Below are 57,671 nucleotides of genomic sequence, written 5' to 3' on the forward strand. Positions count from 1 at the left end.
CGAAGAAGCGATCGAGAAAGCCAAGAAACTGTAATCCTGGCGCCCGGCAACGGGCGCTCATTAGGTTGAGGCAATCAGATGGCTATGACAGTCCATTGCGATATCGTCAGCGCGGAAGGGGAAATCTTTTCCGGCCTGGTCGAGATGGTGATTGCGCACGGTGCACTGGGTGATCTTGGTATCGCTCTGGGTCACGCGCCGCTGATCACTAATCTCAAGCCGGGTCCGATCCGCCTGATCAAGCAAGGTGGCGAAGCCGAGGTGTTCTACATCTCTGGTGGTTTCCTCGAGGTTCAGCCGAACATGGTCAAGGTACTTGCCGACACCGTGCAACGTGCTGCCGACCTGGATGAAGCTCAGGCTCAAGCAGCTCTCAAGGCTGCCGAAGCTGCATTGCATGAACGTGGTGCAGAATTCGACTACGGAGCTGCGTCCGCACGTCTGGCCGAGGCCGCAGCTCAGCTGCGCACCGTCCAGCAGATCCGCAAGAAGTTCGGCGGTTAATTCGCCAGCGACTTGTTGTGTGATTGATTAAAAAGGGTAGCCTCGGCTACCCTTTTTTCTTTTCCGAATTTAAAACCCGGTCGCAGTTGCTGACCACCCAGGATTGGTAGCCAGTCATGTCTCTCGAAATCGTTATCCTCGCGGCCGGTCAAGGCACCCGTATGCGCTCGGCGCTGCCGAAAGTGCTGCATCCAGTGGCCGGCAACTCGATGCTTGGCCATGTTATCCACAGTGCCCGGCAACTTGATCCGCTGCGCATCCACGTGGTCATCGGCCACGGTGCCGATGTGGTGCGTGAGCGTCTGGCGGCGGACGATCTGAATTTCGTCATGCAGGACAAGCAACTGGGCACCGGTCACGCCACCGCCCAAGCTGTACCGTTTATCACCGCCGACACCGTACTGATTCTGTACGGTGACGTGCCCCTGATTGAAGTCGAAACCTTGCAGCGTCTGCTCAAGCAGGTCGTTCCAGGCCAGATGGGCTTGCTGACCGTTGAACTGGAAGACCCGACCGGTTACGGACGCATCGTGCGCAGCGCCGACGGCAAGGTTGCCGCTATCGTCGAACACAAAGACGCCAGCGAAGCGCAGCGCCAGATCACCGAAGGCAATACCGGCATTCTCGCGGTGCCTGCCAGTCATCTGGCCGACTGGATGAGCCGGCTGTCGAACAATAACGCCCAGGGCGAGTATTACCTGACCGACGTAATCGAGATGGCAGTGAGTGATGGTCTGGTGGTTGCCACCGAACAGCCTCACGATCCGATGGAAGTGCAAGGCGCGAATGATCGCAAGCAGTTGTCCGAGCTTGAGCGTCATTATCAGTTGCGCGCAGGTCGTCGCTTGATGGCCCAAGGCGTAACCCTGCGTGATCCGGCGCGTTTCGATGTACGTGGCGAAGTGATCGTCGGTCGCGATGTGCTGATCGACATCAACGTCATCCTCGAAGGCAATGTGGTCATCGAAGACGACGTGATCATCGGCCCGAACTGCGTGATCAAGGACAGCACCCTGCGCAAAGGTGTGGTGATCAAGGCTAACAGTCATATCGAAGGCGCGATTATGGGCGAAGGCAGCGATGCCGGCCCGTTCGCCCGTCTGCGACCGGGCACCGTGCTGGAAGCGCGCGCCCATGTGGGTAACTTTGTAGAACTGAAAAACGCACACATGGGCGAGGGCGCCAAGGCCGGGCACCTGACCTATCTGGGCGATGCCGAAATCGGTGCGCGCACCAACGTCGGCGCCGGCACCATCACCTGCAACTACGATGGCGCCAACAAGTGGAAAACTGTGCTGGGCGCAGATGTGTTCATCGGTTCCAACAATTCGTTGGTAGCGCCTGTGGATATCTCTGACGGTGCGACTACAGCAGCCGGTTCGACCATTACCCAGAATGTGGATAACGCGCAGTTGGCAGTAGGCCGGGCGCGACAGAAGAACATCGATGGCTGGAAGCGGCCGGAGAAAATTAAGAAGGGCTGAGTTATCCACAGTCGTTTTTGAAATCAAAAGATCGCAGCCTTCGGCAGCTCCTACAGGACTTTCGGGGCTGCGATTTTTTTATGACGACGTCTTGACGATTTGCGGCCGATAGGTTTTGATTGCTTCCGTTATCTTTCGAATCGAAACTTACGCCGCCATGTCGAAACGCAACACGCCCCAGCGCCGTCACAACATCCTCGCCTTGCTCAACGAGCAGGGAGAAGTCAGTGTGGATGAACTGGCCAAGCGCTTCGAAACCTCCGAAGTTACGATTCGCAAGGATCTCGCCGCACTGGAAAGCCACGGTTTGTTGTTGCGTCGTTATGGCGGCGCAATCAGCATGCCGCAGGAACTGGTGGCCGAGACCAGCCTGAGCGTATCCAAATACAAACAGGCGATTGCCCGTGCTGCGGTGAAACGCATCCGCGAGCACGCGCGCATCATCATCGACAGCGGCAGCACCACCGCCGCGATGATTCCGGAACTCGGCCAGCAGCCGGGTCTGGTGGTGATGACCAATTCCCTGCACGTCGCCAACGCCTTGAGCGAACTCGAACACGAGCCCGTGCTGTTGATGACCGGCGGCACCTGGGACCCGCATTCGGAGTCCTTTCAGGGGCAGGTCGCCGAGCAGGTACTACGCTCTTACGACTTCGACCAATTGTTTATCGGCGCCGATGGCATCGATCTGGTGCGCGGCACCACCACCTTCAATGAATTGCTCGGTCTGAGCCGGGTGATGGCCGACGTGGCGCGGGAAGTCATCGTGATGGTCGAGGCCGACAAGATCGGTCGCAAGATTCCCAATCTGGAGCTGCCGTGGAGCAGCGTCCATACCCTAATTACCGATGATCGCCTGCCCCAAGAGGCACGGGATCAGATTCAGGCCCGCGGTATCAGCGTGATTTGCGCGGCTGTCAGTCAGGAGAAATAAGCATGTGTGGAATTGTCGGCGCAGTTGCAGAACGTAATATCACCGCCATCCTGCTCGAAGGCCTCAAGCGCCTGGAATATCGTGGCTATGACAGTGCGGGTGTCGCGGTCTTCACCAACGACGAAAAGCTTGAGCGCATGCGTCGTCCGGGCAAAGTCAGCGAGCTCGAAGCAGCGCTGGCCGAACAGCCACTGATTGGCCGTCTCGGTATTGCCCACACCCGTTGGGCGACCCACGGTGCACCGTGCGAGCGCAACGCCCACCCGCATTTCTCCGGCGACATCGCGGTGGTGCACAACGGCATCATCGAAAACCACGAAGCCCTGCGTGAGCAACTCAAGGCGCTGGGTTATGTGTTCACTTCGGATACTGACACCGAAGTCATCGCCCACCTGCTGGCGCACAAACTCAAGGACCAGCCTGACCTGACCACTGCCCTGAAAGCTACGGTCAAGGAACTGCATGGCGCCTATGGTCTGGCGGTGATCAACGCGCAGCAGCCGGATCGTCTGGTCGCTGCCCGCAGCGGTAGCCCGCTGGTGATCGGTCTGGGCCTTGGGGAAAACTTCCTCGCCTCCGATCAGTTGGCGTTGCGTCAGGTCACTGACCGCTTCATGTACCTGGAAGAAGGCGATATCGCCGAAATTCGCCGCGATAGCGTGCAAATCTGGGACGTGAACGGCAACCCGGTCGAGCGCGCCACCGTGCAGTACAGCGACGGTGCCGAAGCCGCAGACAAGGGCGAATTCCGCCACTACATGCTCAAGGAAATCCACGAGCAGCCATCCGTAGTGCAGCGCACTCTGGAAGGTCGTCTGAGCGCGGATCAGGTCTTGGTGCAGGCATTCGGTCCACAAGCGGCCGAACTGTTCGCCAAAGTGCGCAATGTGCAGATCGTCGCTTGCGGCACCAGCTATCACGCCGGCATGGTCGCGCGTTACTGGCTCGAAGAACTGGCCGGGATTCCGTGCCAGGTCGAAGTCGCCAGCGAATTTCGCTACCGCAAAGTAGTGGTGCAGCCGGACACCCTGTTCGTGACCATTTCACAGTCCGGCGAAACCGCCGACACCCTGGCCGCATTGCGCAACGCCAAAGAGCTAGGCTTCCTCGCCAGCCTGGCGATTTGCAACGTCGGCATCAGCTCGCTGGTACGTGAATCCGATCTGACTCTGTTGACTCAGGCCGGTCGTGAAATCGGCGTCGCTTCAACCAAAGCGTTCACCACGCAATTGGTTGGCCTGTTGCTGCTGACCCTGTCGCTGGGTCAAGTGCGTGGCACTCTGGCGAAGGGCGTTGAAGCCCGTCTGGTCGAAGAACTGCGCCGCCTGCCAACCCGTCTCGGCGAAGCGCTGGCGATGGACAGCACCGTGGAAAAAATCGCCGAGTTGTTCGCCGACAAAAACCACACCCTGTTCCTCGGTCGCGGCGCGCAATACCCGGTGGCGATGGAAGGTGCTCTGAAGCTCAAAGAGATTTCCTACATCCACGCCGAAGCCTATCCGGCCGGCGAACTGAAACACGGCCCGCTGGCGCTTGTGGATAACGACATGCCGGTAGTCACCGTGGCGCCGAACAACGAACTGCTGGAGAAGCTGAAATCCAACCTGCAGGAAGTCCGCGCCCGTGGCGGCCAGTTGATCGTCTTCGCTGACGAAAAGGCCGGGATGACCAATGGCGAAGGCACTTACGTAGTGCAGATGCCGCACATCCACGACATCCTCTCGCCGATCCTCTACACCATTCCGCTGCAACTGCTGTCGTACTACGTCGCCGTGCTCAAGGGCACTGACGTTGACCAGCCGCGTAATTTGGCGAAGTCGGTGACTGTGGAATAAGTTATCCACAGCAGCTCAATCAAACTGGTTTTAGAGAATTAAAACTGTCGCAAGAGCCGGTGAGGTCTGTCCTCTCGTCTCCTGCGATGCTCCCGGCCCTTCGCTTGTTACCCCCCTTCCTATACCCCCAACGGGCCGCTCCATGCTGTTGCGAATCCAACCCGATGAATCGCTCCGTTCGTATGTGGAGCGAAATCTATTCTTACAACCGCACAGTCCTGCTTTAGAGATTTTTAGGGCACCGGAATTCCGCTACTGTCGCTGGCGTAGTAAACAAGTAACCTCCATCGCGAAAACATGTGCGGCGCCTGCCATGCCTTCGATTCTTCAGTGGGCGGGGACGATGAGTAAGGAAGGTTATTGACGTGAATTGATTCTTTTAGGCCGTGCCCAATCTCCATGACCGGGTACCGCCTTTTGTGTCAGGTTGGATAAATCTCGACTGGTTTCGGGTCGTGTATCAACAGATACGGTCTTCCGTCGTGGATTAGAGGTATCGCTGAATGCCTTCGCGAATTGGTCCATTTCCAGTGGCATCCCCTAATGGGGATTTTCTCGGGAGCGGAGTTTGCACAAAGCGGTGGCCAGTACCCGTTAGAAACAGGCCAATGGCTGCGGTCATTGCTTGTTAGGTGTACAGCAGCCGAACCAGATGTTTCAGCGTTTGTGTTTTTTAGCTTTTTTCTTACGCTGCTCTAGCTTTTTATCAAATACAATTTTATTCCACTGCTCTGCCATTTCGCCAGCCTGCCTATAAACGCCTTTGCTCATTTTAATACTTTCAAATAATGCAAGTATCGCAGGAGAGATCTCCATTCTCTGCTTTGTAAGAATGAAAACCATCTGGTGTGAAAACACACAAAGACACAGGGCAGTCAATAAGAGCGTTATCTGAATCCACAGGGATTCAGCGGGCGCGAATGCACCGGAGTTAATTTGTATCAGGTAATAGTTAAATACGCCTATGATGAAAAGCTGAAGTCCAATCATGGAACGCGTCATGCCCTTAGGAAGTCGGACACCGACGATCTTTCGTTTTTGCAACGCAAAGCTGTCGTACACGCTTAACAATAAAAATGGGAAGCCAGCAAAAGCTATGTCAATGCTTGACAGGCTGTAGTCCGCCGAAGAGATGTTTATAATGAATGTAAGTGATAAGCCGCTAAGTAGTGCTATACAGAAATCTTTATTCAGCTCACCATAAAACTCCCTGTAATACGGGGAGCTTCGTCCAGTCAAAGCTTGAATGCAGTCATAGGTGTATACCGTGCCGAGAATCCATGAGACGGATATCGCTGACAGCAGAAAAAAATTCCACCAGGAATGGTATTGAAAACTCAGCTGCCACAAAGTCGATGCGGCAGCGACGAAAAACAGGATGTATTTCATTAGGTTCAGCAATCTCTCATTGGCACGAGTGTTACATTTGGAGGCATCTCTGATGCCTGCTTTGATCAGCAGTTCATGCATCGTACGGGGTGGCGCTTTTTTCCAGGCTGGCTTAGGTGAGTTACGCGCAAGCCAAGAGCGCCTTTACGTCGTCATCGTTGAGCATGAACACACCTACCGCCACACTTGCTCCTGGTGTACCCATCACAACCAGGTCGGCGTACATACCTTGAGTTAGTGCAAATCCTTGCTGCTTCCCAGGAGCCGCGAATGCGCCTTTTTGCTCAAGCCCAGCATTCTCGTAAAAATCTATCAGGTCATAGCCGCACAACAGGGCGGTATCGCGCGGATCGTCGATCAGCGCATTGAGAATCTGTGAGCCAATACCGTGGCCGCGAAAATCTGGGAAAACAAAGATTTTGTGACAATAGCGTGGAACGTTTGGGTCTGGATTAACGAACAGCAACGCATAGCCGTAGAGGCAGCCATTTTCATGGCTTATGGCAACCTTCAGTTGCCCTGCTCGGTAGCACTCGTCAAAAATTCCCACTACATGCTTGATGGCCTTTCGGGTTGCCTCTTCTGAAAAGAAAAGAAACTGCATGGCTAGAGTGAGCAGATCCTGAAGCACGCCTTTGGCTTCGTTTTCCAAGATCTGGGGAAGGAAGGTGTCGATCAGTTGTTGATCAGAAATAGTGGTGTCTAGCATGGATAAGCGCTCCTGCTTTGACTGAATAGCCTGCTTGTTTTCGCATGGGCGATACTAGTTGTCCTAGGGTAGAGCGCTGAGCGTACCTGCCACTGTGAGAGTTTGTCATCCGACAAATCATCCAACATGTTGCGGCTTGGATAGCTCGCGGCGCCCCTGCTTGTGTACTCGAGTTGAAAGCAGGAATGCTAGGTTATTAAGAGCTTAGATGGCCTGGGAGCGCTGATATCCAGCCGGCAGTGAGGCAAGTTTTTTTGTCTAGATCTGTCAACTTGATGATCAACACCACTAAATACGAAGTCAGGACAATCACTAGTTAATTTCGGCTATGACCCTTCCCCTGGCAGGAGAATCGGCCCATGCAAACCATGATCCTTTTCCCTGGTGACACCCCGCTCGACAGTTCAACCCATGTCTGGTTGATGACCATCGGTCTCGTTGCCTACTTCATCCTTCGTCGATGAATCTAGGGCCCGGCGGCAGATTAGCCGCCGGTGGTCTGGGATAAGTCAAAGCCGGGTCGTTCTGGCTGCGACAGTTTTACGTTTCCTCCATAACTGGATGCGTACGCATAAATATGGGCATGCCCGCGAACTTACGCAGTCGCCCCTCAAGACGCAATCAACGCCGCGCTGGAAGCCCTATCGCGCGGGCTGGAGTTGGAGTTGTCACCGGGGCGGATCAATACCGTGTCCCCGGGGCTGATCGCCATACCGCTGTGGGCGAAGTTGTCGGAAGAAGCCCGTCAATCTATGTACGAAGGCGCTGCTGCGCGCGGCGTGCTGGCAACCGGAAGACGTTGCCAACGCTATCGCCTATCTCGCTAGTACGCCTTCCTCGACTGTGCTGGTGGACGGCGGCGCCAGCATCGTTTGATCCGTGTCAGCCTGCTACAAACCGCATCACCTGGGACTCTTGCGGGAAGCTGATACATGCCCGCTGGGCGAGGACCACATTTCGTCGTAGGCCACACAGATGTGCCGACTGCTCAATCTGGTTGAACAACGCAAGCCTGGATAGCAGCGACTACCAGTCTTACAGACTCTTCCTGTAAAGACAGGTTGAGCTCGGGTGAAGTGAAAGGCACGCTTGCAGGTTAAAGGAATGAGGAACCCAAGTAGGGAAAGGGCTGAAAAGTGAAAGGCATGTGAATGGCCCCTGGTTTGCTGGGCATGCCTCGGGTTTAGCTTTTTCACCAACGTATCTAGTTTTTGATAGCAGATGGCCCGTCCTGCTAGCTACGATGACTCTCAGTTATCTGGATTGGGGGGCCGTATGGAGCACGCCGAAATTGAGCCGCTTTTGGCGACGGTATACGCGGTTCTCCGCGCAGAGGGTGCTGATGAGGCGGCGGAGGTAGTCCGCGGTCATCCTGCGAATGCGGAACTGACAGGCAACGACAACTGGAATGGCGGAACCAACTATTGGGAAATCCACTTCATCATTCCTGCTTTGGAGTACGCCAAGCTCGGGGTCAAACGAGTCCAGCTCCAGGAAAGGATCACAACCGCGCTGAGGACGGTAACTGAGCACGAGCAAAGCGACGCGTACTCGGCGCTGATCGTGCCTGCACGTGAGTATCATGTGGATTGGCGCTCCGGGAAGTCTTCCAACCTACCGAAATCGGTGCGGCAAAACATCACCGATGGCCTACGTCTAGAGAGCGTGAAGTGGTATGGGGAGCTCAATGATGTTGAGTTTCTGAGTCGGCTGTATGAGCTTGAAACCCTTCCTTCCACGGACAGTCGCTACAAAGACGCCGTCGGCGACATTTGGCAACATCGCTACAACAACGATGACTGGGAGGATGACTGGGTCTTCAGCGACTCCCGATTCAACCTCTTCGATGGGAGTGCTGAAGCATTTCTCCGGTTTCTCTGCGAAACGGTGCACCCCGTAGTTCGCCCCCAACGAGAAGAAGCAATTAAGCTCGTTGAGTATTTCAACGATCAACTCCAGAACGCCGGCTGGGAGTTGTACCAGGAGCAGCAAATCGCCGGCCGCCCACGCTTTTCCTACCGGTTGATAAGCAGCGTTCCGACAGAAGCGAACGCAACTAGGTCGGTCATGCGAGCGAGAGTTGTTGTCGAGGCGTTGAGCGCCGGATGGATGGCGAAGCAAATTGAACGTCTGGAGTATGCCGTCGATTCAGACCCCGAATTGGCGATCGGGACAGCCAAAGAACTGGTGGAAAGCTGCTGCAAGTCCATTCTCACAAAACGAGAAATTCCGTTCACCAAGGCCGATGACCTAGGCAATCTGACAAAGAAGGTTACCAAAGCATTGCAGTTGGTTCCCGACGGAGTCAGTGAAGCAGCTAAGGGCGCTGAAAACATCAAGAATGTCCTCCGCAACCTCACTCAGTTGACCAGCAATCTCACGCAGTTGAGAGGTTTGTATGGTACCGGACATGGTAAGGACGGCCAACATCGCGGGCTGCAGCCCAGGCATGCTCGGCTTGCGGTTGCCGCAGCAGTGGCATTTATCGATTTCGTGTCGGAAACGCATCGATACCGAGAAGCTTCCGAGCCGGAGAGGTGAAGAGCTTGGCAGATCAGTTGTTTGATGGACCCGATGGGCATAGCCTCGACCGGCTCGCTTCCAGTCAGACGCTGCTATATACCCCTGCGGGCTGGCGCCCGCTGTGGCCGAGAAAAAACTTAACGCGATGTCCTAAATTAGTTGACCACTACCCTTTAAAAACTGCTCAAAGCAGCGTCAGTGTTGGCTTCGACAGCTTTGCGTGCTCTCAAGAGGTCGGCGCGCGCCCAATGAAACTGGGCCTTCTTGCGACAGTTTTAGTTCTCAAAAACCAGCCGCACTGGGTTCAGGGTTGGGCTTCGGTGCACGCTGGTCGAAGCTTAATGCTGGCAGCCGCTAATCATCGGCATTCGACGTTGCCAGAGCTAGCCGCTAAAATTGTGGGAAATCAATACAAATGAGGCACCTATGATTGGCCGATCCATTCACGAATGTGTTGATCTTGTTTTGCTTGGAGATGCAGCCAATACAATTCTTGAGAGTACCAAGGAACGTCTAGCTCGCGCTGGCGGAGATCTCAAAATCGAGGAAGCGGCCAGCAAATGCCTTGAAAGCCTTGATCTTGCGAGCTCAGCCGGAGACTGTTCGCTGGATGATGTCAGGACTGTCAAGCGGGAGCTCAAGATTGCAGTGCGCGATCGGCGCTTCGAGCTGAATCCTTTCGACTAATGTGCATTCATTGTCGTTTGCTTTACTTGTTCCTTGGCTCAAGAAGCACGACAGGCGATCAATCAGCCTTCCCTGGCCTTCATACCCATCCCGCTGACGCCCAGCGCGCCCACATTCGACCACTTTGCCGGCAAACCTCTCTAACTGGCCTGAGGCTCCTCCGACTAAGAGGGGCTCCGCATCCGTACACACCCTGGAGGCTATGCACTTTTTCCACCAAGTCTGTTTTTGTGGTTGACCTTTCTGTGCTTTTTAGCTAAGTTTTCGATACGGCTTTATTCGTGGCCGGCGAAAGCAAGTTACGGATTCTCTTTCTCGCTAATTTTAAATAGTGAGAGGTGGATCTTTGCATTCGCGAAACCGCCTCTTACTCTGGAGGCAGTTATGTCAGAAATATTACCTTCTCTTCTCCCTATTCCCGAATTTCGCAAGAAGAAGGGACGTGCACTTGCACGCCTTGATCGCGAGCAAAAAATGCTGGAGTCTGGTCCGCTTGGCGCCGAGCGCTTACTTCTCAATATTGCAGTGGACTATATGGAGAGTCACCCAAATATGTCCTGGGACCAGGCTCTCTTCGCGGCGCGAGCTTATCTTAATCGAGCACATGATTAAGCAAGGACAGCCGTGATGAAGAAAATGACAGCTATCACACATAATAACGTAACGTATGAAATCAGGATCGGAAGCTGGTTTCAGCACCTTCACGGAAAAGCCTCGGAAGCACTTCGTGAGGTACATACAGATGACATTATACTTCCGACTGAAAAAACAGTAGCGATCTACAAGACAGAAAAGAGGGCTGAGTACAACGCCCAACCACGCAGGCCTCGTTCATCAGCGAAACAGTACCTCAACGACTGCTCGCTAAGTGATTTTAGGCTTAACTGGGATAAGTTAATCGAATTGCTCAAGAAAAGAATAAATGACGCCTGTATACCCATTATGCTTGCGCAGCATCAGCTCTCTGATGCCGAAAGCTATGAGTTAACTAAAGCGGCGTCTAACGGGCATATCAGCGCCATGTATCGGATCGGAGCCTCGCTTGGGGGGGGCCGGAATGATGATTGCCTACTCTGGTTATCGATGGCTCACAACAGAGGTCATCTCGGGGCGTGCTACGAAATGGCATTGCACCTTGCGGCCAAGGGAAATCACATCGACTCTCTACGTTGCTTGATAATATCTGCCGATGGTGGTTTCGATATTGCCTATATGTCTATCTTTCAGATAACCAATCTGAAAAACATGTTCCAAATCCAAGCTGATCCACTTGAAAGCATGTTAAATGAGCTCGCAGAGGCAACACATGCATCAAGCGCCAATTACTTTAAAGGTATACTAAAACTCTTTTCAAATAACCCAACCGCCGGAATAGCCATTTTAAAAAACTTCCTGAAAGAACCTAAAAAAAAGCGTTCTGAACATGATACTGGTGAGGTTTATTACAACCAAATCAGTATTGTCAGTAGCTTCATTGAGGGTGTATTGGCGGACATCGACTCAGGAGTACCTCCACTGATATCCATCTCGACTCGTGGCGAACAGGCTGGTTTCTGCAGCTTCTCAGATTACGATGAGTTTTTCAAAATAGTTCAGAACATACAGCAAGCCGAGTAAAGGGATATCAATTAACGCAGACAGTCGACAGATCAGCGACCAAGCAATAAACAGGCGAGGAGTCCCCGCTAGCACAAGCGGGGCGTGGTCACATTGGCGGCGCTAAACATTTATCGAAGCGTCCGGTTGTCATCTGAATTAGAGTGGTCGCGATTTAAGTTTGTAAAGCCCGGATCGCTATCCATAGTAAATTCTCTAGAAAGTAGGTGCTGAAAATGGAATTTAAGGTGTTGACCGTTGACGCGACGGTGCCGCAGTTAGGTAGAAATACCGTCTATCTAAAAAAGGATAACTGGAATGATTACTCATATGTGACAATGTTTGATATGTCATTGCATGATGCTAATGGGAATTATGTAATCGTTGGTAGCATTAAAATAGCATTCAAAGGACAAACTACAAGTGTTTCTACGTTTTCTACATTGGATAAAAGCTTCACTGAGCTAGATAAACGATATTTTTCACTTGGTAATAGCGTTGATTTCTATAAAGCTATGGCCAAGCTTAATCGCGATACCAGGCGGACTGTGCTAACAGCGCTACGCGATATAGTGGTCCAGCCAGAAATTATTCAGGAAATTACTGGCGAGGATGTCTTTGGGACTTCTTTATTGAGATATCACAGCCTTTCTGTGGTGAAAGGCCAGTTTGCGCGTATTTTATGGGGTAAGGCAGAGCTTACCGAATACGCCTTTCAATATAGACGACCTGAAGACTCGGATGTGGGCAGCATAACAATGTCGTTTGACGTTTCTGTCGACGTCAAGCCAAACACCAATGTGCACGCGATCATCGGTCGTAATGGTGTAGGTAAGACAACTTTACTCAATGGAATGATTGAATCAGTTAATAACAAAAAGAACCAAGGTTTTTTTCTAGATAAATCTGGGTCTCCTATTGCTTCCGACTATTTTAGCAGCTTAGTGTCTGTTTCGTTCAGTGTGTTCGACCCATTCACTCCGCCTGCTGACCAACCGGACCCTGCAAAAGGTACGTGTTATTTTTATGTCGGCCTTAAAAAAGTGGGAATAGATGATAGCCTGAAAACCCTGCAAGAGTTGCGCGGAGACTGTATAAAATCGCTGGTCGCATGTTTTGGTGCTCCCGGGAAAGTAGATAGCTGGCTAAAAGCTATAGAAAAGCTTGGATCAGATGAAAATTTCTCCAGAATGGGCCTTCATCAGTTAGAGTCCGTGTTTCGTGCTATTAAAGAAGAATTAAGCGGAACAAGTCAGGCGGACTCGCAAATTTTCTACGATAATTATTATCGCAAAGCTTTGCCATATCTAGAAAAAATGAGTTCAGGGCATTCTGTTGTTTTGTTGACAATAACCCGGCTAGTTGCTTTAGTCGAAGAAAAAACGCTTGTTCTTTTAGACGAACCAGAAAGCCACCTGCACCCTCCACTATTGTCAGCTTTCGTTCGAGCATTAGCAGATCTTCTTCACGACCGAAATGGTGTCGCTATTATCGCTACACACTCGCCGGTAGTCTTGCAAGAAATACCTAAGTCGTGTGCATGGGTGATAAATAGAGTAGGTAAGGCTTCTGTGACTATCCGACCTAAAATCGAAACATTTGGAGAGAACGTTGGTGTTATCACTAGTGAGGTTTTCAACTTGGAGGTTGATCGCTCAGGATTTCATGATTTGTTGGCTGCGTCTGTTAGAAGTGGGAAGAAATATGAGGAAATAATCAGTGAGTATAGTGGTCAGCTTGGTTTGGAGGGGAGGGCACTGCTTAGGTCTTTAGTGGAAACAAGAGATCAGGAGCGCGCCCATGATGCGTCTTAATTGTGAAAAGTATAATCCTGAATATGTAATCGACCGTTGCATAGAGGGTGTGACTGGAAATGCTGTATTAAAAGCCGGGGTGGAAGGAGCTAAAGCAGAACTTCTAGTCGCTGCTTTACAGTACGAGCAGAGATCAAAAATTGGAAACCTATATACAATTGCGCCAATCGATTTGAAGGCGGGCCCGGATCCAGTTGTAATTGGACTGTTGAAAAAGTCGGATCTGGTTAAAGTTTATGAGCAATATTTGGTTCCGGGCTCTAAACCAGCAAGGGAAATATACGACTATCTATTAGCCGCTGCTCTTGATGGCTGTCCTTTTTGCGGTGGACTTGGCACTCCTAGAAATTTAGATCATTTCTTGCCAAAATTTAATTTTCCGCAGTTTGCGATTTTGCCAAGCAATTTAGTGCCCTCATGCAGGGACTGTAATATGGATGCTAAAGCTACTGCATTTGCCGTGGATGCCGAATCTCAAATAATTCAGCCTTATACCGACAAAGACTGCTTTTTTACTGAACAATGGATACTTGCAAGTTTTAGACCAGGAAACGCTGAAAAACCTGGTGTTTTTGATTTTATAGTAAAGCCCCCTGTCCATTGGGAGGCTGTAGACAAGGCGAGAGCAACCAAACATTTTGTCGACTTCAACATCGCTGGAAGGTACAGGTCTATTGCGGGTAAGAATGCGATAACGATATTGGCGCAAATGGATCGCATGCGTGATAAAGGATTGTCTGAGCAAGATATCAGGGAAACGATCTTAGATGTGGGTGAGGCTACCGCTCCATTTGTGAATCATTGGAAGATAGGAATGTATCAAGCTCTCATCGCGCATTATTGCCCAAGGGGGAGAGTTGATGTGTCGTGTCTTATTGCTTGTCCACATTGTGATGATGGCTACACCAGTTGCCCGAACTGCCACGGTGGTCGCGCGGGGGTTACTTGTCCTGATTGCGGCGGAGATGGTTGTTGGTACGATCCGGATGCTGAGAAGTCGCGCGAGTGCAACCGGTGCGAAGGTGAGGGTGGGGTCAACGCAGACGCCTGTGACTATTGTGATGGTCAGGGAACTGTTCTTTGCGATCCTTGCCAAGGAACAGGCCTTTTGTCCGAAGACGACTGCCTGACTTGCGGTGGGTCGGAAGAGGTCAGGTGTCGACAGTGTCATGGTTCCAGCGGAGCGAACGGTGAGGAGGGCCATAGTCACTGTGACAAGTGTCATGACTCAGGGCGGGAAAGCTGTCCTGCATGCCAGTAGCCCTGCTGATTAAAGGAAGGGGCCGGTGAGCAAACGCCCATCGGTTTCGTATCGGAGTATTCCACCATCTATTGCGCGGAATTGAAGCTAATTTGCCGAACTAGCATCACGCTAAACTACATGACTTGGGCATGGTATGTTCATCAGCCCGATACGATCAGGTTGCTGACGTCGCCGGGCGGTAACAGGTGGTCAAGCAGCGGAAAGGCTTGTCCTACATGGTGGCGACAGTTTTAATTCTCTAGAGCTTGTGTCTGAACTGTTGTTTTGGCCGCTTGCGACAGTTTTGCGCTTTCTCAGAGATTGGCTGCAGCACCCTTTTTTCAGGGGGCTCTGCGACAGTTTTAATTCTCTAAAACCATCAAACCCCCGAACGTCGGGGTTTTTTTTCGAGTTTTTTTCAGCCGCGCAATGCAACCAACTGCTCTATCCCCTGAACCGTCTTCGCCGCCTCTTCATGCAATACCTCACAAAACGCATCGACAATCACCGAGGCCGGCCGATGATTCGGGCGGATCAGCATGATCCGGTACGGCACCGACAACGTCAGTGGACGAATCAGCAGATCGCGGCCGGACTCTTCCAGCGCGGTCAGTGGATTGATGATTGCCACGCCCAAGCCTTGCCTGACCATCGCGCAGACCGACGCGGCATTGCTGGTTTCGATCACCGTGCGCCGATTGACCCCGGCCTGGCGGAAGTGCACGTCGAGTGTCTGCCTATAGATGTCGAGATTGGCGAGGTTGATGAAGTCGACCTCATGGAAGTCTTCCAGCGACAGCACGGTTTTCGCCAACAGTGGATGCCCCGGTGCGAGGACGCAGACCAGATCGGAACTGAACAGCAATTCGCCCTGGGTGCCGCGTGGCACCTGATCGACTTCGGTCAGACCGAGGTCATGTTGCTGGGTGACCAGCGACTCCTCCAGCAACGGCGATTCCTGGGCGACGATGCTGATGCTGATGCCCGCGTGGGCCTGATGAAAACGCCGGCAGACTTTCGGCAGCAAGGTTTGCGAGAACAACGGAAGGCAGGTAAGGGCGAGGCGACCGTGTTCGAAGTTGCGCAGCGATTGGGCGTAACGGTCAATACGCTCAAGCCCGACGTAGCTGCGCTCAACCTCGTCGAGCAGCATCAATGCCTGTGCGGTCGGCAGCAATCGACCGCCCTCACGATCAAACAGGCGCAAGCCGCACACGTGTTCGAGCCGCGCCAGTTCGCGGCTGACGGTTGGCTGCGATGTGAAGAGCAAGCGTGCGGCACCGGTGACGCTGCCGGCCAGCATGATCGAGCGGAAAATCTCTACCTGTCGCAGTGAAATCTTCACCGGCATTCCTCGCGGGTTTTGAAGACGTCATATCAGATATGAATGGCTGATGAATAAATAGCTATTTTTACAAATGAGGATGACTCGGCATGCTTGCTTCAATCTTCCCTGCGAGCCCGCGTCATGACCCAATTCCCGCCGTTCACGCTTCTTGCCGATTCCCTGAAACTTCATGGTTCACCGCTGTGGTGCTACGACGCCGCGACGATTGTTGAGCGGATCGAGCGTCTACGAGGGTTCGATACCGTTCGTTATGCACAGAAAGCCTGTTCCAACATCCACGTTCTGCGCCTGATGCGCGAGCAGGGACTGCACGTCGATGCGGTGTCCTTGGGCGAAGTTGAACGGGCGTTGATGGCGGGTTTCAGTACCGAAGGTTCGCCGGCAGGGATCGTGTTCACCTGTGATCTGTTCGACCGTAAAACCCTGGATCGCGTTGTCGAGCTAGGCGTCGAGGTCAATGCCGGTTCCATCGACATGCTGCGCCAGTTGGGCGAGCGCTCCCCCGGCCATCGCGTGTGGCTGCGGATCAACCCGGGGTTTGGTCACGGCCACAGCCGCAAGACCAATACCGGTGGCGAAAACAGCAAACACGGCATCTGGCATGAAGAGATTCACGACGCTCTGGCCGTGATCCGCGAATTCGACCTGAAGCTGGTCGGCGTGCATATGCACATCGGCTCGGGAGTGGATTACTCGCACCTTGAGCAAGTGGCGCGGGCAATGGTGGATCTGGTGAGTTCACTAAAGCAGGACATCGAGGCGTTCTCCATCGGCGGCGGGCTTTCTACACCGTATCGTCTGGAAGACAAGGCTGTGGATATCCAGCGTTACGCACAGACTTGGGCTGCTGCCCGGCAAGAGATCGAAGCGTTGCTCGGCCATCCAGTGCGCATGGAAATCGAACCCGGCCGGTTCCTGATGGCCGAATCGGGTTTTCTGGTGTGCGAGGTGCGCGCGGTCAAACGCATGGGCAACCGCAACTATGTGCTGGTCGATGCCGGTTTCAACGACCTGATGCGCCCGGCGATGTACGGCGCCTACCACCATACGACGTTGATCGACGCCGATGGCCGTCCGGTCGAGCGACCGCTGACGCCAACCGTGGTCGGTGGCCCGTTGTGCGAATCCGGGGATATTTTCACTCAGGACGAACACGAACTGCGCCCGCAAATGCTGCCCGAGGCGCAGGTTGGTGACTTGCTGGTGTTCCACGATACCGGCGCTTATGGCGCGTCGATGTCGTCCAACTACAACACCCGTACGCTGTTGCCTGAGGTGTTGTTGGCGGATGGTGAAGCGCGGTTGATCCGTCGTCGGCAGGCGCTCAGCTCTCTATATGAGCTGGAACTGGGGCTCTGAGATTGTTCTGCCGTGGTGCCGGAGGATATGCATAATTCACCGGATGCTCACCGTGAGATTTTCAGCCCATGGATCGCTTCCAGGAAATGCAGGTCTTCGCCGCTGTCGCTCAGGAGCAGGGTTTCTCCGCTGCGGCGCGGCGCCTGGGTTTGTCCGCGGCCAGCGTCACCCGTGCGGTAGCGGCGCTGGAGCAGCGGATCGGCACGCAACTGCTGATCCGCACCACGCGCAGCGTGCATGTCAGCGAGGCAGGCCAGCGTTATCTGGAAGACTGTCGGCGGATTCTCGCTGAAGTGCAGGAAGCCGAGGACTCCGCTGCCGGCAGCCATACCCAGCCCCGTGGACAATTGACGGTCACCGCGCCGGTGCTGTTTGGTCAGTTGTTTGTCACGCCGGTAATGGCCGATTACCTCGCGCAGTATCCGGACGTGGCGATCAACGCGCTGTTGCTCGACCGGGTGGCGAGCATGGTCGAGGAGGGCATCGATGTCGCGGTACGCATCGGTGAACTGCCGGACAGCAATCAGCATGCAATCCGGGTGGGCGAAGTACGTCGGGTGATTTGCGGATCGCCCGGTTACTTCGCCGTTCATGGCCGGCCGACGCATCCGCAAGAGCTGGCTGGCGCTCCGGTAGTGGCGACGTCCTCTATCGGCCAACTGCGCAGTTGGCCGTTTCTCGATCAGGGTGAACCGCTGAATGTGCGTCCGGAACCGCGACTGGTGGTCACCGCCAATCAAGCTGCGATCACCGCCGCCTGCATGGGTGTCGGGCTGACCCGGGTGCTTTCCTATCAAGTGGCGGACAAGGTGGCCAGCGGCGAACTGGAAGTGGTGCTCGCGGACTTCGAGCTGCCGCCGCTGCCAATCCACGTGGTGTATCAGGGTGGGCGTAAAGCCCCGGCGCGGGTGCGCAGTTTTGTCGATTTCGCGGTCAGGGCCTTGCGTGAACACCCGGCGCTGAAGAATGCGGCGTTATTGCGCTAGTTGAAATAATCGATTGCGATTTGTGGTGATTCTGTTGTTTTCGCGATAGGTAGAAGATGGCCCTCATCGGCGCCGTCAGTCCTGAGCGGCGCCACTCCAGCGGAGTCGACCATGCAACCGATCAAGTTCTACAATTTCCCGCGTTCCGGCCATGCTCATCGGGTTGAACTGATGCTGTCCCTGCTGCAACTGCCGACCGAAGAGATCTTCGTTGATCTGGCCAAGGGCGAGCACAAGCAACCGGCCTACCTTGCAATCAATAGCTTCGGGCAAGTACCGGCGATCGACGATGACGGTGTGGTGCTGGCCGATTCCAATGCAATCCTTGTGTATCTGGCACAAAAATACGGCAATGGCCGTTGGCTCCCCGCCGATCCGGTCGGTGCCGCTCGGGTCCAGCGCTGGTTGTCGGTAGCGGCGGGGCAGATTGCTTTCGGGCCTGCTGCGGCGCGGCTGGTTACAGTGTTCGGTGCTCAATTGAATGCCGAGGACACGATTTCTCGTGCACATAACCTGCTCAAGGTAATGGAACTGGAACTGGGCAAGTCGGCCTATCTGGCCAGCAGCGAGCCGACCATCGCCGACATCGCGGCCTACAGCTACATCGCCCATGCGCCGGAAGGCAACGTCTCGCTGGATGACTACAGCAATGTCCGCGCCTGGCTGCAACGCATCGAAGCCTTGCCCGGTTTTGTCGGCATGCCGCGCACCGTCGCCGGGTTGCAAAAAACCGCCTGATGTTGCGGCCCGGTTCGAGCCGGGCCGTCCACACTGCGCCAGCGGCGCAGGGGAGAAGCCGTGATGGAGCATTCACCGTGGCATGCCGGCGAGCAGCAATTGCAGGCTCGCGTCGGCGTCGCAGAACGCATGGAGGCCTTCGGGCGTAAGGTCATTCGCAACTGGATGCCGGACCAACACCGTGAGTTCTATCGGCAATTGCCGTTCATGTTGTACGGCGCGGTGGATGGCGACGGTCGTCCTTGGGCCAGTGTGCTTGAAGGCGCGCCGGGTTTTGCCCAATCGCCAGAGCCTGCGCAGTTACAGTTTTCCAGTCTGCCCGACGCTGATGATCCGGCGCAGTTGCAGGACGGCGCAGCCATCGGCCTGCTCGGCATCGAATTGCACACACGTCGGCGCAATCGCCTCAATGGCCATGTCGGCGCGTTGAGCGATGCAGGTTTTCAGGTAACGGTGGATCAAGCCTTCGGCAACTGTCCGCAGTACATTCAGTTGCGGCAGTTTCAGCGGGTGCCGTTGACCGACCCGCAGACACGCAAACCTCAGCACCTCGACGGCCTCGATGAAGCCGCCCGAGCCTTGATCGAAGGCGCCGACACGTTCTTTGTCGCCAGTTATGTGGATATCGACGGCCAGCGTGCGGTGGATGTTTCGCACCGTGGCGGTCAGGCCGGTTTCGTGCGGATCGAAGGCAACCGCCTGACGATTCCTGATTTCGCCGGTAATCTGCACTTCAACACCCTCGGCAATCTGCTGCTCAACCCCCGGGCGGGCCTGCTGTTCATCGACTTTTCCACAGGGGATTTGCTGCAACTGAGCGGGCGTACTGAAATCGTCCTCGAAGGCGCAGAGATCGAAGCCTTTCAAGGTGCCGAGCATCTGTGGACGTTCGATGTGGAGAAACTGGTGCGGCGCCCGGCAGCGCTGGCTCTGCGCTGGCGCTTTGATGGGATGTCGCCCACCAGTTTGTTGACCGGCAACTGGGCCGAGGCCGAAGCGCGGTTGCAGGCGCAGGCTTTGGGCAACGCCTGGCGGCCGCTGCGAGTAGCGAGAATCGAGGCGGAAAGTCGCAGCATTCGCTCAATCTATCTGGAACCGGCCGACGGCGTCGGTTTGCCGGTGTTTCAGGCCGGCCAGCATTTACCGCTGAGGTTCACCCTCGATGGCGAGGTGCATATCCGCACCTACAGCCTGTCAAGTGCGCCGTCTGATGGTTTCTTTCGTATCAGTGTGAAGCGCGAAGGGCTTATTTCGAGCCACTTGCATGGGCAGATTCGTGTTGGCGATGTACTGGAAGCGCGAGCGCCACAAGGGCATTTCACGGTCGCGCCGCTGGAGCGACGGCCATTGGTGTTGCTGGCGGCGGGTGTCGGCATTACGCCGTTGCTGTCGATGCTGCGGGAAGTGGTGTATCAGGGGCTGCGCACCCGGGGGATTCGTCCGACGCTGTTATTGCAGGGTTCACGCACGCTTGCCGATCAGCCGTTTCGCGCTGAACTGGATCGTTTGCTGGAAGACGCTGGGGGTGCCGTTCGCGTGATACGGGTGCTCAGCCAACCGGAGGCGGATGTATTGGAAGGCGAGGACTTCGATCTGACGGGGCGCGTCGATCTGGCATTGCTGCAAAGCGTGCTCGACGTTGAAGACTTCGATCAGGTGGACTTTGTCCTCTGCGGGCCGGGCGCGTTTACTCAGGGGCTTTATGACAGCCTGCGTGATCTTGATGTGCGCGATGCGCAGATTCACGCGGAAAACTTCGGCCCTTCGACTCTCAAGCGCCAAGCCGATCTGGATGCCATCGTGATCGAGCAACTGCCGGCGGCCACCACTTCAGTGCCAGTGGTATTTGAACGTTCGGCCAAAGAGGCGCGCTGGCAACCGGACGGCAGCAGCTTGCTGGAACTCGCGGAAAGCCGAGGTCTGCGCCCGGAGTTCAGTTGTCGCGGCGGTTCCTGCGGCACCTGCAAAACCCGTTTGATCAGCGGCGCAGTGAATTATCCACAGCCCCCGGCGGACATGCCGGAAGCAGGACAAGTGCTGATCTGCTGCGCGGTGCCTGCACAAAGTGATGCACCGCTGGTGCTGGACCTGTAACTCGATCATGTAGGAGCTGCGGCACGCTGCGATCTTTTGATCTTGCTCTCTCAAACAGAATCAAAAGATCGCAGCGTGCCGCAGCTCCTACAGTTTGTTACGCGTAAGACAGGGATTTTTCTTCGAGCAATTCCTGATACAGCTCCGTCCACTTGCGGCCCATTTCATCGGCGGTGAACAGTTGCCGATACCGGGCTTCAGCCTTCACACCCATTTCTGCGGCGCGTTGCGGGTTTTCCCACAGGGTGCGCATCGCTTCGCGGAAGGCCTGTGGATTACTCGGCGGCACGACCAAACCGGTCTCGTTGTGGATGTTGATGTAACTGGTGCCGGTGCCGATCTCGCTGGAGATCATCGGTTTGCCGTACATCGCGCCCTCCAGCAGCGAAATGCCGAACGCTTCCGAGCGCAGGTGCGAAGGGAACACAATGGCGTAGCTCAGTTGCAGCAGGGCGACTTTGTCTTCATCACCGAGGCGGCCGAGGAAGTGAATATTGCGCAGGCCCAGTGCGACGGCCTGGGCGTGCAGTTCCAGTTCCAGCGGCCCGGCGCCGACGATCACCACCGGATAATCCACGTCTTTCAGCGCCTCGAGCAGGATGTGCAAACCCTTGTAATAGCGCATGACTCCAACGAACAGGAAGAACTTATCCCCAAGCTGCTGGCGCCAGCGGTTCATCCGCTCCGTATCGGCCTGTGGATAACCGGCCTTGTTCAAACCGTAGGGGATCACCCGGGTCTTGTCCTGGAATTGCTGCAACACATCGCTGGTGTGCAGGTAATTCGGCGAGGCCGCGACAATCCGGTCGGCGCTGGCGAGGAAGCGGTTCATCAGCGGTCGGTAGAGTTTGAGCAGGTGCTTCTGGCGAATGATGTCCGAGTGGTAGGTCACCACGCTTGGCTTGTTCATGCCGCTGGCGAAGTGCACCAGATCCATGAACGGCCACGGGAAGTGGTAGTTGACTACGTCGGCCTCGGCGGCCATCTCGCGAAACTGTTTGAACACGCTCCAGGAAAACCCGGTGGAGGCGAACTGAATGTCGAGTCTGGCGCGATGCACTTCGTGCTGGCCGAGTTTTACCACGGCGGGTGTGGGATCGGCGCTGAGAGTCAGCACCTGACCGTCGATACCGTGTTTGGCGCCGCTTTCGCACAGCTGGAAGATCACTTGCTCGATACCGCCGACGGAATCAGGCAGGTACGTTTTGAAAAAATGCAGAACTTTCATTCAACCTCCCATGGCCTGGCGATAAGCACCGGCCGTGGCCTGTGCACAACGTTCCCAGGAAAAAAGCCGTGCCTGCTGCAATCCGGCTTCGCGGCATGCCTGCCAATGCGCTTGATCGTCGATCAGACGGCTCATTGCGTCGCGCAAGCCGTCAGCATCGTCAGGTTCAATATAGTTGCCCGCAGCGCCGGCGACTTCGGGCATCGCCGAAGAGCGGGTGAGGATCACCGGCGTTGCGCTGGCCATCGCCTCCAGCACCGGCAGGCCGAAGCCTTCGTACAGCGACGGAAACACCAGCGCGCGGGCCCCGGCCAGCAATTGCGCGAAGTCTTCGTCCGGCAGATAGCCGAGCAGGCACACGTGACCCGAGGCCAGGCCCAGACGCAACTCATCGCTGAAATGCGCCTGCTGCCAGCCGGCCATGCCGACAATCAACAGCGGAAAGCGCTGGCGCACCGCTTCCGGTAGCAAGGCATGGGCGCGCAGGGCCAGATTGAGGTTCTTGCGTGGTTCCAGCGTACCCACGCACAAAAAGTATTCCCGTGCCTCGACGGCATGCGCCTTAAGCACCGCTTCGATGGCGTGCGGCTCGCGAGGATGGAAGCGTTCGGCAACCCCCAGTGGCGCGACGACAAAGCGCTCGGCGGGCAGGCCGAAATAATCCTGTGCTTCATCGGCGATGGCTTGTGAGTCGGTCAGAATCAGCCGCGCCTGCTGCACGCCCGCCGCCAGTCGCCGTTCGATTTCCTTCAGTCGTGCTGGCGGCTGAGTCTCGGGGAAATGTACGTGGGTCAGGTCATGCAGGGTGATGACGGTCGGGCCGTCGAAGGCCAGCGGCCACAAGCTCGGCTCGTGATACAGGTCGATGTTCTGCGCCCGGCCCTGATCGAAGCGCTTCTGCTCCAGCCAGCGCCGCGCCTGATAAGCCCCGGGAATCTGCCGCAGCAGCGGGGTCAGCCGCGAGTAACCGGGCATGGCCGCTTCCGGCAATGCCGAGCTCCAGCCCCAGCCGTGGAACAGCGCGACCTCGACATCATTTTCGCTGCGCAAGGCGTTGACCAGTTCGGCGACGTACTGGCCGATGCCGGTGCGCGGTGCCTGGAGAATGCGCGCGTTAAGAGCAATGCGCATGCTGCCTCGCCTGCGCCGCCGGCGCCTCAAGAACATTGCGCAGGGTGCGTTCGGTCAATTGCGCACTGGCTTCGCCCCAGCCGATCCAGCGCCAGTCAGCCACATCAAGGGCCGCCGGAAACTGGCCGCTGCTGGCGAACGCCGCGACCAGATCGGCCAGGCTTTGCGGGTCGTGCAAGTCGAAGTAAGCCATGAACTCGCCGCCAATCTCGCGGAACACCGCAATGTCGCTGCCCATCGCCGGCAAGCCGCGCTGCATGGCTTCCACCAGCGGCAGGCCGAAGCCCTCGACGAAGGACGGAAACACTAGCGCACTGGCGTGGGCGTAGGCGTGTTCGAGGCTGGTGTCGCCTAGGTCATTGAACATGAACAGCCGACGGTTGAGTTCGGGATGGTTGCGCACCCGGGCGAGCAGGGCATCGCATTTCCAGCCGATGCGTCCGGCGATACACAAACGCGCTGGCGAGCCAGCGGCCCAGGCGCGGTCGAAGGCGTCGAGCAGGTATTGATGGTTCTTGCGTGGCTCGATGGTGCTGACCATCAGGAACACCGGCTCGGGTGTGGCGAACAGGCGTTGCAGGCGCGGTTCGACGACGGCTTCGGCGCTGTGCAGATCCAGTTCGGAACCGAGATGGAAATAGTCGAACCAGAGTTTGTCTGTCTGTGCCGCGCCAAGCTGCCGCTGCAACTCTTCGTGCACTTGATCACGCACCGTTGCCGAGATCGCCATGTAGCCATCAGCCGTGCGGGTGATCCAGTCAAACCATTCGCTGAAAACCTGCACCAGCCGCGTGTCGTAGAACTGCGGATGCGTCAGCGGGATCAGGTCGTAGATCACCGCGACGATGCCCACGCCGTCGCGCTTGAGCTGTTCGGCGTGAGGGAAAAAATCCGAATGCCAGGACGAATCCAGCAGTACCAGTTGATCGCCGGGTTGATGTTGCAGCGGCGTGCAGCGTTTGAGCAGTTGGGTGCGGTTGAGCCGTCCGATCACCCGCAACGGCAAGCCGAAAACGCTGATGGATGTCAGGCGATAAGCGACGTACAGCACTCGGCGTAGTGTTTTGGATGAGCATTTTTTATCGAGCCGCTGGTGCAGCTGCCAAAAGCGATGGGCCAGTCGCTCCAGCCGCCCGCCGAAGGTTTCAAGTGCGTTGAACAGCGGAGTATCCAGTGCCGCCAGCCGCGTGACGCGGTAGAGCTGGCCCTTGATCGACACCACCGGCATGCACTCGACGTTATCGACACTGGCCGGCAACCGATTGATGACGTTGCGCACCACGCGCTGAATCCCGGAGTTGATCTTCGGGTTTTTGAATACGTGAGTGCATTCCACCAGTAGCCGGGTCATGGCGCACGCTCAGTCAGCGTTGCCTCGGATTGGCGGGTGATCGTGGTCGTGGCGCCCAGCCATGAGCAACCGACAAAGTCTTCCTGACGATTGTTGATCACATGGAACACCAGACCGTAGTCGCGCCACTCGAAATTGCGATCCATGTGCGAATCCAGCCGCGACAGACTCAGCGACACCGAATAGTTGCCCTTGCCCAATCCCATGACGAAGGCGAAGCGATAGGTGAAGCGTTCCCCGGCATGCAGGTCGGTCAGTGCCTTGTCCAAACGATGGGTATTGATCCCATACATCATCTGACCCAGCCGATCCTTGAGGATGAAGCCGAGCACCAGACGCTCGATGTCCTGACGCACTTCGACCTGCACTTCCAGCACTACCGGCTGACCGACCTCTGCCACGTCAATGGAGCGGCCTTGTTCGTCCAGCAGGCGCACGCCGAGAATCCCGGCCTCACCGGTGCCGGAGATGGTTTGCACTTCACCGCCAGCGAGCATTTCCTGACGCACGACCTGGCCTTCGCGTTCGGCCATCAGCGCGTTGTAGTAATCCAGCACCACTTCGGGTTTGTCGTACATGGCCATGTGGCCATCCTTGAGCAGGATCGCCGAGTCGCAGATCGACTGGATCGCCGAGCGGTCGTGGGACACGATCAGCAGCGTGGTGCCGGCCTTGCGGAAGCTGCGGATGCGTTCGAAGCTTTTGTGCTGGAAGTAGGCGTCACCCACCGACAAGGCTTCATCGACGATCAGGATGTCCGGGCGCCGAGCCGTCGCGACGCTGAATGCCAGACGCATCTGCATGCCGCTGGAATAGGTGCGAACCGGCTGATCTATGGCCTCGCCGATTTCCGCGAACAGTTCGATATCGGGCATCAACGCTTCGATTTCGCCGACCTGCATTCCCAGCAGTTGACCGGCCATGACCGCGTTCTGCCGCCCGGTGAAGTCCGGGTGAAAACCCATGCCCAGTTCCAGTAACGCCGCCACGCGGCCGTTGAGTTCAATCTTGCCGCAGGTCGGTTGGGTGGTGCCGGTGATCATCTTCAGCAGAGTGCTTTTGCCGGCCCCGTTGGCGCCGACTATGCCCACTGCCTCACCGGGCTGAATCTCGAATTCGACGTCTTGCAGTACCCAGTGCTGACGGTGGCGAATCGGCGAAAACGGGATCAGCCACTCGGCCAGACGGCTCCAGCGGTTCGGGTATTGCTTATAGGCCTTGCCCAGGCCGGTTACACGAATATGCCCCATCAGAGTTCATCCACCATTTCGCCGACCCGTTGACGAAACAGCCGCAGCCCGATCAGGCACATCACCACGCCGGCAATAAACACCGGCAGCAGCGAACTCCAGACCGGCCATTGCCCATACAGGAACAGATTCTGATAGCTGGCGATCAGGTTGGTCAGCGGGTTGAGTTGCAGCAGGCACTGCACCCAGTCCGGGAGGATGCTGATCGGATAGACGATCGGCGTCAGCCAGAACCAGAATTGCAGGCAGATGGCGAAGAGTTGCCCGACATCACGGAAGAACACGTTGAGTACGCCGAGCACCATGCCCAGTCCCGCACAGAACATCATTTGCAGGGCAATCAGCGGGATCAGCGCCAGCAGGGCCATGCCCGGCCAGCGTCCGGTGATCAGCAGAAACCCGAGAAACAGACCGATGATGATGGCGAAATTGATCGCCGCGTTGCACAGCACAATCACCGGCAGGCAGATCCGCGGGAAGCTGATTTTCTTCAGCAGGTTGGCGTTTTCCAGAAACATGTTCTGGCTGCGCAGGGTGATTTCCGAAAACAGTCCCCAGGCCAGCAGCCCGGCACACAGGTAGACGCTGTAAGCCATGCTGTCATCCACGCCGGGCAGGCGGGCACGCATGATGTGGGAGAAGATCACCGTGTAGACGATGATCATCGACAGCGGATTGAAGATTGGCCAAAGCGCACCGAGCAGCGAATTGCGATACCGCGCTTGAAACTCTCGCTGCACGCTGCCGAGGATGAAACCTCGATAGCCATACAGCGAGCGGTACAGGGAAAGCAGCATTTAAACCGTCCTGCCGTAATGGTCTTCGAAGCGGACGATGTCGTCCTCTCCCAGGTATTCGCCGCTTTGCACTTCAATGATCACCAGATCAATCACGCCGGGGTTTTCCAGGCGATGCTTGTGGCCGGCGGCGATGAACGTCGATTCGTTCTTCGCCACCAGCGTGGTACCGCTGCCGTTGTTGGTGACCTTGGCCATGCCTTCGACGACCACCCAGTGTTCATTGCGGTGATGGTGCATTTGCAGGGACAACTTGCCGCCGGGCTTGACCACGATGCGCTTGATCTTGAAGCGCGGGCCTTCTTCGAGCACGGTGTAAGTGCCCCACGGTCGGCTGACCGTGCGGTGCAGGCGATAGGCTTCGTGGGCTTTGTCTTTGAGTTGTTTGGCTACTCGCCGCACATCCTGCGTGCGGTCAGCGTGGGCCACCAGCACCGCATCGGCGGTGTCGATGATGATCAGGTTATCCACACCAACAGCGGCGATCAGACGGTCTTCGCTCTGGACGAAGTTGTGGTGGCTGTCGATGAAGATCGCTTCGCCGCTGGTGCGGTTGTGATCGGCATCGGCCGGCACCAGCGCGGCGACGGCGCCCCAGGAACCGATGTCGCTCCAGTCGAATCCGGCAGGGACGACGACGACTTTTTCCGAGCGCTCCATCAGCGCGTAGTCGATGGAGATGTCGGTGATTTCAGCGAACAGTGTCGGCGACAATTCCTGCTGCAGACAGCCGACGGTTTCTACCGGCTCACTGGCGGCCATGCAGGCGCGGGTCTGTTCCAGCAGCTCTGGCGCGTGCAGTTGCAGCTCGGCAATCAGCGTCGCGGTGGTGAAGCAGAACATTCCCGAGTTCCACAGGAAGTTGCCGCTTTCCAGATAATGCGTGGCGGTTTGCAGGTCGGGTTTCTCGACGAAGCGCTGCACTTTGGCCGCGCCTTTGGCATCCAGCGGTGCGCCGGTTTCGATGTAGCCGAAACCGGTTTCCGCTGCCGTCGGCAGCACGCCGAAGGTCACCAGATAACCGTCCTTTGCCAGATTGACTGCATGCTCGACTGCGCTTTTCAGCGCGTCCTGATTGACGATCAAATGGTCGGCAGGCATCACCACCATGATCGCGTCATCACCATGCAGCGCTTGCAGCGATAGCGCTGCCGCAGCAATGGCCGGCGCGGTGTTGCGTCCGGTCGGCTCCAGCAGGAAGTGCCCGCGATGTCGTGAGACGTGCGCCGCGCAGCAGTGATCCTTGCTCTGGAAGTAGTATTCGCGGTTGGTCACCGTGACGATGTCGCCCCAGCCGTCGAGCAAAGCAGCGGCGCGCTGGTAAGTCTTGCCCAGCAGCGACTGGCCGTCGGGCAGGGTCATGAACGGCTTCGGATGGCCCTCGCGGGACACTGGCCACAAACGAGTCCCGGCACCGCCGGACAAAATCACGGGGATCAGCATGGCCTACTCCTTGGCGACGCGTTTCATGTCCGCATCCATCATCATGCGGATCAAGGTATCCAGATCGGTTTTCGGTTTCCAGCCCAGCACACGCTGAGCCTTGGCCGGGTTGCCGAGCAGCACTTCGACTTCTGCCGGGCGGAAAAACGCCGGGTCGATCTTCACGTAATCGCGGTAGTTGAGGCCGACGTGATCGAAGGCGATGCGGCACATCTCGCGCACGGTGGTGGTAACGCCAGTGGCGACCACGAAGTCGTCAGGTTTGTCCTGTTGCAGCATCAGCCACATGGCTTCGACGTAGTCGCCGGCAAAACCCCAATCGCGCTTGGCGTCGATATTGCCCAGGCTCAGCTCCTGCTGTTTGCCTTGCTTGATGCGGGCGGCAGCGTCAGTGACTTTGCGCGTCACGAACTCGATGCCGCGCAGCGGTGATTCGTGGTTGAACAGGATGCCGCTGCTGGCGTGCAGGTTGAAACTTTCACGGTAGTTGACGGTGATCCAGTGACCATAAAGCTTGGCCACGCCGTACGGGCTGCGTGGGTAGAACGGGGTGTTTTCGTCCTGTTGCTCGGCCTGGATCAGACCGAACATTTCGCTGGTCGATGCCTGATAGAAACGCGTGTGCGGGCTGAACTGACGAATCGCTTCGAGCAGGTGCGTGACACCCAGGCCATCGACGATGCCGGTGGTCACCGGTTGATCCCACGAGGCGGCGACGAAGCTTTGCGCGGCCAGGTTGTACACCTCGTCCGGCGCCGACTTGATGACCGCACGTTGCACCGAGCAGGCGTCGGCCATGTCACCGTCCAGATAGACGATGTCGGCTTCGACGCCCATTTCGCGCAGGCGCCAGCGTGAATCGCTGCTGCGCCGGGCCACCAGACCGTGCACCTTGTAGCCCTTGTCGAGCAGCAGTTTGGCCAGATAAGCGCCGTCCTGGCCGGTGATCCCTGTGATCAGTGCACTTTTAGTCATTCTTGTCGTACTCGTGTCTCCCAGTCGGACAGGATCGCCCGCAGGGATTGTTGTGTTGTGATTGCAGGCGTCCATCCTGTGGTCTGGGCCAGCCGTTGATGGCTGCCGCAAACTCGACGCTGATCTGCACGACGCATGCGCGCAGGGTCTTGAACCAGTTGCATCTCGACTTGCGCCAGATCGCCCAGTTGCTCGATCAGGCTGCGGATACTTTGCTCGCGTCCCGAACAGATGTTGTAGACCTGCCCCGGCGTGCCTTTTTCCAGCAGTGCGAAATACGCCGAGACCACGTCGCCGACGTCGAGGAAATCCCGGGTGACGTCGATGTCACCGACTTCCAGTTGTGGCGCTTGCAGGCCTTGCTTGATGCGGTTGATCTGGCGCGCGGCGCTGGCGATGACGAAGCTGTCCTTCTGCCCTGTGCCGATGTGATTGAACGGTCGCGCCACCAGCACCGGCAGGTTTTCGCTCAGGCCCCATTGCAGACTGAGGAATTCGGCCGACAGTTTGCTCACCGCATACGGATTGCGCGGGCAGGGCGGTTGCTGTTCGGTGATGGGCAGTTCGGGCTCGCTGACCTGGCCGTAGACATCGCCGGAGCTGACGTAAAGGAAGGTGCCGGTAAAGCCGCGAGCCTTGAGCGCCTGCAACAGATTGAGCGTGCCGAGCAGATTGATTGCGAGCGTGCGTGCCGGGTCTCGGAAGGCTTCGGGAACGAAAGTCTGGCCGGCCAGATGAATGACGGCGTCGGGCATCTGCGGCCATAGACCGACAAGGCTGTCAGGTACCGTCAGGTCGTAGGGCGCAGCGGCAGGCAGCAGCTCCCACGAGGAGTCGGTCAATGTCAGACGCGACTGGATATGTTGTCCCACGAATCCACTCAGACCCGTGACGAACAGACGCTTTTTCAAACAGCGACCCCTTGGTCTTTAACTTTCGCCATTTCCCACAGGCTTTGAGGGAAGGTCTGTCAGACCGGTAGTTGAAACCGGAAATCAGGCAGGCGAAGTCGTTGTTGTAGTTGTTTGGCAACAATCTGTGCCAATTGCGCGGCAATTTCAACAGGTCCAACCGTGACCGGTCAGTTCTCGTCAGCGTAGCCCGATTTATTCTCGCCGGGCGGTTCACGAATCCTCAACGGATGTGTTTAGAATGCCCCTCGTCGCGATCATCCGGGGTTCGCCGGGATCGTCGCGCAACAAGGTAAAACCGACCACTAAAACAAGAACAAAGACGTGACCGAAGACGCAGGACGGAAGACGGCATTGCCGATCCGATCCCACGCTCGGCCGTCACAGTGTGAGGCTGCCGGGATGGCGGTTTCATCGTGGGATGCCATGAACTTCATTCTTTACTCGGACGTCAACGACAGTTCCATCAGCCAGAGTCTCGGGCGTCCCGAATACAGTTACTACTTCGTGCTCAAGGCTTATCGCCCGGTGCTCGAAAGCCTTGGGCGAGTGCATGTGGTGTCCTCCACCGCCGAGGTCGATCCGCTTTTCCGGCAGTTGCGCGCTGCGGGCGAAGACAGCCTGTTTCTGTCGTTCACTCCACCGCAGAAAACCCCGAACGACCTTGAATGCCCGACAGTCTGCGTTATCGCGTGGGAGTTTGATTCCATCCCCGACGAACAGCGCGACGACGACCCGCGCCAGGACTGGACGCAAATGCTTGCGCGTCAGGGCCGGGTCATCACCTTGTCGAGCCATACCGCCCGTGCCATCCGCCGGTCGATGGGGGAAGATTTTCCGGTGCTGGTGCTGCCGACACCGCTGTGGGAAAACTTTGCCGCCATTCGTGAGCGTCATGTCAGTGCGCCGGTCAATCCCGGTATGTCGCTGGCGATCAAGGGTTGCCTGTTCGATACGCGTACGCTGAACTTGTCTGCCGATGCGCTGATTCCGGTTCCGTTGACCGCCGAAGAAGAAGCCGCACTGGCCGCGCAAATCGAAGCGGCGCGGCCGCCTCCGTTGACCCTCAAACGGCGTTTCGTGATTGCCCGGCACTATTTGCGTCTGTGGGCATTGAATCTTGGCCGCGAGCAAACGCCGCCGGTACCGCGCGTGCAGTTTCTCCATCACTGGTATTGGGAAGGCGTTCGTGACCTCGTGCCGGACAAGGCTCATGCCTGGCTTGAGAAGCGCCTGCCGGCCATTGCCAGTGCGCCCGCCATACCGGTGATCGAACCGCCGCCACTGGATTTGCCCGACACCTCATCGGTGGTCGAAACCACCGTGGACGGGGTGATCTACGTCACCGTGTTCAATCCACAGGATGGCCGCAAGAACTGGCATCAACTGGTCACCGCGTTCTGCTGGGCGTTCCGCGATACGCCTGACGCGACGCTGGTGCTGAAGATTACCCAGGGCGATCTGGCGTCCTACTACAGCGAATTGATGACCCTGCTGGCGCAGCTTTCGCCTTGTGCGTGCCGCGTGCTGGTGATGCATGGCTACCTGGATGATCCACAATTTGCCCGGCTCTACGAGGCTGCCAGTTTCTACGTGAACGCTTCGCGCTGCGAGGGTCTGTGCCTGCCGCTGATGGAGTTCATGGCCAGTGGCAAACCGGTGATCGCGCCGAATCATACGGCGATGGAAGACTACATCGACGAGTCGGTGGCGTTCGTGGTCAAGGCCAGTGAGGAGCTGACCATCTGGCCGCAGGACACGCGCATCATCTATCGCACCCTGCGTTATCGCCCGGACTGGGGATCGCTGAAAATCGCTTACGAAAACAGCTACCGGATGGCCAGGACGCAACCCGGGCAGTATCGGCAGATGTCCGATGCGGCGATCCAGCGCATGCACGATTACTGCGCGTTCGCCCCGGTGCAGCAGCGCATGGCGGACTTCTTCGGCCTCGCTCCGCAAGCGGCCATCGCCGGAACCGTGACGGATAACGCCTCATGCTGATCATCATTCATTCGGAAACCAATCAGCACACCATCGTGCAGAACCTCGGCCGATCGGAGTACAGCTATTACTTCGTGCTCAAGGAATACCGGCCGGTACTCGAACGTCTGGGCCGGGTGATCGAAGTCGTCGATCCGGCGTTGGAAGTCGATGCGTTGTACCTGGACTGTCTGGCTCGCGGTGAGCCTTGTGTGTTCCTGTCGTTCTCGCCGCCACATCGCACGCCGCTGCATTTTGCCTGTCCGACGTTGCCGGTGTTTGCCTGGGAGTTCAGCACCATTCCCAACGAACCGTTTGCCGGCGAGCCGCGCAACGACTGGCGCACCGTGCTGCACGCCTGCGGTGCGGCGATCACCCATTCCAGCTACACCGTCAACGCAGTGCGCGAGGCGATGGACGCCGATTACCCGATTGTCGCGGTACCGGCGCCAGTGTGGGATCGTTTTGCCGCGCGTGGCGAGCAACTCAAGGGTCAAGCGCAAAGCGGCCCGGTGCGTTTGAAGATCAAGGGGCTGGTGGCCGACAGCCGTCAGCTCGACGTCAACGCCTTTGGCCCGAAACATCTGCGCCGTGGCGTCGGTATCGACTTCGAGGCGCCGGTCACCGAACAGGAGTTGTTGCTCGACGGTGTGGTCTACACCTCGGTGTTCAATCCCGGTGATGGCCGCAAGAACTGGGAAGACATGCTCAGCGCCTTTTGCGTGACCTTCCGTGACACCGAAGATGCGACGCTGGTGCTCAAGCTCACGCACCATGATGCCGAGCTGGCGATGAGCGACATACTCCATCACCTGTACAAGAATCAGTCCTACCGCTGCCGCATCGTGCTGATTTACGGCTATCTGGCGGATGCGGACTACGAGCGTCTGGTGCAAGCGACTCGCTACGTGGTCAACACTTCCTACGGCGAAGGCCAGTGCCTGCCGCTGATGGAGTTCATGTCCTGTGGCAAACCGGCCGTGGCTCCACGCACCACGGCGATGATCGATTACCTTAGCGCCGACAATGCGTTCCTGATCGAGTCCACCGACGAACTCACCGCCTGGCCTCACGACCCGCGCAAGGCTTACCGCACGCTGCGTTACATGACCAACTGGGCATCGTTGTGCGTGGCCTATCGCGCCAGTTACGACGTGGCGAAACACGATCCGCAGCGTTACGCGCAGATGTCGGCGCAAGCGGTTGTCAGTCTTCAGGGGTTCTGCAGCCAGGCTGTGGCTGAGCAGCGACTGGGAGATTTCCTGGCCCAATTGTTCGAGCATCGTGGCATCGCTCATGTCGAGGCTCCCGGCGCATGAGCAGCAAACGGATCATGGACATTGAAGTGCTGCGCGCTATCGCGGTGCTCGGCGTGCTGTTCCATCATTTGCAGGGCAGTCTGTTTACCGATCCGGTGCCGTTGCTGGAAAAGGCTCATGGCGTGGCGCAGACGTGGTGGGGCGTTGATCTGTTTTTTGCGATTTCCGGATTCGTCATCGCCCGTAGCCTGATCCCGCAGTTGCAAGACTGCCGCTCGCCTCGGGAGTACTGGCAACAGACCCGCAACTTCTGGCTGCGCCGGGCGTTTCGGTTGTTGCCGTCGGCGTGGTTGTGGCTGGCGCTGATGTTGCTGGCGTGCATGTTTCTCAACCGCTCAGGGGCCTTCGGCACACTGTCGGCGAACCTGCAGGCGACGTTGGCCGGGGTGTTGCAATACGCCAACTTCCGCTTCGCCGACAGCTTCTTTCATTACGAGTACGGCAGCAGTTTCGTTTACTGGAGCCTGGCGCTGGAGGAGCAGTTCTACCTGTTGTTCCCGCTGCTGATTGTGCTGTGCCGCAAGCATCTGGTCTGGGCGTTGCTGGCGTTGGTGGCGGTGCAATTGTTCACGCTGCGTACGCCGTTGCTGATGGTGGTTCGCACGGATGCGCTGGCCCTCGGCGTGCTGCTGGCGATGTGGAGCGTGCAGCCGGGATACCGGCGCTGGGAACCGAAATTTTTGCGCCATGGCTGGGCTGGTATTGTGACGCTGATCGGTGGGGCATTGCTGTTGAGTTTCATGGCCATCGACCGATTCACTTTTGCGCCGTACCGCATCGGCTCAATTGCTGTGGTGAGTGCGTTGTTGGTATGGATCGCCTCGTACAACCGCGACTACCTGCTGCCGGCCGGTCGGTTGCAGCGGTTGATGGCGTGGGTTGGCAGCCGCTCGTATGGCATCTATCTGATCCACATCCCCGCTTATTTACTGATGCGTGAACTGATTTTCCGCTTGCAGGGCGCGGGGTTGCCCAGCCCGGCCGGGCACCCGATTGTTACGCTGGTGCTCGCCTTTGGGCTGATCGTGCTGCTCAGCGAGCTGAATTACCGCCTTATCGAAATGCCGATGCGCAATCGCGGCGCTGCACTGGTGCAACGCCTCGGTACGTCGCGAACCGCCGTCCCATCCCCTGGAGCCACCTCATGCTGAGCCTATTGAAGAAACTCACGGCGTCGACGCCTGCACCGGCCCCGGTGGAGCCTGCCGCTCCGGTCGCCAACAAGGTCGATCCGTACATGCTCGGTCTGTACGACGCGAAGCTCAGCGGCTGGTTCAACCAGGAGACCGACGAACTGTTCAAAGGCTTCAAGGTGTCGGCGGATGACATCCTGCTCGACGTTGGCTGCGGCGATGGCGGCAACGTGCATTTCTGTGGGATGCGCGGGGCGAAGATCATCATTGCCGACATCGACGGCGCCAAGGTCGAAGCCACTCGCCAGCGCCTGAGCGATACGCCAGCACGCGAGATCGAGTGCCATGTCACTGACTGCAATCCGTTGCCGATTGCCGATGGCACCGCGACCCGCGTGGTGTCCACCGAAGTCATCGAGCACGTCGAAGACCCGGCGCAGTTCCTTGCCGAGCTGGTGCGTGTCGGTCAGTCCGGTGCGTTGTACCTGCTGAGCGTGCCGCATCCGAGCTCCGAGGATTTGCAGAAAGACATCGCCTCGCCGGAGTATTTCCAGAAACCCAACCACATTCGCATCATTACCGAAGAGCAGTTCAAGGCGATGGTCAGCGACGCCGGTCTGGAGATTATCAGCCACAGCCAGTACGGCTTTTACTGGTCGATGTGGATGCTGTTGTTCTGGGAGGCCAAGGTCGATTTCAGCAACCCCGATCATCCTTTGCTCAATCACTGGGCCGACACCTGGCAAGCGGTACTCGACTCACCGCGGGGCACGCAGATCAAGGACGCGCTGGACGCCGTTGTAGCGAAGAGTCAGGTGATCATTGCCCGTAAGCCCTGAGCCACGGGGTTTTGTGTAACCTTGCAGCCTTGGATTGATTGGGATTGTGCAAGGTATGCGCTTTATCGCTGGGGTATCAGCCCTGTTGGTTTCGGTGTTTTTGCTCTCTGCCTGTGAGCAAAAAGATGCACCGCCGCTCGATCAACAGCTTTACGTCTGGCAGCGGCAATGGACGCCGGCCCATGAGTCCGCGTTGAAGGACAGTCGTACAGATTTTTCGACGTTGCGAGTGCTGGCGTTGCAGGCCTTCCCGAATGCAGGGTGGAGCCGGGCGCGGATTGATCCGGCGCTGCTGAAACAGGACGCTCGCCCGTTGATCGCAGTGATTCGTCTGGATGGGCAGCTCAAGGCTCTGGATCAACAGCAAGTCACTGCGCAAATCCTTCAGGTAATCGCCGAATGGCAAGCGCAGGGCCTGACGCTGAGCGGCGTCGAGATCGATCACGACGCTGGTAATGCACGTCTGCCGGCCTACGCCGAATTCCTCACCCATCTGCGCGCTGCGTTACCAACAACTTTACCCCTGAGCATCACCGCGCTGCCCGCATGGCTCGACAGTGCCCAACTGCCGACGCTGCTGGCGACGGTGGATAGCAGCGTGTTGCAGGTGCATGCAGTCAGCGATCCGCGCCGCGGTCTGTTCGATGCCGAGCAAGCCCGGCGTTGGGCAACCGCCTGGGGAAAAATCACCGACAAACCGTTTTATCTGGCGCTGCCGGCCTACGGCGTTGCGCTGTTGGCGGATGCCGAAGGTGCGCCAGTGGTGGAGAGTGAAGTACCGCTTGAACGCGGCGGAAAACGTCGGGAACTGCTCGCCGACCCGCTGCAACTGAGCCAACTCGCCACAGCGCTGCGCAAAGACCCGCCGGAACACTTGGCCGGCCTGATCTGGTTTCGCTTGCCGCTGGCCAATGATCGCCGGGCCTGGAGCCTGACCACCTTGCGCGCCGTGGCCCGGGGCGACGCACTGATCCGTCATCTGGCGCTGACCTTCAGCGACCAGAATGGCCTGCAAGACATCCACCTGAGCAACAGCGGCAACCTCGACAGCGCCTGGCCCGAACGGATCACCGTGAAGGCGCAGAATTGCGACGGTGCCGATGCACTCGCCGGTTATGCATTGCAACAGAGCGCCGATCTGCTTACCTTCACCCGCCTGCGCGAAGGCCGTCTGCCTGCTGGCGGGCAGCGCGCCATCGGTTGGACGCGTTGCGCAAATATTGATCAAGGAGGTTCGCATGTTGACCCGTAACTGGCCCCGCCATCTGCTCTGCCTGAGCCTCAGCCTGCCGCTGGGTACGGCGCTGGCCTGCGGACCGGACTTCCCGATGCGCCTGCTCGACAATCGCGGGCAAACGCTGGCGGACTTGCCTGAGGGCAACTTCAACTTCGAGATCAGCCGCCTCGGCAAAACCGTGGCCGGGCTGAAGAATGTCACCGCCGCCACCTACAATCCCGACGAAATGTACGGCGAGGAAAATGCCCGCGCCGATCTGCGCGACAAGGCCGAACAGGCAGGTTTGAGCGCCGAGCAGCAAGCACTGGTCAAGCAACTGCGTGGCCTGACCAACGCACGTCAGGTCGAAGAGCAGGGCGCCAGTCTGCCGGCGGAAATCCGTTTGTACGTGGCTGGCGCGGTAGCGTTTGCCACGGGCGATCATCAACTGGCGACCGAGTATTTCCGCAAGCTGCTGGCGCTGCCGGCCGATCAGCGTCCGTTGCGCAGCACGTGGGCTGCGTATTCTTTGGGGCGTATCTGGTTTGCCAGAAGCGCCGAAGCGGGCGATCCCGTCGAGGCGCTGGAACAGGCCCGCGATGCCTTTCGCCAGGCCCGGCAAATGAGCATCGACGGTTTCAGCGATCCGCTGGAGCTGGGTGTCGCCAGCCTCGGTGAAGAAGCGCGGGTGTTGCGCAGCGCGGGCGACTGGAACGGCGCCATCGAATTGTATGAAGCGCAGAACCTGCACGGTTCGGCGGTGGGCAACACCTCGCTGAAACTGCTGGTGAATGATCTGGCGCAATTGCCCGAGCCTGAATTGGCCAAGTTGCTGCAGCTTAAGGCAGTGCAGCAACTGGTCACGGCATCGTTGGTCAGTCGCATGGGCTGGTCATTTGACGAACAGCCGCCGAACGAGAAAAAACTCATCAAGCTGCTGCAAGACAGCACCCGTGGCAGCCTGGAAAACGCCGATCGACTGGCGGCTATGAATTATCAACAGGGCGATTACGCCAGCGCCAAGGCCTTCCTCGAAAACGCCGGGGATAGCGGACTGGCGTGGTGGCTGCGGGCAAAACTGGCGCTGCGTGACGGTGACAAAGTCGCTGCCGCCGCTGCTTATTCGAAAGCCGCGCAGGCCTTCCCGCAGAACGAGGATTGGGGTTATCGCCGCACGCCGGACTGGGCTTATGAAACCGTCCAGCCGAAATGCCGGGTCGAGGGTGAGAGCGCAATTCTGGCGCTGCAACGGGGTGAATACCTGCAAGCGTTCGTCCAGTTGTATCGCAGCAACAGCATTTATTGGTTCGATGCCGCGACCGTGGCCGAGCGCGTACTGACGGTTGATGAGCTCAAGCGCTACGTCGATGAAAACGTGCCGGCCCCACCGGAGCTGACTCAGCAGGATCGAGACAACTATGTGCCGCTGCCGGTCGCGGCGAGTCTGCGCAATCTGCTTGGCCGGCGGTTGTTACGTGAGGGGCGTTATGAGGAAGCTGTCGGTTACTTCGACAGTGATGACTTGCGACACAAGGCCAGGTTCTATGGCGAGGAACGACGCAAAGCCGATAACGCCTGGTGGCCGACCAAACGCGCCGGCGCCTTGTATAACGCAGCATGGATCGCCCGCGACTGGGGTATGGACATTCTCAGCTACGAAATGGCCCCGGATTACGCCACGTTCGGCGGCAATTACAGCCTGGAATCCGTCGAACTGAAGGTTGGGCCGCTGGTGGCCGAAGACGAAGTGAAACGTCAGCACGCCAGCGAAGCCAAACCGGATCAGCGTTATCACTACCGTTTCGTCGCCACCGCACTGGCCAGCCGCGCCGCCGATAACCTGCCGCACAGCAGTCAGGCGTTTGCTGCCGTGCTGTGCAATGCCGTCAGTTGGAACAGCAGTCTGGAAGAGCAGAGCGCGCTCTATCAACGGTACGTCAAGGAAGGTCCTTATGTTGTATGGGCGGGATACTTTGGTCATCAATGCCCGTTTCCGGACTTTGAAAACGCCAACAAGCGTTACATCACCCAGGTCACCGATTCTGCTCGTGCGGCTTTAAGGCCATACAAGCGACCGGTGCAGATCGGTGCAATCGTGCTGTTTACGGCCGGGGCATTGCTGTTGATCAACCGTCGCCAGCGCAAGGCTCGCAAGGGCTAAGCCTGCTGGACGAAGGTCAGGCGTACGGCGAAGCCAATCAACAGGCTGCCGAACAGCCATTGCTGCAGGCGTTGGGCCGAGGGACTGCGTTGCAGCCAACGGCCCAGCGCGGCGCCGGTCAGGGCGTAGGCGCTGTCGAACAGCAGACCGACGCCGACCAGCAGCATCCCTAGGGTGGCGAACTGTGTCAGTACAGGCGCGCCATTGGCGACGATGAACTGTGGCAACAGCACCGAGCAGAACAGCAAGGCCTTGGGATTGAGCAAGTTAGTCAGCAAGCCACGACGGATCGCTTCACGCCATTGCCCGTGAGGGGCGTTTACGTCGCCGCTATTCAGGTTCGGCACCAGCGTGTTGCGTAAGCATTGAATACCGATCCACAACAGATACGCCGCACCCGTCAGCCGCACCACATCGAACGTCCACGGCGCAGCCTTGAACAACGCCGCCAGTCCCAGCGCCGCCAATGCAACATGGCAGGCCCGGGCAATCCCCAGGCCAATGGCGGTGGCCAGCGCCGCGCCGCGACCCTGACGGGCGCCGGTCTGCAACAGCAGGATCATGTCCGGCCCGGGCAACAGATAAACCACAGCCAGTGCCATAAAGAACAGCCATAAACTCGCCATGTCGCAGCCCTTTCGTTGTCGATTCGGTCTGCTCAGTCTATGGCTGGGGGGCAGGGCAGGTGCTTGCGTAGTTCGCTTCAAAAGCGGTCAGGATTGGCATAACCTGCTTTCTTTTTACACGTTAGCCATCGAGATCTGCCAAACATGAAACTGGACGCCTTCGACCGCAAGATCCTCACCGCTCTGCAACGGGACGGGCGCCTGAGCAATGTGCAACTGGCCGATGAAATTGGATTGTCGGCGTCGCCTTGCTTGCGCCGGGTACGGATGCTTGAGGAGGCCGGGGTGATTCGCGGTTACCAGGCGACCTTGGATCGGGATGAAATCGGGCTGGGATTGACGGTGTTTGTCGGGGTCAAGGTCGAGCGCCATAACGATGAACAGGCAGAAGCCTTTTACACGGCGGTGACGGCGTTGCCGGAAGTGATTTCGGCGTTTCTGGTCTCGGGGGAATCGGATTTTCTGTTGCAAGTGGTGGTGCCGGATCTGCGCGCCTACGACCGTTTTCTCACCGGTTGCCTGCTGAAATTGCCGGGTGTGAGTGATATTCGCAGCAATTTTGCGATTCACACGGTGAAGACGCCGGGAGCTTTACCGCTGGGGCATTTGCCTGCTTGAGACCGAGTTTGCCTTCATCGCTAGCAGGCTAGCTCCCACAGGGGTTTTGCATTGACCAAAAACTCACTGTGGGAGCTAGCCTGCTAGCGATGACGACTGTCCAGGCAATAAAGATTTCGCAACCTACATCTGCGTCGCCATCCCCTGCACATTCATCGCCGCCTGACGCAACGCTTCCGAGCGCGTCGGGTGCGGGTGGCAGGTGAGGGCGATGTCCTCCGCCGAGGCGCTGAATTCCATCGCCACGCAGAACTCACCGATCATTTCACTGACGCTCGGGCCGACCAGATGCACGCCGAGCACTTCATCAGTGCGCTCATCGGCGATGACTTTGGCAAAACCTTCGGTCTCGTGGTTGATCTTCGCCCGGCTGTTGGCGGTGAACGGAAATTTGCCGACCTTATAGGCGCGACCCTCGGCCTTGAGCTGCTCTTCGGTCTTGCCGACGCTGGCCAGCTCAGGTTTGGTGTAGATGACGTTGGGGATCAAATCGTAATTGACCTCGCCGGCCTTGCCGACGATCTGCTCGATGCAGGCCATGGCTTCGTCTTCAGCCTTGTGCGCGAGCATCGGGCCTGAAGTTACGTCGCCAATCACCCAGACACCGGCGGCTTCGGTGCGATGCTGTTTATTGGCGAGCATCCCGCGTTTGTCAGTGCTCAAACCGACGTTTTCCAGACCCAGCCCTTGGGTGTAAGGGCGGCGGCCGATAGCGACCAGCACATAATCGGCTTCGAGCAATTCCGCGGTGCCGCCGGCCGCTGGTTCGACGCTGAGTTGCACGCCGTTGGCCGAAGTGGTGGCACTGGTGACTTTTGAACTCAATTTGAAGGTGATCCCTTGTTTGCTCAGCGAACGCTGCAAGGTTTTGCCGGCCTCGCCATCGACGCCCGGGCAAATGCGGTCGAGGTATTCAATCACGGTCACCTGCGCGCCCAAGCGGCGCCAGACTGAACCGAGTTCGAGGCCGATCACGCCGGCACCGATCACTACCAGATGCTTGGGCACTTCGCTCAGAGACAGCGCGCCAGTGGAGTCCAGAATACGTTGGTTGTCGATCTCTACACCCGGTAGCGGCGTCGGTTGGGAACCCGTGGCGATGATGATGTCCTTGGCCGTCAGCTCGATCTTGCTGCCCTGATCGCCAGTCACCGTGACCTTGCCCGGGCCATCGATGTGGCCCCAGCCCTTGATCCAGTCGACCTTGTTCTTGCGAAACAGAAACTCGATGCCTTTGGTCAGGCCGTCCACGCTTTGGTCTTTCTGTTTCATCATTTGCGCGAGGTTCAGGGTCGGTTTGACCTCGATTCCCAGGTTGGCGAATTCCGCGCCCATCGCCGCGTCGTACAGTTCCGAGGCATGTAACAAGGCTTTGGACGGCATGCAACCGACGTTCAGGCAGGTGCCGCCGAGGGTCGCACGACCTTCAACGCACGCGGCCTTGAGACCCAACTGCCCGGCGCGGATGGCCGCGTTGTAACCACCGGGGCCGCCGCCGAGAATCACCACGTCATAGTTGCTCATGCTCTTGCTCCTGGTTGAGAGATAAGGATCAATAAAAGTAGAGGGTGAATAAAATTACGAACGTAATATGTGCGTTTCCCTACATTTCGGTCAAGGCTTCAGGCAAGCGACAGGTTGGGCATCTTTAGATAGGCGCAATTATGTACAAATATTTCACGGCTTTCGTTATATCGTAACGACAACAGACGTGAACCAATGGCTTTGGGGTGATATGCAAGTCGATCTGGACATCGATGGCACGCAAGTGACTGGATTGCCGCGCTTTCAGCAGGCGGCCACGCAGGGTCGGCGCTTGCGTCGGCTGGCTATCGGGCTCGCTGTGTTGGCCGGGGCAGGGTGGGTACTGGCGTTTTTTGTCGGGCTGTTTGCTGCGCAATCGTTATGGCCGGCGCTGCTGGTCAATCAGAGCGCAGCGTTGCTGGTGCTGGTCGCAGGCTTGCAGTCGGCAGCCTGGGTCACACAATGGCGCGCACGGGTGATCAATCCGGTAGAGCTGACGCCCGTGACCGAGGAGCCGCAGCCCGCGCCGGACGGTTGGTATGAACGCCTGCTGGATCGCCTGAGCCAGCGCGGTGTGTATCTGCTCCGCCAGATCGGCGCCGGCACGCTGTGGCTGGGCGCGTGGGCGCTGCTGGTGTTGCTCAGTATCGAGCAGGTGTGGAACCTCGCACTGCCCGCCGCCGCAGTCGGGTTATCGGCCACGGTTGGCGCCGCTTTCGCGTTGCTGCTGGCCTTCGGTTTGCTGGTCATCGAACGGCAACTGGCGCAGGAAAACCCGGCGCAATGGCCCGAAGCCGGAGCGCTGGCGCAGCTGCTGCGGGTGACTATTATCAGTCTAGTGCTCGGCGCGGCGTGTCTGTTGTTTGCCAGCGAAAACTCCGTGTGGCCAGTGCGGCTGGCGGTAATGATCGGTATCTTGCCGGGATTGGTCGCGATTGAGCTGTTATTGCGCGCCGTTCTATCATTATTTAGCCCGCGCCGCGAACGCCTCGAACCAACGCTGTTGGCGCGTAGTTTTGTCGCGGATTTGCTGCGCTGGCCGCCGCAGCCCTTGCTCGCGTTGCAGCACGAATTGCACAACCGTTTCGGTATCGATCTGCGGCAAATCTGGGCGTTCAGCTACATGCGCCGGGCGTTTCTGCCGGTGCTGGCGCTGGTCGCGGCGGTCGGCTGGTTGCTGACCGGCATCCACGAAATCCCCCTGCAAGGCCGAGGCATTTATGAGCGTTTCGGCAAACCGGTCGAGGTGTTCGGCCCGGGCTTGCACACCGGTTTGCCGTGGCCATTGGGTCGCGTATTGATCGTGGAAAACGGAGTGGTACATGAGCTTGCCACCAGCGTCGCGGAAACCTCCGCGCCGACTCAGCCCGAATCCGCTGAAGGCCCGGCGCCGATGACGGCCAACCGCTTGTGGGACGCCAGTCACGTCAACGACAAATCCCAGGTGATCGCCAGCAGTCGTGGCGAGCAGCAGAGCTTCCAGATCGTCAACATGGACGTGCGTTTCGTCTATCGCATTGGTCTGACCGATCAGGCGGCACTGGCCGCCACCTATAACAGCGCAGATGTGCCGACACTGATTCGCAGCACCGCCAGCCGGATTCTGGTGCACGATTTCGCCTCGCGAACCCTCGACGGTTTGCTCGGCGCAGACCGCGTCGGGCTAGGGGAAGAGATCGGCCGGGCAGTGCAGAGTGATCTGCAAAAACTCGACAGCGGCGTGGAAATTCTCGCCACCGTGGTCGAAGCGATTCACCCGCCGGCCGGCGCGGCCAATGCCTATCACGGTGTGCAGGCTGCGCAGATCGGGGCGCAGGCGTTGATCTCGCGTGAACGCGGAGCGGCCGCCGAGGCGAGCAATCAGGCGCAATTGCAGGCCAGTCTGGCCAAGGATCAAGCCACCGCAAGCGCGCATGAAATCAATGCCACGGCGCGGGCGGCGGATCTGAAATTCAGCGCCGAACAAAAAGCCTACGCCAGCGCCGGCCAGGCCTTTGTGCTGGAGCAATATCTCAGTCAGCTCAGCCAGGGTTTGAGCAAAGCCAAACTGCTGGTGCTCGACCACCGCCTGGGCGGCAGCAGCAATCCACCCACTATCGATTTGCGTACGTTTACGCTGCCGGCTGATCCAACGCCAGCGCGCACCACCGCTCAGCCAGGAGTTGCCCATTGAGCCAGTCGCACACTCACGATCAACATGACCATAGCGGCCACGACGATCACGATCACGGCCATGGCGGGCATCACCATGGGCATCATCACCATCATCACGGTGCGCCGGAAGAGGCGGGGCCGTTCCCTTGGCGGCGCATGGGCTGGGCCGTGTTGCTGGTGGCGTTTGCCATTGCGGCGGCAAGTCTGGTGCAAGTGCGCTCGGGCGAAGCCACGGTCATCACCCGTTTCGGTAATCCGTCGCGAGTGTTGCTTGATCCGGGTTTGAGCTGGCGCTGGCCGGCACCGTTTGAAGCGGCGATTCCGGTAGACCTGCGTCTGCGCACCACCTCCAGCGGTTTGCAGGATGTTGGTACCCGCGACGGTTTGCGCATCATCGTTCAGGCTTATGTGGCGTGGCAGGTTCAGGGCGATCCGGACAACGTGCAGCGCTTTATGCGCGCAGTGCAGAACCAGCCGGACGAAGCGGCGCGGCAGATTCGTACCTTTGTCGGTTCGGCGCTGGAAACCACGGCGAGCAGTTTCGATCTGTCGAGTCTGGTGAACACTGATGCGAGTCAGGTGCGTATCGCCGATTTCGAAGCGCAATTGCGTCAGCAAATCGATCAGCAATTGCTCGCCACGTATGGCGTGCGCGTGGTGCAGGTCGGCATCGAACGTCTGACCTTGCCCTCGGTGACGCTCACCGCCACAGTCGACCGGATGCGCGCCGAGCGTGAAACCATCGCCACCGAGCGCACCGCTATCGGCAAGCGTGAAGCTGCACAGATCCGTTCTGCCGCCGAGCGTGACGCGCGGATTGTGCAAGCGGACGCCACGGTAAAAGCCGCCGAAATTGAAGCGCAGTCGCGAGTTGAAGCGGCACAAATCTACGGTCGCGCATACGCCGGATCGCCGCAGCTGTACAACCTGCTGCGTTCGCTGGATACGCTCGGCACCATCGTCACCCCGGACACCAAGTTGATTCTGCGCACCGACGCGGCGCCGTTCCGTGTATTGGTCGACGGCCCGCCGACGCTCGACAGCAAAAGCGGATCGCAGCCATGAATGAAGAAGTTCCACGTGGAACACATTCGTTGAATAGCCCATGGATTCAGGCCGGACGTCTGGCGTTTTTTGCCTTGTACGCGGTGACAGTGTTGGCCGCATTGGCGTGGGCATTCTCCAACGTGCGGCAGATCGATCCGCAAAATCGGGCGGTGGTTTTGCACTTTGGCGCGCTGGAGCGCATCCAGAACGCCGGGCTTTTGTTGGCTTGGCCACAGCCGTTCGAACAGGTGGTTTTGCTGCCAGCGGCGGATCGGGTGATCGAACGCCGAGTGGAAAACCTGCTGCGCAGCAATGAAGCGGTGAAGGCTGATCGCGTCGCCACGTTCGCTACTCCGCTGAGTGATGCATTGGCCGGTTCTGGTTATCTGCTGACCGGTGATGCTGGTGTGGTGCAACTGGATGTGCGGGTGTTTTACAAAGTCACCGACCCTTATGACTTTGTGCTGCAAGGCGAACATGTGCTGCCCGCACTGGATCGACTGGTGACGCGCAGCGCTGTCGTACTGACGGCGGCGCGAGATCTCGACACGATTCTGGTCGCGCGGCCGGAGCTGATCGGCGCCGACAATCAGGCGGCCGAACGCCGTGAGCGTCTGCGTGGCGATCTGGTGCAAGGTATCAATCGGCGCTTGGCCGAATTGAAAGCCAGCGGGCAGGGCATCGGTATCGAAGTGGCGCGGGTCGATGTGCAATCGAGTCTGCCTGAGCCGGCAGTGAGCGCGTTCAACGCCGTGCTGACGGCCAGTCAGCAAGCCGACAAGGCCGTGGCCAATGCGCGCACTGACGCCGAAAAACTTACTCAGACCGCCAACGAACAAGCCGACCGTGCGCTGCAAGTGGCTCACGCTCAGGCCGGTGAACGGCTGGCAAAAGCCTCAGCCGACACCGCCACCGTATTGAGTCTGGCCAAAGCGCAGCAACAGGGCACTGACCCACAATTGCTGTTGCGCCTTTACCGCGAGCGGATGCCGAAAATTCTCGGGCAGGCCGGTTCGGTGACCACGGTCGATCCGAAAGACGATTCCCGCCTGATCATTCAGGGAGCCAGTAAATGAGCGCCACTACCGCCGCACCGAGCTTGCTGTCCTCGGCCGAACAACGCCGTGCTGCGCGTCAGCTGACCCTGGCCATGCTCGCGCTCGGACTGCTCGGCCTCGGGTTGATCTGGCGTTGGCTGGTGCCCGAGCAAACCGGCGTCAGTCAGTTACTGCTGGGTTTTGCTTCTTTACTGGTCGCGGTGCCGGTGATGCGTTCGGCGTGGTACAGCCTGCGTTATCCGAGCCTGCACGGCATCACCGATCAGTTGATTGCGCTGGCAATGCTCGGCGCCTGGGCCACTGGAGATTTGCTCACCGCCGCGCTGCTGCCGATCATCATGATCTTCGGCCATGTGCTGGAAGAGCGCAGCGTGATCGGCTCACAAGAGGCGATTCATGCCCTCGGCCAATTGACCCGCAGCCACGCGCGCAAGGTTCAGGCTGACGGCTCGATCATCGAAGTTGATAACGGCACGCTCAAGGCCGGTGACACTGTCGAGGTTCGTGCTGGGGATCGGGTGCCGGCCGATGGACGGATTCTCTCGGGTCAGGCCAGTCTCGATACCGCATCGATCACCGGTGAGTCGGTACCGGTGGAAGCGGCGGCAGGCATGACGGTGTTCGGTGGTGCGATCAACCTCGATGGTTTGCTGCGCATCGAAGTGACCCGCACCGGGGGTGAATCGACCCTCGGCAAAGTCATCGCGCTGATGCAGAACGCTGAGCGCTCGAAGCCACCGATTACCCGTTTGCTCGAACGTTATGCCGGCAGTTACATGGTGCTGGTGTTGTTACTGGCGGCAGTCACCTGGTTCATCACCAATGACGCGCAAGCGATGCTCGCGGTGTTGGTGGCGGCGTGTCCGTGCGCGTTGGTGCTGTCGGCACCGGCCACGGCGATTGCCGGCGTGGCGGTGGCGGCGCGGCACGGGATTCTGATCCGCAGTTCGGCGTTCCTTGAAGAATTGGCTGACCTCACTTCGCTGGTGGTGGACAAGACCGGCACCCTGACTTACGGCACTTTGCGTTTGCAGTCGATCAACAGCCCGCGTCTGGATCAGCCAACCGTGAAGGCGCTCGCCGCCAGCCTCGGCGCGGCCAGCAGTCACCCAGTGAGTCGCGCGCTGGCCGGTCTGGTCAGTCAGGAAGATTGCCTGACACTGACCGATATCCATGAACGCCAAGGGCTTGGTGTGGTAGCCATGACTGCTCAGGGCGAAGCCGCTCTGGGTCGTCCGGAGCTGTTCGCGCAGTTGGGTATCGCCACCACAACCGTTCCGGAACATGACGGGCCTATTGCCGGTCTGGCGTTGAACGGGGAGTTTGTCGCATGGCTGTTGCTGGCCGACACCGTCAAACCGGAAGCGCGGTTTGCCCTTGGCGAATTGCGTGAGCTCGGTCTGGGCCGACAATTGTTGCTGACCGGTGACCGCCAAAGTGTCGCGCAGACACTGGCCCACGAAGTCGGTTTGCAAGATGTCGAAGCGCAGGCATTACCGGAAGACAAACTCAATCGTGTGCTTAAGGAAATCGACAACGGCTTCCGGCCGATGGTGGTCGGCGATGGCATCAACGATTCGCTGGCTCTCAAGGCCGGGGTCGTCGGGGTGGCGATGGGGGCGGGCGGCGCAGACATCGCCCTGGCCTCGGCGGACATTGTGCTGATCGGCAGCGACCTGCGCCGGCTCGGCACCTGCGTGCGCCTGAGTCGTCAGTGCCGACGCACCTTGCAGGTCAACGTGATCATCGGTCTTGGCTGGACGCTGGCCATCGTGGTGTTCGCTGCGTTCGGCTGGCTTGGTGCTGCCGGGGCGATGATCGCCGCGTTGCTGCATAACCTCAGCACGTTGTTGGTGCTGGGTAATGCCGGGCGGTTGCTGCGGTTTCAGGAGCCTTTACTGAAGCTCGAAAAAGATATTTAAAAATATTTCTGGTTGCCCTGTAACGCCGTCGGGGCTGGTCTCTCTAGTGCTATGTCGGGACTGAACAACCTTCCAGCCGACACCCCTGACGATAACGAGGATAAGAAAAATGACTATCAGAACCGCTGCTGCTGGTGCCGCTCTCGCTTTGGCCGCCGCTACCATGTTTGCCGGTGTCGCCACCAACGCCATGGCCGCTGATGCCCAGGTTCATTGCTACGGCGTGAACGCCTGCAAAGGCCAGAACGATTGCAAAACCAAAGACCACGCTTGCAAAGGCATGGGTGCTTGCAAAGGTCAGGGCTTCAAGGCAATGACTCAATCGGCTTGCGCGAAAGCAGGTGGCAAGGTCGGCGAATAACCGACCTCCAAGTGCCGCCGCAGTGGTTCACGCCACTGCGGCCACTTTGCAAGGAGTCTGCACATGTCTGCCACTCATCCTTTCCTGGGCTATGGCCTGGGTTTGCGCAGTGCTTATTACCAGCAGATCCTCGAACAGTCGCCGGATGTGGACTGGTTCGAAGTGGTCTCCGAGAATTTCATGGTGCAGGGCGGCAAGGCTCTGTACTACCTGGACGCCATCGCCGAGCGCTATCCGCTGGTGATGCATGGTGTGTCCCTGTCCATCGGCGGGCCACATACCCTCGATCCGGACTATCTGCAACAACTCAAGAAACTGGCCGACCGGGTCCAGCCGGCATGGATCTCCGACCACTTGTGCTGGAGTCGCGGCAACGCCCATCAGTTGCATGATCTGCTGCCGCTGCCTTACACCGAAGAAAGCCTCGAATATATTGCCGGACGCGTAGCCCAGGTGCAGGACGTGTTGCAGCGGCCATTGGTGCTGGAGAACGTCTCCAGTTACGTCCGCGCCGCGTCTGACGACTTCTCCGAATGGGAATTTCTTGCGGCCCTGAGCCGGGTCAGCGGCTGCGAGCTACTGCTCGACGTCAACAATGTCTATGTCAGTTCGCGCAATCACGGCTTCGATGCATGGACCTTCATTCAGAGTCTGCCGGCAGACAAAGTTCGCCAACTGCATCTGGCCGGGCACAGCGATTACGGCGACTACGTGATCGATACCCATGACCATCCAGTGAGCGATCCGGTCTGGGCGCTGTACCAACGCACGCTTGAGCACTTCGGCCCGGTGGCCACGCTGTTGGAGCGTGACGATCATTTCCCTCCGTTCGAAGAGCTGCTCGACGAACTGCAAAAGGCTCGTGAACTGGGTGAAAAAGTCCTGGCGGGGAGACAGCAATGCGCCTGAAAGAATGGCAATTGGCATTTGAGTCGTTTCTGCTGGATCAGTCCGCGACGGCAAACCTGACCCTGGGCGACAGCCTGATCGGCGGCCCGACGCTGGATGTCGGCACCGGGCTGGCGATTTATCACAATGCCTATCAGGCGCGATTGCTGGAGGTTCTGCGGGATGACTTCCCGACCATCTGGAACTGGATGGGCGACGAAGAGTTTGATGCTCTGGCTCAGGCTTACATCCGCAAATACCCATCCGCGCATTACAGCTTGCGGTGGCTGGGCAAGGGCTTCGAAGGATTTATCCGCGAGCATCTGGTGCCGGAGCAGAGCGCACCACTGGCAGAACTGGCGGTGTTGGAATGGGCGTTTACCCTGGCCTTTGACGCGGTGGACGGCCAAGCGCTGACGATCAACACCATGGCCACACTTTCCCCCGAAGAATGGCCAGCCTTGCAGGTCAAACCGATACCGTCATTGCAGTGGCTTGAATGCCGTTTCAACAGCCTCGCCCTGTGGCGCTCGGTCAAAGAGCAAAGCGATTTCCCGCAAAGCGAGCTGCTGGAAAACCCGCAAGTCTGTCTGATCTGGCGTCAGGGACTGATCTGCAATTACCGCAGCCTGGAGTCCGCCGAGGCCAATGCCCTGCAAGGTGTGTTCAATGAAGGCTGGAGTTTCGCCGAACTGTGCGCCGAGTTAGCAGTCATTTATGGTGAGGGCGCTCCACTTCAAGCCGTCACCTGGTTGAAACAGTGGGTGCAGGATGGCCTGTTGGAGCGTCTGGAACGATAGATTCGGCTAATCAAATCGATAGCCTGCTATTTTTCAAGGATGGTCTACCCTCAGATCTGACGTCTGAAACAAGGGGGGATTTTCCATGCTCGCGCAACTTCCACCGGCCTTACAGAAACTGCAGCTTCCGCTGCGCCTGCGTCTCTGGGACGGCCATGAGTTCAATCTGGGCCCGGCGCCCAGCGTTACCATCGTCGTCAAGGACCCGCAGATGGTCACCCAGTTCACCCATCCAAGCCTTGATGCACTGGGCGCGGCGTTTGTCGAAGGCAAACTGGAACTGGAGGGCTCGATCAGCGAGGTCATCCGGGTCTGCGATGAATTGAGCAATGCTTTGCTCGATGGCGACGAAGACACTCAGCCGGTGCGTGCGGTGCACGACAAGGAGACCGACGCCAAAGCTATTTCCTATCACTACGACCTTTCCAACGAGTTCTATCAGCTGTGGCTCGATAGCGACATGGCGTATTCCTGCGCGTATTTCGAAACCGGCAGCGAAACGCTGGAGCAAGCCCAGCAGGCAAAATTCCGCCATTTGTGCCGCAAGCTGCGTTTGCAGCCTGGCGAGTATCTGCTGGATGTCGGCTGTGGTTGGGGAGGCTTGGCGCGATATGCCGCACGCGAATTCGGCGTGAAAGTGTTCGGCATCACGTTGAGCAAGGAACAACTGGAGCTGGCTCGCGAGCGAGTGAAAGAAGAAGGTCTGGAAGATCAGATCGAGCTGCAACTGCTCGACTATCGCGATCTGCCTCAGGACGGACGCTTCGACAAAGTGGTCAGTGTCGGCATGTTCGAACACGTCGGGCACGCCAATCTGGCCGAATACTGCAAAACCCTGTTCGGCGCAGTGAAGGAGGGCGGTCTGGTGATGAACCACGGCATCACCGCCAAGCACACTGACGGTCGTCCAGTCGGGCGCGGTGCCGGGGATTTCATCGAGAAGTACGTATTCCCCAACGGCGAGCTGCCGCACCTGTCGATGATCTCGGCGGAGATCAGCGAGGTCGGCCTGGAGATTGTTGACGTCGAAAGCCTGCGCCTGCATTACGCGCGCACGCTCGATCACTGGAGCGAACGGCTTGAGGACAACCTCGAAGCCGCCGGCAAACTGGTGCCTCAGCAAGCGCTACGTATCTGGCGTCTGTATCTGGCCGGTTGTGCTTACGCGTTCGCCCGTGGCTGGATCAATCTGCACCAGATCCTCGCGGTGAAAGCGCACGCCGATGGCAGCCATGAGTTGCCATGGACCCGCGACGACATCTATCACCCTTGAGGCTAGAGAATCGGTGAAATAAGCCGGGCGATCCGCATGCCAAGTTGTTGCAGGCGGTGGATCTCCCGGCTTTCCTGTTTGTCGATTTCAAAGGCCAGGGCGAAGTCGTCGATGAGCATCTGTTCCACGGTTGCCGCAAACGCGCTGTCGACGGTCAGCAACATCACCTCGAAATTCAAGCGGAACGAGCGGTTGTCGAGGTTGGCACTGCCAATGGCGCTGATTTCGCTGTCGATCAACACCACTTTCTGATGCAGGAATCCGGGTTCGTAACGGAACACCCGCACCCCGGCGCGCACGGCTTCGAACGCGTAGAGACTTGAAGCGGCATAAACGATGCGGTGATCGGGACGTGACGGCAACAGCAGACGCACATCGACGCCGCGCAGAACTGCTAGGCGCAGGGCGGCGAACACTGCTTCGTCGGGGATGAAATAAGGGCTGGTAATCCACACCCGTTCGGTCGCCGCGTGGATCGCCTCGACGAAGAACAGCGAGCAGGTTTCATAGGCATCTGCCGGGCCGCTCGCCAGCAACTGACAGAGCACGCCGTCCTCTGGATAAGCGTCCGGCAGGATCATCGGCGGCAGCGTTCGTGCCGCCCAGAACCAGTCTTCGGCGAATGACTCCTGCATGCACGCCACCACCGGGCCACGCACCTGAACGTGGGTATCGCGCCACGGTGCCAGCGGCGGTTTTTCACCCATGTATTCGTCGCCGACGTTGTGCCCGCCGACAAACCCGAGCAAACCATCGACCACGACAATTTTGCGGTGGTTACGGAAGTTCACCTGAAAGCGGTTGAGCCAGCCGCTGCGGGTGGCGAAGGCTTTGACCTCGACACCGCCATCGCGCAGGGCCTGGACGTAACTGTGGGGCAGGGCGTGGCTGCCGATGCGGTCGTAGAGCAGGTGAATCGTCACGCCTCCAGCGGCTTTCTTCAGCAGCAGATCACGCAGGCGCTGGCCGAGGCGATCGTCGTGGATGATGAAAAACTGGATCAGCACGGCTTCCCGGGCTTGCTCGATGGCGCTGAAAATCGCCTCGAATGTTGCCGTGCCGTTGATCAACAGTTTCACTTCGTTGTTGGCCAGACACGGCATGCGTCCGAGCTTGGGCATGGCGCGTAATGAGGCGTAAGCGTTCGAAGCGCGGGCGGTGAGTGCTTCTTCCACCCAGGGGCGCCAGTTCAGCTCGGAGATCGCCTGGCGCATTTGTTCGTTAGCCTGGCGTCGAGCCTTGATGTAGCCGTCGAAGGTGCTGCGGCCGAACACCAGATATGGAATAAGTGTCAGGTAGGGGATGAAGATCAGCGACAATGCCCAGGCAATTGAACCTTGGGCGGTGCGGACCGTCAACACGGCGTGGATGGCAGCGATCAAACCGAGGCTGTGTATCAGGGCGATCAGATAACCAAAAATGTGCGGTCCAAAATAATCCATGGGGCAGCCTTGCTCCTGAAGATTCAATGCCTAACAGACCATGTTCCATGGCGATTGTCGCTAATTTCTTTTTGCCTGGGCCGGGCATGAACCGAAGCACACAGCTGACGTCTAACGGCCACTACTGATCAGGAGCTTTTCAATGAATGTTCGTCTGCTGGGTTTGGCGTTGGGCCTGGGTTTGGCGCTGCCGGTAATGGCGCAGGCGCAGATGTTGCAGCCGGGCTTGTGGGAAATGACGTCGAGTAACGTCAAAGTCGATGATCAGCCTATGGACGTGCAGTCGATCCTTGGCCAATTGCAGGGCCAGATGACCCCGCAGCAGCGCGCGGCACTGGAGAAAAACGGGATCAATATCGGCGGTAAAGGCATTCGTGCTTGCCTGACGCCAGAGCAAGTGGCGACCAATGATATTCCGCTCGCTGATCCACAATCGGGCTGCAAGCAGCAGATTACTGATCGCACCGGCAACCAGTGGAAATTCCGTTTCAGTTGCCCGAAAGCGCAGGGCACCGGGGTGGCTACGTTCCTCAGTGATCGCGAGTTCACAACGGTTGCCAACGGCACGTTCAATGCCATCGGGATCAACCAGAAGGGCAGCCTGGAAACCCGTGCCGTTTGGTTGGGTCAGGATTGCGGCACTGTTAAGCCTCGCGCCTGAAAAGCTTCGCGAGCAAGCTCGCTCCCACATTTGGAATACATTTCCCTGTGGGAGCTAGCCTGCTAGCGATAGCAGACGCCACTGCTCTCACCGCATAAACCGCAAAGGCAATCCCCGACACCCCTCATTCAATCGATTGCCCTGCCAGGCAATCTGTCCCGATACCAACGTCGTATTCACCCGATGCCGAAAGCGCCGACCGGCAAACGGCGTCCATCCGCACTGAGAAAGAATCGGCTGGCGCGACACCTCCAGACTCTGCGGCTCAATCAACACCAGATCTGCCCAATACCCTTCCCGCAAATACCCTCGATCCGGAATCGCAAACAAGTCCGCCACTCGATGGCTGGTCTTCGCCACCAGCGTGGTGATCGGCAGCAGGCCATCCGCGACCAGTTCCAGCAATGCAGGCAACGCGTGTTGCACCAGCGGCAAACCCGATGGCGCCTCGGCGTATGGCCGTTGTTTCTCCGCCCAGGTATGTGGCGCGTGATCGCTGCCGATCACGTCCAGACGATTGCTCAGTAGTGCCTGACGCAACGCATCACGGTCGGCCTGAGTCTTGATCGCCGGGTTGCATTTGATCAGGTTGCCGAGGGCCGGATAGTCGCGGTCATCGAACAACAGATGATGCAGGCAGACTTCAGCGGTGATGCGTTTTTGCGCCAACGGTTTGTCTTCGAACAGCTCCAGCTCGCGCGCGGTGGTCAGGTGCAAAACGTGCAGGCGTGTTCCGTAACGCTTGGCCAGTGCCACCGCCAGAGAAGACGAGCGATAGCAGGTGTCGGCATTACGGATCAGCGCATGCGCCGCCGCTGGCAAATGTTCGCCGAACAAATCGCTCAGGTTGGCCGCATTGGCGTCGATGCTCGGCGTGTGTTCGCAGTGGGCCAGCAGGATGGTCGGCACCTCGGCAAACAATCGCTCGAGGATCTTCGGATCGTCCACCAGCATGTTGCCGGTGGAGGCGCCCATGAACACTTTGACCCCGGAAACTTCGCACGGATTCAACGCAGCGACGGTGTGGAGATTGTCTTGGCTGACGCCAAAGTGAAAGCCGTAATTGGCCACCGAGTTGATCGCCGCTCGGCGCTTTTTGTTGGCCAGTGCTTCGAGGCTCAGGGTGGCGGGATTGGTATTGGGCATGTCCATGAAACTGGTGATGCCACCGGCCACCGCTGCGCGAGACTCGGTGTAGATGCTGCCCTTGGCCGGTGCGCCGGGTTCACGGAAATGCACTTGGTCATCGATCATTCCCGGCAGTAACCACTGGCCGTTGGCATCGATTTCCACGTCGGCGTTTTCCCCGTCGATGCTGCGAGCAATCTTGACGATGCGGCCATGGTTGATGAACAGATCAGCGTCGAACTCACGTCCTTCGTTGACCAGCCGCGCGTTGCGAATCAGCACGCTGCTCATGGTTCAGAACTCGTTCTGCAAAGCTTTGTAGCCGCGCACCAGATCGACGTTGGTGCGCGCCACATCCTCGGAAAACTCCGAGGCGCTGACGCTTACCGGCGGGAATTGCGAGAGATCGGTATTCGGTCCGATGCGGGTGGTGGAGGGCACGTAGAACGCGTCCGGCAAATCCCGGCCATCGACCACCGAGTTGTGCCGCACCACGCAACCGTCACCGACTACGCAGTTGAACAGCACGCTATTGAAACCGATGAATACCCGGTCACCGACCGTGCAGGGACCATGCACGATCGAGCGGTGGGCGATGGAGCTGAACTCGCCGATGGTTACCGCGGCGCCGGATTTGGAGTGGATCACCACACCGTCCTGGATGTTCGAGTTGGCGCCGATGGTGATCGGCTCCATCTCGCCCGAGGCGTCCACTTCGTCGGCGCGGATCACTGCATAAGGGCCGACGAACACGTTTTCGCCGATCACCACTTTGCCGCAGATGATCGCTGTTTTATCGACGTAGGCAGACTCGGCAATACGCGGCAGATCGCCGGAAGGGTTCTTGCGGATCATGGCTGGCTCAAGGCGTTGTACAGCGTGTTGAGGTTGTATTCGAACAGCCCGGCGAAGGTGCTGGCCGGGCCACTTGCAGCCAGTGCGTCGGAGTACAAGGTTCCGCCAATGTGCGCGCCACTTTCGTCGGCGATCTGTTTCAGCAGGCGTGCGTCCTTGATGTTTTCCATGAACACCGCTTTGACCTTGGCCTGACGGATCTGAGTGATCAGCGCTGCGACTTCGGCGGCCGAAGGTTCGCGTTCAGTGGACAGTCCTTGGGGTGCCATGAAGTCGATGCCGTAAGCCTGACCGAGATAACCGAAGGCATCGTGGCTGGTGACGATCTTGCGATTGCCCGGTGGCAGTGAACCGAGTTTGGCCTTGGCTTCAGCGAGCAAGGCGTAGATCTGTTTCAGATAGGTCTGGCTGTTGCGCTCATAGTCAGCCTTGTTCGCCGGGTCGGCGGCGATCAGCGCTTTAGTGATGTTGGCGATGTACAACTCGGTGTTCGCCAGATTGTGCCAGGCATGTGGGTCGGGAACGGTTTCGCCGTCCTCATCCAGCGAGCGTGGAATCACTCCGTGACTGGCGCTGATAACCGTCGCCTTGGTTTCGGTGCTGGTTACCAGACGGTCCAGCCATGGTTCAAAACCCAGTCCATTCTTGACGATCAGTTTGGCCTTGAGCAGTGCTTTGGCATCGTCCGGAGTCGGCTCGTAGGTGTGCGCGTCGGCATCCGGTCCGACCATGTTGGTGATCTGGATATGCTCGCCACCGACCTGATGGACCATGTCGGCGAGGATGCTGAAGCTGGTGACCACGGGTAACTTTTCTGCTGCCGACAGTGACATCGAGAGCATCAGGCTGAACAGCACGAGTAGAGCGCGCATCGGGGAACACCTCATTGGGATGTGAGCAAAGGCGGGCGGCGCAACAAACCGTGTACCGGCCCGAACACCACGGACAGCAGATAACCGACGCCTGCGACCAGCACGATGGCCGGGCCGCTGGGCAGCGAGTAGTAAAACGACAGAAGCAATCCGAGCCAGACCGACAGGCAACCGATGAGTCCGGCGATGGCTATCAGGGCCGGCAAGCGACGACTCCAGAACCGAGAGGCCGCGGCGGGCAGCATCATCAGACCGACCACCATCAGTGCGCCGATGGCCTGAAAACCGATCACCAGATTGAGCACGACCAGGGTCAGGAACACGCCATGAGCGAGTGGGCCGAGTCGGCTGACGGTTGATAGGAACAGTGGGTCGAGCGTATCGAGCAGCAGCGGTTTGTAGATCAGCGCCATGGCGATCAGGCTCAATCCCGAGACCCACAGCATGCCAGTCAGCGTCGGTCCGTCGACGGCTAACGCCGAGCCAAACAGCAAGTGCAGCAGGTCCAGACGTTTGCCGGCGATGCCCAGAATCAGCACGCCGCTGGCCAGCGAGATCGGGTAAATCGCTGCGAGGCTGGCGTCCTCACGCAGGCCGGTGCGGCGGGTGATCCATGCGGCGAGGCCGGCCATGCTCATGCCGGCACCGAGGCCACCGATGGTCAACGCCGGCAAGCTCAGGCCGGCGAACCAGAAGCCCAACGCGGCGCCGGGGAGGATGCCGTGGGCGACGGCGTCACCGATCAGGCTCATGCGGCGCAGGATCAAAAACACTCCGAGCGGCGCAGTGCTGCAGGCCAGAACCAAGCCGCCGATCAGCGCCCGGCGCATGAACACGAACTCGTTGAACGGTTGCCAGAAATGCGCGACAGCGAGCATCAGGCCACCTGCATGTTGGGTGTTGGCTGGATCAGTTCGGCGCTGGTGCCGTAAACACAATCTCGGTTCTTGATCAGCAGCGTCTGCGGGATGTGCTGGCGCACGGCAGCGAGGTCATGACACACCATCACCAGCGTTCGGCCTTCGGCATGCCAGGCGTGGATGTGTTGCCACAGCAGTTGCTGGCCCAGCTCATCTAGAGCTGCGTGGGGTTCGTCGAGCAACAGCACGGGTGTGTCGGCAAGGCTTAAACGAGCGAGCAGGGCGCGTTGCAGTTCACCGCCGGACAGCGCCATCAATGGTCGCTGTTCGAGGCCGCTCAGATGCCAATTCTCCATTGCTGCGCTCAGTCGTTGCGCACGCAGTGTTGTCGACAGTCGGCGTCCCCAGAAACCTGCGGCGACCAGTTCTTCAAGGCTGATGGGGAACTGGCGATCAAGGTGTTGCTGTTGTGGCAGAAAAGACAATCCACCCTGACGTGGAACACTCAACGTGACTTTGCCCGCCAAAGGTTTTTGCAGGCCGGCGATGACTTTCAGCAGGCTGCTTTTACCGCAGCCATTGGCACCGATGATCGAGGTCAG

At 58.3% G+C, this 57,671-nt stretch carries 50 protein-coding genes (1 of these 50 running past the window's edge); 31 read left to right on the top strand and 19 right to left on the bottom strand.

Annotated elements, in window-relative coordinates; genetic code table 11:
- The first annotated feature begins 78 nt into the window (after positions 1-78).
- The 4 genes from ACIOZM_RS10550 (at position 79) to glmS (ending at position 4,757) form a co-directional block, all read left to right on the top strand.
- Positions 79-504, top strand: a complete 426-nt coding sequence (locus ACIOZM_RS10550; protein WP_401212999.1) for a F0F1 ATP synthase subunit epsilon — start codon at positions 79-81, stop codon at positions 502-504.
- 116 nt (positions 505-620) lie between these two features.
- On the top strand, positions 621-1,988 hold the full coding sequence (gene glmU / locus ACIOZM_RS10555; RefSeq protein WP_401213001.1) for a bifunctional UDP-N-acetylglucosamine diphosphorylase/glucosamine-1-phosphate N-acetyltransferase GlmU: 1,368 nt from the start codon (positions 621-623) through the stop codon (positions 1,986-1,988).
- 157 nt (positions 1,989-2,145) lie between these two features.
- Positions 2,146-2,922 (top strand): DeoR/GlpR family DNA-binding transcription regulator, encoded by a 777-nt coding sequence (locus tag ACIOZM_RS10560; RefSeq protein ID WP_401213004.1) that lies wholly within the window; start codon positions 2,146-2,148, stop codon positions 2,920-2,922.
- Between the two features lie 2 nt (positions 2,923-2,924).
- On the top strand, positions 2,925-4,757 hold the full coding sequence (gene glmS / locus ACIOZM_RS10565) for a glutamine--fructose-6-phosphate transaminase (isomerizing) (RefSeq protein ID WP_401213007.1): 1,833 nt from the start codon (positions 2,925-2,927) through the stop codon (positions 4,755-4,757).
- Between the two features lie 657 nt (positions 4,758-5,414).
- On the opposite strand, the gene ACIOZM_RS10570 is transcribed toward glmS, so the two are convergent.
- Positions 5,415-6,227, bottom strand: coding sequence for a hypothetical protein (locus ACIOZM_RS10570; protein WP_401213010.1), 813 nt, complete (start codon positions 6,225-6,227; stop codon positions 5,415-5,417).
- 40 nt (positions 6,228-6,267) lie between these two features.
- The gene (locus ACIOZM_RS10575) at positions 6,268-6,855 is read right to left on the bottom strand and encodes a GNAT family N-acetyltransferase (RefSeq protein ID WP_401213012.1); all 588 of its coding nucleotides are present in this window, start codon (positions 6,853-6,855) and stop codon (positions 6,268-6,270) included.
- A gap of 1,275 nt (positions 6,856-8,130) precedes the next feature.
- On the opposite strand from ACIOZM_RS10575, the gene ACIOZM_RS10580 reads away from it, so the two are divergent.
- From ACIOZM_RS10580 to ACIOZM_RS10610, 7 genes are all read left to right on the top strand, one after another.
- Positions 8,131-9,396 (top strand): abortive infection family protein, encoded by a 1,266-nt coding sequence (locus ACIOZM_RS10580; RefSeq protein WP_401213014.1) that lies wholly within the window; start codon positions 8,131-8,133, stop codon positions 9,394-9,396.
- A gap of 5 nt (positions 9,397-9,401) precedes the next feature.
- Positions 9,402-9,797 carry a hypothetical protein gene (locus tag ACIOZM_RS10585; protein WP_401213016.1) on the top strand — a complete coding sequence of 132 codons (396 nt, stop codon included), beginning with the start codon at positions 9,402-9,404 and terminating at the stop codon, positions 9,795-9,797.
- Positions 9,798-9,804: 7 nt separating this feature from the next.
- Positions 9,805-10,065 carry a hypothetical protein gene (locus ACIOZM_RS10590; RefSeq protein WP_027610296.1) on the top strand — a complete coding sequence of 87 codons (261 nt, stop codon included), beginning with the start codon at positions 9,805-9,807 and terminating at the stop codon, positions 10,063-10,065.
- Positions 10,066-10,449: 384 nt separating this feature from the next.
- On the top strand, positions 10,450-10,677 hold the full coding sequence (locus tag ACIOZM_RS10595; RefSeq protein ID WP_065936480.1) for a hypothetical protein: 228 nt from the start codon (positions 10,450-10,452) through the stop codon (positions 10,675-10,677).
- Between the two features lie 15 nt (positions 10,678-10,692).
- Positions 10,693-11,682: a hypothetical protein gene (locus ACIOZM_RS10600; protein WP_401213019.1), complete on the top strand. Its 990-nt coding sequence runs from the start codon at positions 10,693-10,695 to the stop codon at positions 11,680-11,682.
- Between the two features lie 215 nt (positions 11,683-11,897).
- Complete coding sequence (locus tag ACIOZM_RS10605; protein ID WP_401213021.1) at positions 11,898-13,475, top strand: AAA family ATPase; 1,578 nt, start codon at positions 11,898-11,900, stop codon at positions 13,473-13,475.
- The gene (locus ACIOZM_RS10610) at positions 13,462-14,736 is read left to right on the top strand and encodes a hypothetical protein (protein WP_401213024.1); all 1,275 of its coding nucleotides are present in this window, start codon (positions 13,462-13,464) and stop codon (positions 14,734-14,736) included. Before ACIOZM_RS10605 ends, ACIOZM_RS10610 begins: the two co-directional genes overlap by 14 nt.
- Before the next feature lie 400 nt (positions 14,737-15,136).
- Here ACIOZM_RS10610 and ACIOZM_RS10615 read toward each other — a convergent pair whose 3' ends face one another.
- A complete protein-coding gene (locus ACIOZM_RS10615) occupies positions 15,137-16,063 on the bottom strand; it encodes a LysR family transcriptional regulator (RefSeq protein WP_401213026.1) in 927 nt (308 codons plus the stop codon).
- Positions 16,064-16,186: 123 nt separating this feature from the next.
- Here ACIOZM_RS10615 and lysA point away from each other — a divergent pair, with 123 nt between their 5' ends.
- The 4 genes from lysA (at position 16,187) to ACIOZM_RS10635 (ending at position 21,243) form a co-directional block, all read left to right on the top strand.
- The gene (gene lysA / locus ACIOZM_RS10620; protein WP_401213029.1) at positions 16,187-17,425 is read left to right on the top strand and encodes a diaminopimelate decarboxylase; all 1,239 of its coding nucleotides are present in this window, start codon (positions 16,187-16,189) and stop codon (positions 17,423-17,425) included.
- Between the two features lie 68 nt (positions 17,426-17,493).
- A complete protein-coding gene (locus ACIOZM_RS10625; RefSeq protein ID WP_401213032.1) occupies positions 17,494-18,411 on the top strand; it encodes a LysR family transcriptional regulator in 918 nt (305 codons plus the stop codon).
- Positions 18,412-18,522: 111 nt separating this feature from the next.
- Complete coding sequence (locus ACIOZM_RS10630) at positions 18,523-19,149, top strand: glutathione S-transferase family protein (protein ID WP_401213034.1); 627 nt, start codon at positions 18,523-18,525, stop codon at positions 19,147-19,149.
- A 63-nt stretch (positions 19,150-19,212) separates the two neighbouring features.
- Positions 19,213-21,243: a pyridoxamine 5'-phosphate oxidase family protein gene (locus ACIOZM_RS10635; RefSeq protein ID WP_401213037.1), complete on the top strand. Its 2,031-nt coding sequence runs from the start codon at positions 19,213-19,215 to the stop codon at positions 21,241-21,243.
- 97 nt (positions 21,244-21,340) lie between these two features.
- On the opposite strand, the gene ACIOZM_RS10640 is transcribed toward ACIOZM_RS10635, so the two are convergent.
- From ACIOZM_RS10640 to ACIOZM_RS10675, 8 genes are read right to left on the bottom strand one after another with little or no spacing between them, the layout of a single operon-like run.
- On the bottom strand, positions 21,341-22,471 hold the full coding sequence (locus ACIOZM_RS10640) for a glycosyltransferase family 4 protein (protein WP_401213040.1): 1,131 nt from the start codon (positions 22,469-22,471) through the stop codon (positions 21,341-21,343).
- The gene (locus ACIOZM_RS10645; protein ID WP_401213043.1) at positions 22,472-23,602 is read right to left on the bottom strand and encodes a glycosyltransferase family 4 protein; all 1,131 of its coding nucleotides are present in this window, start codon (positions 23,600-23,602) and stop codon (positions 22,472-22,474) included.
- The gene (locus ACIOZM_RS10650) at positions 23,586-24,953 is read right to left on the bottom strand and encodes a glycosyltransferase family 4 protein (RefSeq protein WP_401213045.1); all 1,368 of its coding nucleotides are present in this window, start codon (positions 24,951-24,953) and stop codon (positions 23,586-23,588) included. Before ACIOZM_RS10650 ends, ACIOZM_RS10645 begins: the two co-directional genes overlap by 17 nt.
- Positions 24,950-26,203 (bottom strand): ABC transporter ATP-binding protein, encoded by a 1,254-nt coding sequence (locus ACIOZM_RS10655; protein WP_401213048.1) that lies wholly within the window; start codon positions 26,201-26,203, stop codon positions 24,950-24,952. Before ACIOZM_RS10655 ends, ACIOZM_RS10650 begins: the two co-directional genes overlap by 4 nt.
- A complete protein-coding gene (locus ACIOZM_RS10660) occupies positions 26,203-27,000 on the bottom strand; it encodes an ABC transporter permease (protein WP_401213051.1) in 798 nt (265 codons plus the stop codon). The genes ACIOZM_RS10655 and ACIOZM_RS10660 overlap by 1 nt, the downstream gene beginning before the upstream one ends.
- A complete protein-coding gene (locus ACIOZM_RS10665; RefSeq protein WP_401213053.1) occupies positions 27,001-28,443 on the bottom strand; it encodes a mannose-1-phosphate guanylyltransferase/mannose-6-phosphate isomerase in 1,443 nt (480 codons plus the stop codon).
- A 3-nt stretch (positions 28,444-28,446) separates the two neighbouring features.
- Positions 28,447-29,418 (bottom strand): GDP-mannose 4,6-dehydratase, encoded by a 972-nt coding sequence (gmd, locus tag ACIOZM_RS10670; RefSeq protein ID WP_401213056.1) that lies wholly within the window; start codon positions 29,416-29,418, stop codon positions 28,447-28,449.
- Positions 29,415-30,329, bottom strand: a complete 915-nt coding sequence (locus ACIOZM_RS10675; RefSeq protein ID WP_401213058.1) for a GDP-mannose 4,6-dehydratase — start codon at positions 30,327-30,329, stop codon at positions 29,415-29,417. The genes gmd and ACIOZM_RS10675 overlap by 4 nt, the downstream gene beginning before the upstream one ends.
- Before the next feature lie 426 nt (positions 30,330-30,755).
- Here ACIOZM_RS10675 and ACIOZM_RS10680 point away from each other — a divergent pair, with 426 nt between their 5' ends.
- The 6 genes from ACIOZM_RS10680 to ACIOZM_RS10705 are packed head-to-tail and all read left to right on the top strand — an operon-like array spanning position 30,756 to position 38,980.
- The gene (locus ACIOZM_RS10680) at positions 30,756-32,333 is read left to right on the top strand and encodes a glycosyltransferase (protein ID WP_401213061.1); all 1,578 of its coding nucleotides are present in this window, start codon (positions 30,756-30,758) and stop codon (positions 32,331-32,333) included.
- On the top strand, positions 32,327-33,631 hold the full coding sequence (locus ACIOZM_RS10685; protein WP_401213064.1) for a glycosyltransferase: 1,305 nt from the start codon (positions 32,327-32,329) through the stop codon (positions 33,629-33,631). Before ACIOZM_RS10680 ends, ACIOZM_RS10685 begins: the two co-directional genes overlap by 7 nt.
- Positions 33,628-34,782 (top strand): acyltransferase family protein, encoded by a 1,155-nt coding sequence (locus tag ACIOZM_RS10690; RefSeq protein WP_401213067.1) that lies wholly within the window; start codon positions 33,628-33,630, stop codon positions 34,780-34,782. Before ACIOZM_RS10685 ends, ACIOZM_RS10690 begins: the two co-directional genes overlap by 4 nt.
- Positions 34,776-35,603 carry a class I SAM-dependent methyltransferase gene (locus ACIOZM_RS10695; RefSeq protein WP_401213069.1) on the top strand — a complete coding sequence of 276 codons (828 nt, stop codon included), beginning with the start codon at positions 34,776-34,778 and terminating at the stop codon, positions 35,601-35,603. Before ACIOZM_RS10690 ends, ACIOZM_RS10695 begins: the two co-directional genes overlap by 7 nt.
- A gap of 55 nt (positions 35,604-35,658) precedes the next feature.
- Positions 35,659-36,855: a DUF3142 domain-containing protein gene (locus ACIOZM_RS10700; RefSeq protein WP_401213072.1), complete on the top strand. Its 1,197-nt coding sequence runs from the start codon at positions 35,659-35,661 to the stop codon at positions 36,853-36,855.
- Positions 36,842-38,980 (top strand): hypothetical protein, encoded by a 2,139-nt coding sequence (locus ACIOZM_RS10705; protein WP_401213074.1) that lies wholly within the window; start codon positions 36,842-36,844, stop codon positions 38,978-38,980. The genes ACIOZM_RS10700 and ACIOZM_RS10705 overlap by 14 nt, the downstream gene beginning before the upstream one ends.
- Here the strand turns inward: ACIOZM_RS10705 and ACIOZM_RS10710 are convergent.
- Positions 38,977-39,606, bottom strand: coding sequence for a LysE family translocator (locus ACIOZM_RS10710; protein WP_401213077.1), 630 nt, complete (start codon positions 39,604-39,606; stop codon positions 38,977-38,979). The two genes, ACIOZM_RS10705 and ACIOZM_RS10710, sit on opposite strands and share 4 nt — an antisense overlap.
- A gap of 144 nt (positions 39,607-39,750) precedes the next feature.
- Between ACIOZM_RS10710 and ACIOZM_RS10715 the strand changes: the two genes are divergently transcribed.
- Positions 39,751-40,224 carry an Lrp/AsnC family transcriptional regulator gene (locus ACIOZM_RS10715; RefSeq protein ID WP_401213079.1) on the top strand — a complete coding sequence of 158 codons (474 nt, stop codon included), beginning with the start codon at positions 39,751-39,753 and terminating at the stop codon, positions 40,222-40,224.
- 123 nt (positions 40,225-40,347) lie between these two features.
- Here the strand turns inward: ACIOZM_RS10715 and lpdA are convergent, their stop codons facing one another.
- Positions 40,348-41,748, bottom strand: a complete 1,401-nt coding sequence (lpdA, locus tag ACIOZM_RS10720) for a dihydrolipoyl dehydrogenase (protein WP_401213081.1) — start codon at positions 41,746-41,748, stop codon at positions 40,348-40,350.
- Between the two features lie 211 nt (positions 41,749-41,959).
- Here lpdA and ACIOZM_RS10725 point away from each other — a divergent pair, with 211 nt between their 5' ends.
- The 8 genes from ACIOZM_RS10725 (at position 41,960) to cfaB (ending at position 51,251) form a co-directional block, all read left to right on the top strand.
- Entirely contained in the window at positions 41,960-43,921 is a 1,962-nt protein-coding gene (locus ACIOZM_RS10725; RefSeq protein WP_401213227.1) for an SPFH domain-containing protein, read from the top strand.
- Entirely contained in the window at positions 43,918-44,967 is a 1,050-nt protein-coding gene (gene hflC, locus ACIOZM_RS10730; RefSeq protein WP_401213083.1) for a protease modulator HflC, read from the top strand. The genes ACIOZM_RS10725 and hflC overlap by 4 nt, the downstream gene beginning before the upstream one ends.
- Positions 44,964-46,025 carry a protease modulator HflK gene (hflK, locus tag ACIOZM_RS10735; protein ID WP_401213086.1) on the top strand — a complete coding sequence of 354 codons (1,062 nt, stop codon included), beginning with the start codon at positions 44,964-44,966 and terminating at the stop codon, positions 46,023-46,025. The genes hflC and hflK overlap by 4 nt, the downstream gene beginning before the upstream one ends.
- Positions 46,022-47,929, top strand: coding sequence for a heavy metal translocating P-type ATPase (locus ACIOZM_RS10740; protein ID WP_401213088.1), 1,908 nt, complete (start codon positions 46,022-46,024; stop codon positions 47,927-47,929). The genes hflK and ACIOZM_RS10740 overlap by 4 nt, the downstream gene beginning before the upstream one ends.
- Positions 47,930-48,038: 109 nt before the next feature.
- On the top strand, positions 48,039-48,290 hold the full coding sequence (locus ACIOZM_RS10745) for a hypothetical protein (RefSeq protein ID WP_401213091.1): 252 nt from the start codon (positions 48,039-48,041) through the stop codon (positions 48,288-48,290).
- A gap of 63 nt (positions 48,291-48,353) precedes the next feature.
- Positions 48,354-49,199: a DUF692 domain-containing protein gene (locus tag ACIOZM_RS10750; RefSeq protein WP_401213095.1), complete on the top strand. Its 846-nt coding sequence runs from the start codon at positions 48,354-48,356 to the stop codon at positions 49,197-49,199.
- On the top strand, positions 49,190-49,978 hold the full coding sequence (locus tag ACIOZM_RS10755; protein WP_401213098.1) for a putative DNA-binding domain-containing protein: 789 nt from the start codon (positions 49,190-49,192) through the stop codon (positions 49,976-49,978). Before ACIOZM_RS10750 ends, ACIOZM_RS10755 begins: the two co-directional genes overlap by 10 nt.
- Before the next feature lie 85 nt (positions 49,979-50,063).
- A complete protein-coding gene (gene cfaB, locus ACIOZM_RS10760) occupies positions 50,064-51,251 on the top strand; it encodes a C17 cyclopropane fatty acid synthase CfaB (RefSeq protein ID WP_401213101.1) in 1,188 nt (395 codons plus the stop codon).
- Between the two features lie 2 nt (positions 51,252-51,253).
- Here the strand turns inward: cfaB and cls are convergent, their stop codons facing one another.
- On the bottom strand, positions 51,254-52,693 hold the full coding sequence (gene cls / locus ACIOZM_RS10765) for a cardiolipin synthase (protein ID WP_401213104.1): 1,440 nt from the start codon (positions 52,691-52,693) through the stop codon (positions 51,254-51,256).
- 142 nt (positions 52,694-52,835) lie between these two features.
- On the opposite strand from cls, the gene ACIOZM_RS10770 reads away from it, so the two are divergent.
- Positions 52,836-53,354 carry a DUF3617 domain-containing protein gene (locus ACIOZM_RS10770; protein ID WP_401213107.1) on the top strand — a complete coding sequence of 173 codons (519 nt, stop codon included), beginning with the start codon at positions 52,836-52,838 and terminating at the stop codon, positions 53,352-53,354.
- An 87-nt stretch (positions 53,355-53,441) separates the two neighbouring features.
- Here the strand turns inward: ACIOZM_RS10770 and ACIOZM_RS10775 are convergent, their stop codons facing one another.
- The 5 genes in view from ACIOZM_RS10775 to ACIOZM_RS10795 are tightly spaced (at most 11 nt apart) and all read right to left on the bottom strand, a layout consistent with a single transcriptional unit that may run on beyond the window.
- Positions 53,442-54,773, bottom strand: coding sequence for a dihydroorotase (locus ACIOZM_RS10775; RefSeq protein WP_401213110.1), 1,332 nt, complete (start codon positions 54,771-54,773; stop codon positions 53,442-53,444).
- A 3-nt stretch (positions 54,774-54,776) separates the two neighbouring features.
- Complete coding sequence (locus ACIOZM_RS10780; protein WP_401213112.1) at positions 54,777-55,337, bottom strand: DapH/DapD/GlmU-related protein; 561 nt, start codon at positions 55,335-55,337, stop codon at positions 54,777-54,779.
- Entirely contained in the window at positions 55,334-56,209 is an 876-nt protein-coding gene (locus tag ACIOZM_RS10785; protein WP_401213115.1) for a metal ABC transporter substrate-binding protein, read from the bottom strand. The genes ACIOZM_RS10780 and ACIOZM_RS10785 overlap by 4 nt, the downstream gene beginning before the upstream one ends.
- An 11-nt stretch (positions 56,210-56,220) precedes the next feature.
- Complete coding sequence (locus ACIOZM_RS10790; RefSeq protein ID WP_401213118.1) at positions 56,221-57,087, bottom strand: metal ABC transporter permease; 867 nt, start codon at positions 57,085-57,087, stop codon at positions 56,221-56,223.
- A protein-coding gene (locus ACIOZM_RS10795; RefSeq protein WP_401213121.1) for a metal ABC transporter ATP-binding protein crosses the window boundary here: on the bottom strand, positions 57,087-57,671 show its 3' portion. Its footprint extends 84 nt past the window's final position; the window shows 585 of its 669 coding nt (coding positions 85-669); its start codon lies off the right edge, out of view; it ends in the stop codon at positions 57,087-57,089. Before ACIOZM_RS10795 ends, ACIOZM_RS10790 begins: the two co-directional genes overlap by 1 nt.

Origin of the sequence: Pseudomonas sp. NPDC087346 (genome assembly GCF_044744235.1) — a bacterium.
Taxonomy (GTDB): Bacteria; Pseudomonadota; Gammaproteobacteria; order Pseudomonadales; family Pseudomonadaceae; genus Aquipseudomonas.

Bases quoted from the DNA above. Each gene is read 5' to 3' on its own strand.
- ACIOZM_RS10550 (WP_401212999.1), top strand. From the start codon at position 79: ATGGCTATGACAGTCCATTGCGATATCGTCAGCGCGGAAGGGGAAATC.
- glmU (WP_401213001.1), top strand. From the start codon at position 621: ATGTCTCTCGAAATCGTTATCCTCGCGGCCGGTCAAGGCACCCGTATG.
- ACIOZM_RS10560 (WP_401213004.1), top strand. From the start codon at position 2,146: ATGTCGAAACGCAACACGCCCCAGCGCCGTCACAACATCCTCGCCTTG.
- glmS (WP_401213007.1), top strand. From the start codon at position 2,925: ATGTGTGGAATTGTCGGCGCAGTTGCAGAACGTAATATCACCGCCATC.
- ACIOZM_RS10570 (WP_401213010.1), bottom strand. From the start codon at position 6,227: ATGCATGAACTGCTGATCAAAGCAGGCATCAGAGATGCCTCCAAATGT.
- ACIOZM_RS10575 (WP_401213012.1), bottom strand. From the start codon at position 6,855: ATGCTAGACACCACTATTTCTGATCAACAACTGATCGACACCTTCCTT.
- ACIOZM_RS10580 (WP_401213014.1), top strand. From the start codon at position 8,131: ATGGAGCACGCCGAAATTGAGCCGCTTTTGGCGACGGTATACGCGGTT.
- ACIOZM_RS10590 (WP_027610296.1), top strand. From the start codon at position 9,805: ATGATTGGCCGATCCATTCACGAATGTGTTGATCTTGTTTTGCTTGGA.
- ACIOZM_RS10595 (WP_065936480.1), top strand. From the start codon at position 10,450: ATGTCAGAAATATTACCTTCTCTTCTCCCTATTCCCGAATTTCGCAAG.
- ACIOZM_RS10600 (WP_401213019.1), top strand. From the start codon at position 10,693: ATGAAGAAAATGACAGCTATCACACATAATAACGTAACGTATGAAATC.
- ACIOZM_RS10605 (WP_401213021.1), top strand. From the start codon at position 11,898: ATGGAATTTAAGGTGTTGACCGTTGACGCGACGGTGCCGCAGTTAGGT.
- ACIOZM_RS10610 (WP_401213024.1), top strand. From the start codon at position 13,462: ATGATGCGTCTTAATTGTGAAAAGTATAATCCTGAATATGTAATCGAC.
- lysA (WP_401213029.1), top strand. From the start codon at position 16,187: ATGACCCAATTCCCGCCGTTCACGCTTCTTGCCGATTCCCTGAAACTT.
- ACIOZM_RS10625 (WP_401213032.1), top strand. From the start codon at position 17,494: ATGGATCGCTTCCAGGAAATGCAGGTCTTCGCCGCTGTCGCTCAGGAG.
- ACIOZM_RS10630 (WP_401213034.1), top strand. From the start codon at position 18,523: ATGCAACCGATCAAGTTCTACAATTTCCCGCGTTCCGGCCATGCTCAT.
- ACIOZM_RS10635 (WP_401213037.1), top strand. From the start codon at position 19,213: ATGGAGCATTCACCGTGGCATGCCGGCGAGCAGCAATTGCAGGCTCGC.
- ACIOZM_RS10640 (WP_401213040.1), bottom strand. From the start codon at position 22,471: ATGAAAGTTCTGCATTTTTTCAAAACGTACCTGCCTGATTCCGTCGGC.
- ACIOZM_RS10645 (WP_401213043.1), bottom strand. From the start codon at position 23,602: ATGCGCATTGCTCTTAACGCGCGCATTCTCCAGGCACCGCGCACCGGC.
- ACIOZM_RS10650 (WP_401213045.1), bottom strand. From the start codon at position 24,953: ATGACCCGGCTACTGGTGGAATGCACTCACGTATTCAAAAACCCGAAG.
- ACIOZM_RS10655 (WP_401213048.1), bottom strand. From the start codon at position 26,203: ATGGGGCATATTCGTGTAACCGGCCTGGGCAAGGCCTATAAGCAATAC.
- ACIOZM_RS10660 (WP_401213051.1), bottom strand. From the start codon at position 27,000: ATGCTGCTTTCCCTGTACCGCTCGCTGTATGGCTATCGAGGTTTCATC.
- ACIOZM_RS10665 (WP_401213053.1), bottom strand. From the start codon at position 28,443: ATGCTGATCCCCGTGATTTTGTCCGGCGGTGCCGGGACTCGTTTGTGG.
- gmd (WP_401213056.1), bottom strand. From the start codon at position 29,418: ATGACTAAAAGTGCACTGATCACAGGGATCACCGGCCAGGACGGCGCT.
- ACIOZM_RS10680 (WP_401213061.1), top strand. From the start codon at position 30,756: ATGAACTTCATTCTTTACTCGGACGTCAACGACAGTTCCATCAGCCAG.
- ACIOZM_RS10685 (WP_401213064.1), top strand. From the start codon at position 32,327: ATGCTGATCATCATTCATTCGGAAACCAATCAGCACACCATCGTGCAG.
- ACIOZM_RS10690 (WP_401213067.1), top strand. From the start codon at position 33,628: ATGAGCAGCAAACGGATCATGGACATTGAAGTGCTGCGCGCTATCGCG.
- ACIOZM_RS10695 (WP_401213069.1), top strand. From the start codon at position 34,776: ATGCTGAGCCTATTGAAGAAACTCACGGCGTCGACGCCTGCACCGGCC.
- ACIOZM_RS10700 (WP_401213072.1), top strand. From the start codon at position 35,659: ATGCGCTTTATCGCTGGGGTATCAGCCCTGTTGGTTTCGGTGTTTTTG.
- ACIOZM_RS10705 (WP_401213074.1), top strand. From the start codon at position 36,842: ATGTTGACCCGTAACTGGCCCCGCCATCTGCTCTGCCTGAGCCTCAGC.
- ACIOZM_RS10710 (WP_401213077.1), bottom strand. From the start codon at position 39,606: ATGGCGAGTTTATGGCTGTTCTTTATGGCACTGGCTGTGGTTTATCTG.
- ACIOZM_RS10715 (WP_401213079.1), top strand. From the start codon at position 39,751: ATGAAACTGGACGCCTTCGACCGCAAGATCCTCACCGCTCTGCAACGG.
- lpdA (WP_401213081.1), bottom strand. From the start codon at position 41,748: ATGAGCAACTATGACGTGGTGATTCTCGGCGGCGGCCCCGGTGGTTAC.
- ACIOZM_RS10725 (WP_401213227.1), top strand. From the start codon at position 41,960: ATGCAAGTCGATCTGGACATCGATGGCACGCAAGTGACTGGATTGCCG.
- hflK (WP_401213086.1), top strand. From the start codon at position 44,964: ATGAATGAAGAAGTTCCACGTGGAACACATTCGTTGAATAGCCCATGG.
- ACIOZM_RS10740 (WP_401213088.1), top strand. From the start codon at position 46,022: ATGAGCGCCACTACCGCCGCACCGAGCTTGCTGTCCTCGGCCGAACAA.
- ACIOZM_RS10745 (WP_401213091.1), top strand. From the start codon at position 48,039: ATGACTATCAGAACCGCTGCTGCTGGTGCCGCTCTCGCTTTGGCCGCC.
- ACIOZM_RS10750 (WP_401213095.1), top strand. From the start codon at position 48,354: ATGTCTGCCACTCATCCTTTCCTGGGCTATGGCCTGGGTTTGCGCAGT.
- ACIOZM_RS10755 (WP_401213098.1), top strand. From the start codon at position 49,190: ATGCGCCTGAAAGAATGGCAATTGGCATTTGAGTCGTTTCTGCTGGAT.
- cfaB (WP_401213101.1), top strand. From the start codon at position 50,064: ATGCTCGCGCAACTTCCACCGGCCTTACAGAAACTGCAGCTTCCGCTG.
- cls (WP_401213104.1), bottom strand. From the start codon at position 52,693: ATGGATTATTTTGGACCGCACATTTTTGGTTATCTGATCGCCCTGATA.
- ACIOZM_RS10770 (WP_401213107.1), top strand. From the start codon at position 52,836: ATGAATGTTCGTCTGCTGGGTTTGGCGTTGGGCCTGGGTTTGGCGCTG.
- ACIOZM_RS10775 (WP_401213110.1), bottom strand. From the start codon at position 54,773: ATGAGCAGCGTGCTGATTCGCAACGCGCGGCTGGTCAACGAAGGACGT.
- ACIOZM_RS10780 (WP_401213112.1), bottom strand. From the start codon at position 55,337: ATGATCCGCAAGAACCCTTCCGGCGATCTGCCGCGTATTGCCGAGTCT.
- ACIOZM_RS10785 (WP_401213115.1), bottom strand. From the start codon at position 56,209: ATGCGCGCTCTACTCGTGCTGTTCAGCCTGATGCTCTCGATGTCACTG.
- ACIOZM_RS10790 (WP_401213118.1), bottom strand. From the start codon at position 57,087: ATGCTCGCTGTCGCGCATTTCTGGCAACCGTTCAACGAGTTCGTGTTC.